The 57671-nt window shown below is 56.4% G+C and carries 49 protein-coding genes (1 of these 49 only partly in view); 28 read left to right on the forward strand and 21 right to left on the reverse strand.

Going from position 1 to position 57671, the window contains the following annotated elements:
* The 4 genes from G340_RS0104970 to G340_RS0104985 all read left to right on the forward strand — a co-directional run.
* Positions 1-358, forward strand: the 3' portion of a protein-coding gene (locus G340_RS0104970) for a response regulator transcription factor (protein WP_020072557.1). The gene continues 314 nt to the left of window position 1, outside the view; only the last 358 of its 672 coding nucleotides appear in the window; the start codon falls outside the window, past its left edge; the stop codon is at positions 356-358.
* 21 nt (positions 359-379) lie between these two features.
* Entirely contained in the window at positions 380-1372 is a 993-nt protein-coding gene (locus G340_RS0104975) for a sensor histidine kinase (RefSeq protein WP_020072558.1), read from the forward strand.
* Positions 1373-1488: 116 nt separating this feature from the next.
* Positions 1489-2253 (forward strand): ABC transporter ATP-binding protein, encoded by a 765-nt coding sequence (locus tag G340_RS0104980; protein ID WP_020072559.1) that lies wholly within the window; start codon positions 1489-1491, stop codon positions 2251-2253.
* Entirely contained in the window at positions 2250-4277 is a 2028-nt protein-coding gene (locus G340_RS0104985; protein ID WP_020072560.1) for an ABC transporter permease, read from the forward strand. The genes G340_RS0104980 and G340_RS0104985 overlap by 4 nt, the downstream gene beginning before the upstream one ends.
* A 360-nt stretch (positions 4278-4637) precedes the next feature.
* Here G340_RS0104985 and G340_RS0104990 read toward each other — a convergent pair whose 3' ends face one another.
* The gene (locus tag G340_RS0104990) at positions 4638-5459 is read right to left on the reverse strand and encodes an undecaprenyl-diphosphate phosphatase (protein ID WP_020072561.1); all 822 of its coding nucleotides are present in this window, start codon (positions 5457-5459) and stop codon (positions 4638-4640) included.
* A gap of 482 nt (positions 5460-5941) precedes the next feature.
* Positions 5942-7141, reverse strand: coding sequence for an alanine racemase (gene alr / locus G340_RS0105005; protein ID WP_020072563.1), 1200 nt, complete (start codon positions 7139-7141; stop codon positions 5942-5944).
* 261 nt (positions 7142-7402) lie between these two features.
* On the opposite strand from alr, the gene G340_RS18205 reads away from it, so the two are divergent.
* Complete coding sequence (locus tag G340_RS18205) at positions 7403-7543, forward strand: hypothetical protein (RefSeq protein WP_020072564.1); 141 nt, start codon at positions 7403-7405, stop codon at positions 7541-7543.
* Between the two features lie 77 nt (positions 7544-7620).
* Here G340_RS18205 and G340_RS0105015 read toward each other — a convergent pair whose 3' ends face one another.
* The gene (locus tag G340_RS0105015; protein ID WP_020072565.1) at positions 7621-11367 is read right to left on the reverse strand and encodes a phosphoribosylformylglycinamidine synthase; all 3747 of its coding nucleotides are present in this window, start codon (positions 11365-11367) and stop codon (positions 7621-7623) included.
* Positions 11368-11785: 418 nt separating this feature from the next.
* Here G340_RS0105015 and G340_RS0105020 point away from each other — a divergent pair, with 418 nt between their 5' ends.
* Both G340_RS0105020 and G340_RS17220 read left to right on the forward strand, forming a co-directional pair.
* Positions 11786-13006, forward strand: coding sequence for a BTAD domain-containing putative transcriptional regulator (locus tag G340_RS0105020; RefSeq protein ID WP_020072566.1), 1221 nt, complete (start codon positions 11786-11788; stop codon positions 13004-13006).
* Positions 13007-13090: 84 nt separating this feature from the next.
* A complete protein-coding gene (locus tag G340_RS17220) occupies positions 13091-13639 on the forward strand; it encodes a hypothetical protein (RefSeq protein WP_020072567.1) in 549 nt (182 codons plus the stop codon).
* Between the two features lie 274 nt (positions 13640-13913).
* Here G340_RS17220 and G340_RS0105030 read toward each other — a convergent pair whose 3' ends face one another.
* From G340_RS0105030 to G340_RS0105045, 4 genes are all read right to left on the reverse strand, one after another.
* On the reverse strand, positions 13914-14456 hold the full coding sequence (locus G340_RS0105030) for a GntR family transcriptional regulator (protein WP_326522324.1): 543 nt from the start codon (positions 14454-14456) through the stop codon (positions 13914-13916).
* A 575-nt stretch (positions 14457-15031) separates the two neighbouring features.
* On the reverse strand, positions 15032-15439 hold the full coding sequence (locus G340_RS0105035; RefSeq protein WP_020072569.1) for a hemerythrin family protein: 408 nt from the start codon (positions 15437-15439) through the stop codon (positions 15032-15034).
* Between the two features lie 103 nt (positions 15440-15542).
* The gene (locus G340_RS0105040; RefSeq protein ID WP_020072570.1) at positions 15543-16019 is read right to left on the reverse strand and encodes a desulfoferrodoxin family protein; all 477 of its coding nucleotides are present in this window, start codon (positions 16017-16019) and stop codon (positions 15543-15545) included.
* A 344-nt stretch (positions 16020-16363) separates the two neighbouring features.
* Complete coding sequence (locus tag G340_RS0105045) at positions 16364-17239, reverse strand: NAD(P)/FAD-dependent oxidoreductase (protein ID WP_020072571.1); 876 nt, start codon at positions 17237-17239, stop codon at positions 16364-16366.
* 280 nt (positions 17240-17519) lie between these two features.
* Between G340_RS0105045 and ygiD the strand changes: the two genes are divergently transcribed.
* From ygiD to G340_RS0105060, 3 genes are read left to right on the forward strand one after another with little or no spacing between them, the layout of a single operon-like run.
* On the forward strand, positions 17520-18293 hold the full coding sequence (gene ygiD / locus G340_RS0105050) for a 4,5-DOPA-extradiol-dioxygenase (protein ID WP_020072572.1): 774 nt from the start codon (positions 17520-17522) through the stop codon (positions 18291-18293).
* A gap of 51 nt (positions 18294-18344) precedes the next feature.
* Positions 18345-18896: an NADPH-dependent FMN reductase gene (locus tag G340_RS0105055; RefSeq protein WP_020072573.1), complete on the forward strand. Its 552-nt coding sequence runs from the start codon at positions 18345-18347 to the stop codon at positions 18894-18896.
* Between the two features lie 44 nt (positions 18897-18940).
* On the forward strand, positions 18941-19474 hold the full coding sequence (locus G340_RS0105060) for an HD domain-containing protein (protein ID WP_020072574.1): 534 nt from the start codon (positions 18941-18943) through the stop codon (positions 19472-19474).
* Positions 19475-19606: 132 nt separating this feature from the next.
* On the opposite strand, the gene G340_RS0105065 is transcribed toward G340_RS0105060, so the two are convergent.
* The gene (locus G340_RS0105065; RefSeq protein WP_020072575.1) at positions 19607-20149 is read right to left on the reverse strand and encodes a glycosyl-4,4'-diaponeurosporenoate acyltransferase CrtO family protein; all 543 of its coding nucleotides are present in this window, start codon (positions 20147-20149) and stop codon (positions 19607-19609) included.
* A gap of 342 nt (positions 20150-20491) precedes the next feature.
* On the opposite strand from G340_RS0105065, the gene G340_RS0105070 reads away from it, so the two are divergent.
* Complete coding sequence (locus G340_RS0105070) at positions 20492-21646, forward strand: cadherin-like beta sandwich domain-containing protein (RefSeq protein WP_326522325.1); 1155 nt, start codon at positions 20492-20494, stop codon at positions 21644-21646.
* Between the two features lie 298 nt (positions 21647-21944).
* Here the strand turns inward: G340_RS0105070 and G340_RS0105080 are convergent, their stop codons facing one another.
* The gene (locus G340_RS0105080) at positions 21945-23336 is read right to left on the reverse strand and encodes an MATE family efflux transporter (RefSeq protein WP_020072578.1); all 1392 of its coding nucleotides are present in this window, start codon (positions 23334-23336) and stop codon (positions 21945-21947) included.
* 637 nt (positions 23337-23973) lie between these two features.
* Here G340_RS0105080 and G340_RS0105090 point away from each other — a divergent pair.
* On the forward strand, positions 23974-26061 hold the full coding sequence (locus tag G340_RS0105090; protein WP_020072580.1) for a glutamine synthetase III family protein: 2088 nt from the start codon (positions 23974-23976) through the stop codon (positions 26059-26061).
* Positions 26062-26432: 371 nt separating this feature from the next.
* On the opposite strand, the gene G340_RS0105095 is transcribed toward G340_RS0105090, so the two are convergent.
* From G340_RS0105095 to G340_RS0105110, 4 genes are all read right to left on the reverse strand, one after another.
* Positions 26433-27296, reverse strand: coding sequence for a carbohydrate ABC transporter permease (locus tag G340_RS0105095; protein WP_020072581.1), 864 nt, complete (start codon positions 27294-27296; stop codon positions 26433-26435).
* Positions 27293-28282, reverse strand: coding sequence for a carbohydrate ABC transporter permease (locus G340_RS0105100; protein WP_020072582.1), 990 nt, complete (start codon positions 28280-28282; stop codon positions 27293-27295). The genes G340_RS0105095 and G340_RS0105100 overlap by 4 nt, the downstream gene beginning before the upstream one ends.
* Before the next feature lie 118 nt (positions 28283-28400).
* The gene (locus tag G340_RS0105105; protein ID WP_020072583.1) at positions 28401-29792 is read right to left on the reverse strand and encodes an ABC transporter substrate-binding protein; all 1392 of its coding nucleotides are present in this window, start codon (positions 29790-29792) and stop codon (positions 28401-28403) included.
* Positions 29793-29893: 101 nt separating this feature from the next.
* The gene (locus G340_RS0105110) at positions 29894-30901 is read right to left on the reverse strand and encodes a LacI family DNA-binding transcriptional regulator (protein ID WP_020072584.1); all 1008 of its coding nucleotides are present in this window, start codon (positions 30899-30901) and stop codon (positions 29894-29896) included.
* A 688-nt stretch (positions 30902-31589) separates the two neighbouring features.
* Here G340_RS0105110 and G340_RS0105115 point away from each other — a divergent pair.
* The 4 genes from G340_RS0105115 to G340_RS0105130 all read left to right on the forward strand — a co-directional run bounded on the left by G340_RS0105115 (position 31590) and on the right by G340_RS0105130 (position 37965).
* A complete protein-coding gene (locus G340_RS0105115; protein ID WP_020072585.1) occupies positions 31590-34022 on the forward strand; it encodes a GH36-type glycosyl hydrolase domain-containing protein in 2433 nt (810 codons plus the stop codon).
* Positions 34023-34131: 109 nt separating this feature from the next.
* Complete coding sequence (locus G340_RS0105120; RefSeq protein ID WP_020072586.1) at positions 34132-35457, forward strand: glycoside hydrolase family 1 protein; 1326 nt, start codon at positions 34132-34134, stop codon at positions 35455-35457.
* A 472-nt stretch (positions 35458-35929) separates the two neighbouring features.
* On the forward strand, positions 35930-36940 hold the full coding sequence (locus G340_RS0105125) for a hypothetical protein (protein ID WP_154653101.1): 1011 nt from the start codon (positions 35930-35932) through the stop codon (positions 36938-36940).
* Between the two features lie 176 nt (positions 36941-37116).
* The gene (locus tag G340_RS0105130) at positions 37117-37965 is read left to right on the forward strand and encodes a transporter substrate-binding domain-containing protein (protein WP_020072587.1); all 849 of its coding nucleotides are present in this window, start codon (positions 37117-37119) and stop codon (positions 37963-37965) included.
* A gap of 268 nt (positions 37966-38233) precedes the next feature.
* On the opposite strand, the gene G340_RS0105135 is transcribed toward G340_RS0105130, so the two are convergent.
* The 3 genes from G340_RS0105135 to G340_RS0105145 form a co-directional block, all read right to left on the reverse strand.
* Positions 38234-39190: a ComEC/Rec2 family competence protein gene (locus G340_RS0105135; protein ID WP_033402194.1), complete on the reverse strand. Its 957-nt coding sequence runs from the start codon at positions 39188-39190 to the stop codon at positions 38234-38236.
* A 149-nt stretch (positions 39191-39339) separates the two neighbouring features.
* On the reverse strand, positions 39340-39591 hold the full coding sequence (locus G340_RS0105140; RefSeq protein WP_020072589.1) for a hypothetical protein: 252 nt from the start codon (positions 39589-39591) through the stop codon (positions 39340-39342).
* A gap of 89 nt (positions 39592-39680) precedes the next feature.
* Positions 39681-40358, reverse strand: a complete 678-nt coding sequence (locus tag G340_RS0105145) for an ABC transporter ATP-binding protein (protein WP_020072590.1) — start codon at positions 40356-40358, stop codon at positions 39681-39683.
* A 230-nt stretch (positions 40359-40588) separates the two neighbouring features.
* Between G340_RS0105145 and G340_RS0105150 the strand changes: the two genes are divergently transcribed.
* The 5 genes from G340_RS0105150 to G340_RS0105170 all read left to right on the forward strand — a co-directional run bounded on the left by G340_RS0105150 (position 40589) and on the right by G340_RS0105170 (position 45677).
* Entirely contained in the window at positions 40589-42097 is a 1509-nt protein-coding gene (locus G340_RS0105150) for a phosphohexomutase domain-containing protein (RefSeq protein WP_020072591.1), read from the forward strand.
* A gap of 339 nt (positions 42098-42436) precedes the next feature.
* Positions 42437-42916, forward strand: a complete 480-nt coding sequence (spoVAC, locus tag G340_RS0105155) for a stage V sporulation protein AC (RefSeq protein ID WP_020072592.1) — start codon at positions 42437-42439, stop codon at positions 42914-42916.
* Positions 42917-42928: 12 nt separating this feature from the next.
* On the forward strand, positions 42929-43939 hold the full coding sequence (gene spoVAD / locus G340_RS0105160) for a stage V sporulation protein AD (protein WP_020072593.1): 1011 nt from the start codon (positions 42929-42931) through the stop codon (positions 43937-43939).
* A gap of 859 nt (positions 43940-44798) precedes the next feature.
* Positions 44799-45074 (forward strand): hypothetical protein, encoded by a 276-nt coding sequence (locus tag G340_RS0105165; RefSeq protein ID WP_020072594.1) that lies wholly within the window; start codon positions 44799-44801, stop codon positions 45072-45074.
* 138 nt (positions 45075-45212) lie between these two features.
* A complete protein-coding gene (locus tag G340_RS0105170) occupies positions 45213-45677 on the forward strand; it encodes a hypothetical protein (protein WP_154653102.1) in 465 nt (154 codons plus the stop codon).
* 156 nt (positions 45678-45833) lie between these two features.
* Here the strand turns inward: G340_RS0105170 and G340_RS0105175 are convergent, their stop codons facing one another.
* From G340_RS0105175 to G340_RS17820, 4 genes are all read right to left on the reverse strand, one after another.
* Positions 45834-46871: a homoserine dehydrogenase gene (locus tag G340_RS0105175; protein WP_020072596.1), complete on the reverse strand. Its 1038-nt coding sequence runs from the start codon at positions 46869-46871 to the stop codon at positions 45834-45836.
* A gap of 294 nt (positions 46872-47165) precedes the next feature.
* The gene (locus tag G340_RS0105180) at positions 47166-48329 is read right to left on the reverse strand and encodes a 3-phosphoglycerate dehydrogenase family protein (RefSeq protein WP_020072597.1); all 1164 of its coding nucleotides are present in this window, start codon (positions 48327-48329) and stop codon (positions 47166-47168) included.
* Positions 48330-48464: 135 nt separating this feature from the next.
* On the reverse strand, positions 48465-49550 hold the full coding sequence (serC, locus tag G340_RS0105185; RefSeq protein WP_020072598.1) for a 3-phosphoserine/phosphohydroxythreonine transaminase: 1086 nt from the start codon (positions 49548-49550) through the stop codon (positions 48465-48467).
* A gap of 77 nt (positions 49551-49627) precedes the next feature.
* A complete protein-coding gene (locus tag G340_RS17820; RefSeq protein ID WP_154653103.1) occupies positions 49628-49870 on the reverse strand; it encodes a hypothetical protein in 243 nt (80 codons plus the stop codon).
* A 15-nt stretch (positions 49871-49885) separates the two neighbouring features.
* Here G340_RS17820 and G340_RS16430 point away from each other — a divergent pair, with 15 nt between their 5' ends.
* The 7 genes from G340_RS16430 (at position 49886) to ruvX (ending at position 56098) form a co-directional block, all read left to right on the forward strand.
* Positions 49886-50638: a YdcF family protein gene (locus tag G340_RS16430; RefSeq protein WP_033402195.1), complete on the forward strand. Its 753-nt coding sequence runs from the start codon at positions 49886-49888 to the stop codon at positions 50636-50638.
* 197 nt (positions 50639-50835) lie between these two features.
* On the forward strand, positions 50836-52113 hold the full coding sequence (locus G340_RS0105195; protein ID WP_020072600.1) for a dihydroorotase: 1278 nt from the start codon (positions 50836-50838) through the stop codon (positions 52111-52113).
* Positions 52114-52238: 125 nt separating this feature from the next.
* Entirely contained in the window at positions 52239-53168 is a 930-nt protein-coding gene (gene pyrF, locus G340_RS0105200) for an orotidine-5'-phosphate decarboxylase (protein WP_020072601.1), read from the forward strand.
* A gap of 5 nt (positions 53169-53173) precedes the next feature.
* A complete protein-coding gene (locus tag G340_RS0105205) occupies positions 53174-53944 on the forward strand; it encodes a dihydroorotate dehydrogenase electron transfer subunit (RefSeq protein WP_020072602.1) in 771 nt (256 codons plus the stop codon).
* Positions 53945-53947: 3 nt separating this feature from the next.
* Positions 53948-54859, forward strand: coding sequence for a dihydroorotate dehydrogenase (locus G340_RS0105210; RefSeq protein WP_020072603.1), 912 nt, complete (start codon positions 53948-53950; stop codon positions 54857-54859).
* Between the two features lie 22 nt (positions 54860-54881).
* A complete protein-coding gene (locus tag G340_RS0105215) occupies positions 54882-55538 on the forward strand; it encodes a histidine phosphatase family protein (RefSeq protein WP_020072604.1) in 657 nt (218 codons plus the stop codon).
* 110 nt (positions 55539-55648) lie between these two features.
* Positions 55649-56098, forward strand: a complete 450-nt coding sequence (gene ruvX, locus G340_RS0105220) for a Holliday junction resolvase RuvX (RefSeq protein WP_020072605.1) — start codon at positions 55649-55651, stop codon at positions 56096-56098.
* A gap of 289 nt (positions 56099-56387) precedes the next feature.
* Here ruvX and hflX read toward each other — a convergent pair whose 3' ends face one another.
* A complete protein-coding gene (gene hflX / locus G340_RS0105225) occupies positions 56388-57656 on the reverse strand; it encodes a GTPase HflX (RefSeq protein WP_020072606.1) in 1269 nt (422 codons plus the stop codon).
* Positions 57657-57671: the final 15 nt, after the last annotated feature.

The raw sequence follows: 57671 nt of genomic DNA on the forward strand, positions 1-57671 counted from the left end.
GACCGTTTTCATGGCGAAAATACAGGCGATTCTGCGCAGAACCTACGACTTCTCGGGGCAGGTTTCCGTGCTGGAGCACAGGGGCGCCTTGCTGAACACCGCGGACGCCACGCTGACCTACCGGGGGGAGCGCATCGACCTGACGAAGAACGATTACCGCATCCTACAGGCGCTGATGGAGCGCAAGGGCCAGGTGGTCAGCCGCGAAAAGCTGATGGAACGGCTGTGGGAGACCGACAGCTTTGTGGATGAAAACACGCTGACCGTAAACATGACGCGTTTGCGCAAAAAGCTCGACGCGGCGGGCCTGACGCATTTCATCACCACCAAAGTGGGAATGGGCTACCTGGTGGAATAGGCCGCCGGAAAGGGACAGACTATGAGAGTATGGAGAAGCTATTTCAGGGCGCACACAAAGCAGATCGTCGTCTATGTTCTGTTCTGCGCCATTTTTCTGCTCACCTTCGCCCTGTACGATCTTCCGCTGGCGGCGGTGCTGTATCCCGCGGCCATCTGCGCGGTTTTGGGGCTCATCCTCCTGATTCTGGATCTGATCTCCTTTGCCGCGCGGCACAAGGGGCTGCTGGCCCTATATTCGGAGGCGGCCGTCACCGTAAAGCGCCTTCCGCGCGCAAAAAGCCTGCTGGAAGAGGATTATCAGCAGATCATCCTCTCGCTGTTTCAGGAAAAGGTCGATCTGGAAAACCGGATGCAGAGCCGCTATACGGATTTGATCGAATACTACACCGTTTGGGCACACCAGATCAAAACCCCGATCGCCTCGATGCGCCTGAGCCTGCAGGAGGACGACTCCCCCTTCAGCCGTGAGCTGACGGAGGAGCTGCAGAGCATCGAGCAGTATGTGGAGATGGTGCTGTGCTACCTGCGGCTGGATTCCGCCTCGACGGATTATCTGATCCGAAGCTGCGATCTGGACGCTATCCTCCGGCAGGCCGTGCGCAAGTTCGCTTCGCAGTTCATTCGCCGCAAAATAAAACTGGTTTACGAGCCAACCGGCTTTTGGGTGTTGACGGACGAAAAATGGCTGCAGTTTGTTCTGGAGCAGCTGCTCTCCAACGCGATCAAATACACCAAAAGCGGCGGCACGGTCTCCATCACCATGAACGAGCCGGGCATTCTGTGCATCGGCGATACCGGCATCGGCATTGCGCCGGAGGATCTGCCGCGCATCTTTGAAAAGGGCTATACCGGGTACAACGGGCGCAGCGACAAAAAAGCGAGCGGAATCGGCCTGTACCTCTGCCGCCGGATTTGCGGCAACCTGCGGCACCGCATTTCGGCCCGCTCCTCGCTGGGCAGCGGAACCGTGATCTGCCTGGATTTAAACCGCACTCAGCTGGAGCGGGAATAGCGCTTTTGCCGGCGCCTTTCAAAACTGTAAGAAGATCGAGGGGAAATGTAAGCCGATTCGATGGCGGCCCATTTCTCCTTTTTGCTACAATAAGCTCATCAAAGGAGGAATGCCAAATGTCTATTCTCGAGGTCAACAACCTGAAAAAGGTATATACCACCCGCTTTGGCGGGAATCAGGTGGAAGCGCTGAAGAACGTTTCGTTCAGTGTGGAAAAGGGCGAATATGTGGCGATTATGGGAGAATCCGGCTCCGGTAAAACGACGCTTTTGAATATTCTGGCTGCGCTGGATAAGCCCACGGGCGGCTCTGTGCTGCTTGACGCGCGTGATTTTTCCAAAATTAAGGAATCGGAAATCGCCTCGTTCCGCAGGGATAATCTGGGCTTTGTCTTTCAGGATTTCAACCTGCTCGACACGTTCTCGCTGATGGACAACATTTATCTTCCGCTGGTGCTGGCCGGCGTGCCGCACCGGGAGATGGAGCGCCGCCTGCGGCCGATTGCGGAGCAGCTCGGCATTTTAGAGCTGCTCCCCAAATACCCCTACGAGGTATCCGGCGGGCAAAAGCAGCGCGCCGCCGTAGCCCGGGCGCTGATTACGAACCCCAGACTGATTCTGGCCGACGAGCCGACCGGCGCGCTGGATTCCAAATCCACAGACGAGCTGCTGCAGCTGTTCGCGCAGATCAACCGCAGCGGGCAGACCATTTTGATGGTGACCCATTCGCTGAAAGCCGCGTGCCACGCGGGCCGCGTTCTGTTCATCAAAGACGGGGAAGTCTTTCACCAGATTTACCGCGGCGGCAGCACCAAAGAAACCATGTACCAGAAAATATCTGATACGCTTACCGTTCTTACGACAGGCGGTGACCGCAAATGAAGCTCGGCTTTTACGCCCGCCTGGCCTGGACGGGAATGCAGAAGAACCGCAAAACGTACCTTCCCTACATTCTTACCTGCGCGGGAATGGTGATGATGTATTACCTGATCACCTTTCTTTCCAAAAACCCGAATGTCGCCCTCATCCGGGGCGGCAGCACCTTACAGGGAATTTTGAGCTTCGGTACCGGGGTCATCGCCGTTTTCTCCCTTATTTTTCTGTTTTACACCAACTCGTTCCTGATCCGCCGAAGAAAAACGGAATTCGGGCTCTACAACATTCTGGGAATGGGCAAATGGAACCTGACGCGCATCCTGCTTTGGGAAAGCGCCGCAATCTGCGCCATTTCCCTGCTGGGAGGGCTGTTTTTCGGCATTCTCTTTTCCAAGCTGGCAGAGCTGCTGCTGGTAAACCTGATGGGCGGCAAAGCCAGCTTCACCTTTACGGTGGAACCAAACGCAGTCGCGTCCTGCGTGCTGCTGTTCGTCGGAATCTTCGCCCTGATTTTTCTCAACACTCTCCGCCAGATTCACGTTTCAAACCCCATTGAACTGCTGCACAGCGAAACGGTGGGCGAACGCCCGCCAAAGGCGAACTGGGTCGTGGCGGCTCTGGGCATTATCATTCTGGCAATCGCGTATTATATCGCAGTCACCATTCAGGATCCCATCGCCGCTCTGGTGTTCTTTTTTGTGGCGGTCGTGATGGTCATCATCGCCACCTACCTTCTGTTTGTGGCGGGCTCGGTCGTACTGTGCAGGATTCTGCAAAAAAACAAAAGTTATTATTATAAGACGCGCCACTTCATTTCGGTATCATCCATGATGTACCGCATGAAGCGCAACGGCGCGGGCCTTGCTTCCATCTGCATTCTGTCGACCATGGTTCTGGTCATGCTGTCCTCCACCGTCTGCCTGTTTGTCGGCACGGAGGCCTCCCTGCACGGGCGCTACCCCAGGGATATTACAATTGAAACCAATACCCTTGACGAAGCGCAGACCAACCAGGTGCATCAGGCCGCGGAGGATGTGCTGAAAGAGCACCACCTGCAGCCGGAACAGTTTCTGCAGTACCGTTACCTCAGCCTGTCGGCGGTTCTTGAGGAGAACAAGCTCAATTTTGACCGCGGCCTGCTGGATACCTCCTCGCTGAATAATACCGGCCAAATTCGCCAGGTATTCGTCCTCTCTCTGGACGAATACAACCGCCTGACCGGCTCCAGCGAAACACTGGCCGCAGACGAGGTGCTGCTGTGCAGCACAAAGACCGATTATACCGGCGATACCGTTACATTGCAGAAGGAATCCCCGAAGAAAATCAAAAAAATCGTGCCGAAGTTTTTGCAGAACGGGACCGACTCCACGCAAATCTTTCCGTCTCTGTTTATCATCGTTCCGAATTTTGAGCAGGAGCGTCAGGCATTTCGCGAATGGGCCAAAACCTACGCGGAATATGAGATTTCTGCCGAATTTGATTTTTACGGGTTTGATCTTTCCGGCGACGATTCTGAGGAAATCGCCGTCCGCAATGAAATTTCGCAGAAGATCCAGAAGCTTCAGCAGGAAAATTCGGATTTTGCTTCCGTACGCACCGACAGCCTCGCAAGAAACCGCGCGGAATTCTACGGCCTGAACGGCGGGCTGCTCTTCCTGGGCATTCTGCTGGGAATCGTATTCATTTTAGCTGCCGTGCTGATTATGTACTACAAGCAGATTTCGGAGGGCTATGAGGACCGGGGCCGCTTTGAAATCATGCAGAAGGTCGGCATGACCAAACGCGAGATCAAAAAGAGCATCAATTCACAGGTGCTCACCGTGTTCTTCCTTCCCCTGCTCGCCGCCGGGGTTCATGTGACGTTCGCGTTCCCGATGATCTCGAAGCTTCTGCTGCTGTTCGGCCTTTACAACACCACGCTTCTCATTGCGGTTTCCGTCGCGTGCTACCTGCTCTTTGCTCTGCTCTATGTACTGATCTATTTCGTCACCTCCCGCGCGTATTACGACATTGTCAGCGGCGCGAAATGAAAAGCTCTGCTCCCATTTGATTCCTGAACACAGTTTTTCATTTCTCTTTTCCCCTCGTTCATTCCGGAATTGAATCTTTACGGATAAAACGCCGTTTGGGCCCGCCCCCAAACGGCGTTTTGCCACTGCCAGTGAACGCCACACATTAGGCCTGCCCCAACAGGGCAGGCCTAATGTGTACAAACAAATACATTCAAACAGACGATAACAGAGAAAGCTCCGCTTCACACTCTGAGCCGTGAAGAGAGCATCACTTTCTTCCACGCCTGCTCTCCGCCTAAACGATTGCCTTCAACGCCTCTTTAGCTGTATAAAAAGAACTGCCGCAACACGAAAGCTTTGCGGCAGTTCCTTTTATAATCAGCGAAACACAAAGGTGAGAATCATAATGATGCCGAGAACGATTCTGTACCAGCCGAACACTTTAAAATCGTGGCGCTTGATATAGACCGTTAAAAAGCGGATTGCAAGCAGCGACACGAGAAAGGCCACCAGCGTGCCCACCAGCAAAACCGTTATCTCCAGGCCGGCGGAGGGCAGGCCGTACTTCACCATTTTCAGCAGGCTCGCGCCGAACATCACCGGAATCGCCAGATAGAACGTAAACTCTGTCGCCGCAACTCTGGACGTGCCGAGCAGCATCGCGCCGATGATCGTCGCCCCCGAGCGGGAGGTGCCGGGAATCAGCGCCAGAACCTGAAATAGTCCGATTAAAAACGCTGTTTTGTAGTTCATCCGGCTGACGTCGCGGATTTGCGCGGAGGAATCCCTGTGGCGGTTCTCGACGACAATAAACAGAATGCCGTACAGCACCAGCGTGAAGGATACGGTCTGGTAGTTGTAGAACAGCGCGTCGATCGGGTCGTCGAACAGCAGGCCGATGACTGCGGCCGGGATGCAGGCAGCGAGTATCTTCATCCACAAAGAGATCGTATCGCGCTCCATATGCAGCCTTCCCTCGCTGGAAAACGGCCACAGCTTTTTCCAATAAAACACGATGACGGCCAGAATCGCGCCCAGCTGAATCACTACAAAAAAGAGTTCCTTGAATTCATTTGACGCGTTCAGCTTTAAAAACTGATCCACCAGAATCAAATGGCCCGTACTGCTGATCGGCAGCCACTCGGTGATTCCTTCAACAATGCCTAAAAAAACTGCTTTTAGAATTTCTGCTACATTCATACCTCTGTTATGGCTCCAATTCTGTCAGGATAAGCAAAAGGTCGTCGGTTCCTGCCGCCGACCGCCAAACTCCAATTTTGCCTTCGCTTTATCATAGTATAGAATCGCTTCTTTTTCAACCGCTTCTTCTCTATTTAATCAATAGAGGCCGCGATGCCCGTGGCGTAATCGATCATGTTTGTCACCACCAGCAGATAGACCGGCGCGGCCAAAATTCCCATTCAGGCGGAAAGCACGGGAAAGCCCGAAATGACCGCCGCCTTAATTTTCTCCCTATTTCTCTCTCCTTCTTCCATTTCTTTTACCGCGCAGTGAGCGCACTGCGCGAAATCGCCTCTATCCGGATTTCTCCTTTTTTGAGGGAAAGCTCCGACGATTTGCCTGTTGGGCTTCATCAGAATCATCCCTGTAAAAAAGGAAAAGGTTCCCCACGTGCCCACGGCGCGGGAGGATCCCTTTAGATTAAATAAACAGACTGGCGGTCAGCCCTCTTCCTCCGGGCAGATGTAGTTCAGCTGGCCCACCGGCTTGCCTTCGCGCAGAAACACACGCGGCACGCGCTTGCCGACCAGGCAGATCATCTCATAATGAATCGTGCCGTCCAGCCGGGCAATCTCATCCACGCCGACCTCGTTCTCGCCATCGCGGCCCCAGATCGTCACCGTCATGCCCGTGCGCACGCCGGGAATATCGGTCACATCCAACATCACCTGATCCATGCACACGCGGCCTACCACGCGCGCGCGTTTTCCGCAGACGAGCATATCGGCCCTGTCGTGCAGGCGGCGGGGATATCCGTCGGCATAGCCGATCGGCACCGTGGCCAGAGTGGTGCGCCGTTCGGTCACAAACTCCCTCCCGTAGCTCACGCTTGTGCCCGGCTCCACCGTTTTCAGCTGAGAAATTACCGTTTTCAGCTCCATCGCGGGGCGCAGGTTCAGATCGCGCCGCAGCTGATCCGACGGCATCAGGCCGTAGAGAATCACACCGGGGCGCACCATGTCGAGATCCAGCTGCGGGTAATCGACGACCGCGCCGCTGTTCGAGCAGTGGCGCAGCTCAAAGGCAATCCCGCGCTGTTTCAGCTTTTTCACCGCGTCGGCAAAGCAGTGATACTGGAGCATGGTGAAATCCTCCCCGGCACCGCCGTCATCCGCAACGGAAAAATGCGTAAAAATCCCCTCCGGGATCAGGCCCGGCTCCTTGCAGACGGCTTCGATTTCAGAAAGCGAATTCCTGTCCCTCTCCGTGCTCTGGTACAAAAAGCCGATGCGGCTCATGCCGCTGTCGAGCTTGATGTGAATCCGCACCCGAACACCGGCCGCCACGGCGCAATCCGAAAGCTCTTTGCCGTATTCCGCGGAAAAAACCGACTGCGAAATCGAAAGCTCCTGCAGGCGCTCCGCCATTTGAGGCGGCGTATAGCCCAAAATCAAAATCGGGCGCAGAATTCCCGCCCGCCGCAGCTGAACCGCTTCCTCCAGATTGGATACCGCAAACCAATCCGCCCCTTTTTTCTGAAACTCACGCGACACAAACGACGCACCGTGGCCGTAAGCGTCCGCCTTCACGACGCAGCAAATCTTTGTTTTGGGGTCGACCGCCGCGCGGATCACATTATAATTGTGATCCAGAGCATCCAGGTTAACCTCCGCCCAGGTACGTTTTAAAAAATGATTCATGCAACACCGGTTCCTTATTTAAAATTCAATTCATTGGGCCAAAGGCCCGTGCTTATTTGTACGGATATGGCTTCTATTATAGTACCGCCGTGTGAAATAATCAACCGCCGCGGGCAAGATAAAACGCTCGAACATCCAAACAAAGAAATTTAAAACCGGCGGATCTTTCGTCATATTTTTAGAATTTTTTCTGAATTTGAGGCATATACTGGTAGAACACTTTTTAAATACCGAAAGAAAAGGGATTGGGGAGGCGATGACATGGAACAGACCATGCAGCTGAATCGCCCTGAAAATCTGGATGATGACCTGTACCGCTGTCTGTACAGCGAACTGAGCACCGGCGTTGACCTGGACGATCTGATTTTCAATGGCGAAGAATGGTACGAAAGCGAGCGTTAGAGGATATGATAACCCAAAACAGGAAGGCTGTCGCAGGGCTCCCGAAGGAGCGGCCGCGACAGCCTTGTTTTTACCGCTTATTGAAAATAGGCAACGCCGGATTCAAAGATCCGCTGATCCTTCGCGCCCGGCACATTCTTATACAGGTTCGCGCCCCGGCGCTCCGAATGGGCCATTTTGCCCAGCACGCGGCCATCGGGGCTGGTGATGCCCTCCACCGCCCACACGGAACCGTTGGGGTTCCACTGGGTCTCGCCGCTGAGAATTCCCTCCGGCGTGGTGTACTGCGTGGCGATCTGGCCGTTCTCCGCCAGGCGGCGCAGCGTTTCCTCATCTGCCACAAACCGGCCCTCGCCGTGCGAAACCGGCACGCAGTACACGTCGCCGGCCTTAATGCCCGCAAACCAGGGCGATTTGACCGAGGTGACGCGCGTGTACGCCATGCGCGAAATGTGGCGGCCAAGCTCGTTGAAGGTCAGCGTGGGCGCGGATTCCGATATCGGCATAATGTGGCCGAACGGAACAAGCCCCAGCTTGATCAGCGCCTGAAAGCCGTTGCAGATGCCGAGCATCAGGCCGTCGCGGTGATACAGCAGATCCTCCACCGCCTGCGAAAGGCGCGGATTGCGGAATGTGGTGGCGATGAATTTGCCGGAGCCGTCCGGCTCGTCTCCGCCGGAAAATCCGCCGGGCAGCATGATGATCTGCGCGCCGCGAATCGCTTTTTCCAATCGGTCGATTGTCTCCTCGATCGCCGACGGCGACAGATTGCGCACAATGAGAACCTCGGGCTCCGCCCCGGCCCTTTCAAACGCGCGGGCCGAATCGTACTCGCAGTTCGTGCCCGGGAACACCGGGATCACCACGCGGGGCTTCGCCGCCCTGACGGCGGGCGCGCCCGCAAAGCGCTCTGTGAACAGCGGCACCTCGGGAGCGGGCACCTCTTTGGTTTTGGTGGGGAAAATCTTTTCGAGCGTACCGGTCCAGGCGGCGAGCAGACGGTCGAGGGAAAGGGTCTCATCCCCCAGCACCACCTCGGGCGCCTCGGTCACAGTGCCCATCTGAGCGGCGCGCAGCTCCTTCGGCAAAACGGCGCCGGGTGCGGCCTCAATCACCAGCGCGCCGCACTGCGGCGCAAACAGCAGTTTTTCGGCCAGTGCGCCGCTTTCAAAGCGGAAGCCCAGCCGGTTGCCGAAGCACATGCGGGCAATGGCGGCGGCCGCGCCGCCCTCGCGCACCACCGAAGCGGCAGCTATGCCGCCCTGCTCTGCCATTTCGCGCACCGCGCGGTAATACTCCCGCAGAGCGGGATAATCCGGCAGGCCGGTCTCCTTCTGCTCCGGCAGCGGCAGCAGATAGACCCTGCCGCCGGGGGCGGAGAACGCCGCCGAAAGCGTGCGGCTCGCCTTTGTCATCGCCACCGCGAAGCTGACGAGCGTGGGCGGAACATCCAGCTCTTCAAACGAGCCGGACATGCTGTCTTTTCCGCCGATTGCGGCAAGGCCCATGCCGACCTGCGCGGAAAACGCGCCCAGCAGCGCGGCCGCCGGCTTGCCCCAGCGCCTGGGGTCCTTGCGCAGGCGCTCGAAATATTCCTGAAACGTCAGCCGCGCGCGCATCGGGTCGGCGCCCACCGCCGCGAGCTTCGACAGGCTTTCCACCACCGCCCAGGCCGCGCCGTGGAACGGACTGAAACGCGAAATGCCGGGAATAAACCCATAGCTCATCGCGGTCGCGTCGTCGGTTTCTCCGCTGAGAACCGGGAGCTTTGCCACCATGGCCTCTTCGGGCGTGCGCTGGTATTTTCCCGCGAAGGGCATCAGCACGGTCGCCGCGCCGATGCTTGCGTCGAACCGCTCCGCAAGGCCCTGCTGCGAGCAGACCTCCAGGCGCGACAGATTCTGCTCGAACGCCTTTGCCAGCGGCTGGCCCGAAAGCTCCGCGGGAACCAGCTCGCGGTAATTTTGAGAAAGATCGGGCGCCGCAATCACCGCCTTCGCGGAAAGCGTCACGCCGTTCGTATCGAGGAACGCGCGGCTCAGATCGACAATCGTGTCGCCGCGCCACTCCATGCGCAGGCGCGGCTGCTCGGTGACCTCGGCCACCACCACCGCCTGCAGGTTTTCTACCTCTGCCAGCGCACAAAAGCGCTCCACATCTTCGGGAGCGAGCACCACGGCCATGCGCTCCTGCGATTCGGAGATCGCGAGCTCGGTGCCGTCGAGGCCCTCATATTTTTTCGGCACGGCGTCCAGCTGAATCTGCAAGCCGGCAGCCAGTTCGCCGATGGCGACGCACACGCCGCCCGCACCGAAATCGTTGCAGCGCTTGATCAGCCTTGCCGCTTCGGGGCTGCGGAACAGGCGCTGAATTTTGCGCTCGGTGGGCGCGTTGCCCTTTTGCACCTCGGCCCCCGCCTCTTTGACGGACTCCAGCGTGTGAGCCTTGGAGGAGCCGGTCGCGCCGCCGCAGCCGTCGCGGCCGGTGCTGCCGCCCAGCAGAACGATCCGGTCACCCGGAACGGGAACGCCGCGCACCACATTTTCTTTCGGGGAAGCGCCGATCACGGCGCCGATCTCCATTCGCTTGGCCACATAGCCGGGGTCGTACAGCTCGGTCACCTGGCCGGTGGCCAAGCCCACCTGGTTGCCGTAGGAGCTGTACCCCTGCGCCGCGCCCACCGTAATTTTGCGCGTGGGCAGCTTACCCGGCAGCGTGTTGGGGTTGCGCGGGTCACCGGAGCCGGTGACCCGCATGGCCTGATACACATATGCGCGGCCGGAAAGCGGGTCGCGGATCGCGCCGCCAAGGCACGTGGCCGCACCGCCGAACGGCTCAATCTCCGTGGGGTGGTTGTGCGTTTCGTTTTTAAACTGTACCAGCCAGATCTCGGTCTTCCCGTCGATCTCGACGGGAACCTCGATGGAGCAGGCGTTGATTTCCTCGCTGACATCCAAATCCGGCAGCCGGCCGCGCCGACGCAGCAGCTTCATGCCCATCACCGCGATGTCCATCAGACAGATCGGCTTCGTCGTGCCCGCAATTTCGACGCGCGCGTCGTAATACTCCCTGAGCGCCCTGTCGATCGCCGGGGCACCCGGCTCCACCTGAATGCTCTCAAGACGGGTGGCAAAGGTCGTATGGCGGCAGTGATCCGACCAATACGTGTCGATCACGCGCAGCTCGGTAATGGAAGGGTCGCGGTGCTCCGTGTCGCGAAAATAATCGCGGCAGAAAATCAAATCCTCGAGGCTCATCGCAAAGCCCATGGAATCGTAATATTCCGAAAGCTTCTCGTCGTCCCACGAAATCAGGCCCTCCACCCGGCTGACCGCCGCGGGCTCCTGCACCCGCAGCTCCAGCGACTCGGGCTTGTCCAGAGAGGCCTCGCGGGATTCCACGGGGTTAATGAGGTAGCGCTTGATTTCGGCAAGCTCGGCGTCGCTCACACTCCCCAGCAGAACGATCATTTTGGCAGACGCGACCTGCGGGCGCTCCCCCGCGGTCAGCAGCTGCACGCACTGGGCGGCGGAATCCGCCCGCTGGTCGTACTGGCCTGGCAGGTATTCGGTTGCAAACACCCGCGCGCCCTCGGGCACCGGGTATTCCTCGTCATACACATTATCCGCGTTCGGCTCCGAAAAAATCGTGCCCCGCGCCGCCTCAAACTCCTCCGGTGAAAGGCCGGAAATATCGTACCGGTTCACAATGCGAACCCCGGTAAGGCCGGCAATCCCCAAATTCTGCTGCAAATCCTCTTTCAGATGCTGCGCTTCCACATGAAAGCCCGGCTTTTTCTCCACAAATACCCTGATGACCGCCATTGAATCCCCCGTTCCGGCCGCCAAAGCGGCCTGTCCTGTTCATTTTAAAGTCGCGGCCGTCAGCCTCCCCCGCCTGCGGCCGGGGAGGCTGACGCCGTACTTTCATCATCGCATTCCAGATGGATTGATTCCACCCCTATTTTAACATAGTTTGTCACCGGATAAAATAGAAAAATCCCCTAAAAAACGCTGCGGAGGCAAATCGCTTTCCGCATAATATGCCCCTTTCCTCCGGCTTAAAATGGGCAAAATTCGCAAACAGCATCAAAACGCACGGCCGCGTCTGTTTTTTGCGAAAAATCGGCTGGAAAATGCAATACCGGCCTGCCTGTTTCTTGCCAATTGTCGTTCCGCATGTTATACTGATACATAAGCTAAATCAAGCTCCTTACCGCATTTGGAGGAGGTTACAGACTCTGTGGCACAAACAAAACCCGAAAGCGAAACGATACGGATACATACGTTGGGTAAATTCAGTATACAGCGCGGGGAACATGTTCTGACGCAGTCGAGCGGGAAGCCGAAGCAGGTGTGGCTTTTGATCGAGTATTTGATTGCCAACCGCAATGCCGGCCCCAGAATTGAACAGCTGATTCAGGCTCTGTGGGCGGATTCCCGCTCAAGCGCAGACCCGATGAATGCCCTGAAGAACTTGGTTTACCGCGCCAGAGATCTGCTCAGAAAAGGGCTTCATGACGATGAAACTGAATTTATCATCTATTCGCAGGGTTCGTATCTGTGGAATCCCGAGCTGCACTGTGTGGTGGATGAGGAGGAGTTTCGCCGCCTTTCTGCTTTGGCCGGACTGCCCGGGCAGAAAGCGGCGCGGCAAATTGCCCTGTACCAGCAGGCGATTACACAGTATCGGGGGGATTTTCTGCCGAATTCCAGCTACTCCTCGTGGGTGATTGCCCGCCGGGAGGAGTTGACCGGTCTTTACCTGCAAAGTGTGCGCAGCCTTTGTCTGCTGCTCGAAGAAGCGCAGGAGTACACGGAGATGATCGCTCTGTGCGAATCTGCAACCGCTCTGGTTCCCTTCGACGAATCCCTGCACAAATATCTGACCGGCTCGTATTTGCGCACCGGCCAGAACAGCAAGGCTCTGGCCCATTATCACTATGTTACCGAACTGTTTTACCGGGAGCTCGGTGTGAACATCTCAAAGAATCTTCGCGACCTGTACCGCCAGATTACAAAGACGGTTCACAAGGCGGAGCTGGATCTCTCTGTGATTAAAGAGAGCCTGCGCGAAGAGGCTGACAATGCCGGGGCATATTACTGTGATTACGAGATCTTTAAAAATCTGTATCGAATTCAGGCCCGGAGCCTGACTCGAACGGGTCAATCCATCATCGTGGCGCTGATGACGCTGATGGATGACAACGGAATGATCGTAAACGGCTCGGAAGCGGTATCCGCCGTAAACCTGTTTCGAGAGGTGATTGTGCATAATCTGCGCAAGGGCGACGCCGTGGCCGCGTACAGTTCATCTCAGTTTATCCTGATGCTGCCCCTGACGAATCTGGAAAACGCAGAGGGCATTATGCAGCGCATTACGCGTAAATTTGAAACCTCCTATAAAAAGAAAGACCTGAAAATCATTTTTACGCTGCGGCCGATAGAACCGCTTGAAAAATAGTCTTTTTTCCGTATGATCGCGCCGCGCTTTACGCAGCGGCGCGCCACCGGGTTCTTTTTTTGGCCGGGAAGGGAAAAACATTAAATGAATCGATTGCAGGAACTGGTTTCTGCGCCAAACGGAATCAACCGTTACGAGGTAAATTTCATTCGCATCGACTCTTACCGCAACCGCGAAATGCAGGGAGCTTTTTACAGCCCATACTACAAAAAGAGCGCTCCTTTTTCGAGTGAACTCGAGTTTTTAAAGCTGCTGAACCAATGGATGGATTCCAAAGAAATTCCACAGTCCACCACGCGGCTTCGCAAATTTTCCAAAAGAACCAACAACAGACGGTCAAGGGAGGAATCCCCCGTGAAGCACCCCTCGCAAGACCCCCGCGAGCTTTTAACCACCTCCGGAGAATGGAACCTGCAGGAGCAGCCCGAAGGCAGCACGACCTTTATTGTGCAGGTGTCCATGCGGCAAAATTCCACCTGGCAGGGCACGCTGCAGCGAACGGACACCAACCAGGTTCGTCCCTTTCAAAGTACGCTCGAACTGCTGCTGCTGATGACCAGTGCGCTGGAGGGAGCCTTGTCCTCCCCCTGGGACGACGAGCCCTCCGCCGACAGCGGCGCACCCTGCCACTGAATTCAAACGGATCATTTTGATACGCACAAACACATATCCCCCCGCCTTCAGCGGGGGGATATGTGTTTGTAAAAATAAATTGATCCCCAAAAGTGAGACTGCTCTTCGGTTGAGTAGCCGAAAGGACCTTTTGTCTGCGAAATTCAGGCGGCAAGCCCCTTTTTCTTTGCCCTGCCGCCTGCAGCTGAGGTGCTGTTCCGTTTCTCCGCACTCTCCCGGCGATGCGTTGCAGCCCCGCAGAAAGGAGAGGGTTCGCCTGCGGCGGATGCTTTTGCTACAGGATGGACAGCACCCGCCTGAGCACCTGCTGGTAGGATTCTTCGAGATGCTCGTTCATCAGCTGCACCGCCTTCTGTCGGTCATTTTTCAGAATCGCGTCGATGATATCGGTATGCTCCTGATGGCGCGGTCTGTATTTTCGGTTCTGCTCAAGCATGTACATCCGAACCAGAGTCAAATAATCCAGGCTGTTAGACAGCAGCTTTGCCGCATACTGATTGTTCAGGCAGGTGATCAGCACCATATGAACCTCGTTGTCAAGCTCGACAATCTTCCTGCTCTCCTGAACAGGAGAGGAACAGATCGTTACGAATTTTTTACGTGTCTCCAGCAGCCAGCTGCGGTCAATATTCTGCATACCCTTTTTCAGCGCGTAAGGCTCCAAAATTTGACGGATTTCGTAAATATCCTGCAGGCGTTTGGGCGAAATGTGGGCGATTCGGTAGCCCTTGCGGAATTGCCTCGTGATCAGGGTTTCGCTTTCCAGCAGAAGAAACGCGTCGCGGATGGCTTTTTGGCTGAAAGTGGGATATTTCATTCGTATTTTTGCTTCACTGATCGCCTCCCCGGGATTACAGCATTCATAAATGATGTACTTCTTGACAAGAGTATACGCTGAATCGTTTCGGTTTTCCAATTGCATGTTTGCCCTCACTTACCTTATTAGAAATAAATTAAGGGGCAGGGGAATTTGAGCCTGTGTGTATTATTATACTAATTGTTTTTCGACAAAAAGTCAATTTTTATTATATAATAGTTACATTTTTTATTTTTGTATAACTATTTTTATATTTAACTATAACAAAAAGGTTATGGTGAATTCTGGGAAAACCCAAAACAGCCCACGGTCAGCCTTTTCTATGCGTCGCAAAAGCGGAATCCATGCGTACAACACTTATCATATTGCGGCAAACCGATCCGGCGCGAACGGACGGCATCGCCGGCGGTTTCGCATTCGCTTCCAAAGCTTTCCGTTTTGAAATGGATTCCTGATAGAACAAATCCTCCACTCAGGGCATTTACAAGAGATCGTTCCTCGCCCGGCGGCGTTGCCGAACAACTGCGATTCTTGGAAACGCCCTGACTGGAGGAATGCACACGGTCAGCGTCCTGTTACTTCTGGTGCTCGCGGATGTACTTCGCCATCTTCAAATCTTCGCGCTTGATGTGGTTGACCAGCCAGCCGCCGATTGCGGTATTGACCTTGGCCACCAGCGCTATGTTTGCCCCATTCTGGCCCAGCTCCTGCTGAAGGTCGCGAATGATCTTTTTGTATTCCTCATGGAATTTGTGGTGCTTCTCGTACTCCGGGTACGCATACTGGCGCTGCAGCTTTTCTTCGTCGGAGAAATGATTGTCCACATATTTGCTCAGAAAATCGAGCGTTTTGCCGATCTCCGCACGCCCCTGCCCCTTGGAGCAGGCTTCTAATAATGCGTTGATCGCGTCAAACAGCTGCTTGTGCTGCGTATCGATCATGCTGTTATTGGTCATCAGATCACTTGTCAACGTATAAGCCATTTCTAGCACTCCTCTATATTCCGGCGCAGCGGGCGCTCATTGGCACCCGCTGCGGCCCGGTATTCCGTTTCTTTGAAAGCCATATGCAAACGACGAGCCCGTTTTACAGCTCCGCTTTCCACAAGCCGTGCAGATTGCAGTAGGCGTAAACCACCGCGTGAGTAGCCTCTCCCTCGCGGTACACAAAATTGCAGGGATTCCCCTCACAGTTGGGCACGATCTCATCATTTTTGCCCGCGAAGATTTCTTCGTGAACCTCGCCCGGATGATACGCAAATTCTGCCCTCGGCTTGTCGCCCGGGTGCAGCTTGACGATTTCCAGCCGGTCGCCGTCTTCCAACGCAATCCACTCGATATAGTGCTCGGCGGTCATCGGGTGCTCCACAGAGCCGACCTCAACAATCAGGCGGCCGTTCTCCTCACGGGCCACCGGCACATGCTTTTCGTGCGCGGCGTCGGTCACATTGGCCTGCAGCTGTACCATCGGGTCCCCGCAGCAGGTTAATGTGCCGCCCCCAAAGCCGATGAGCGCGACCAGATTCCCGCAATGTTTACACTGATAAAAAACAGCAGATTTCATATTTTCCACTCCCTTTTCAAGTTTGGACACAGCCGCTCCGCCCCAAAGCCGCGACAGCCGCCGCAGGACAAATTGCAGCCGTTCTGTTTGACTGACGAATGAGATCTCTTGCCAGAAATTTCAATTTCATCTTATCGCTTTTTCGACCAAAACGCAAGGGGTTTCCGCCGATTTGAGGAAATAAATAATAATCGTTATTGTTTTATGAGATTTTTCTACAGTATTTTCCCATCGCCATTTCCGCTTCATCCGGCAGAAAACCGGAACGCCGTGGAAGGCGCAAAAAAGCCGACCTGACAAGCAGGCCGGCGAGCGGGCCAAGGCCGAATATCGGCATGGCGGTTTTATGCTTTTGCCGTTTTGGCCATGGAACGCAGGAATTTAGCCGCTTCCGTCCCGGCCTTTGCGCCCTCGTAGACGGCCTTGGAAACCTGAAGCAGGCCCCCCGTGCAGTCCCCGGCCGCATAAAGCCCCGGAATATTCGTCGCCATATTCTCATCGACGACAATTTTGTTGTTTTCCACCTCCGCCCCAAGCTTGCGGGCAAGATCGGTACTGCCGGCCACGCCAACGGCCACGAACGCGCCCTCGGCGGGCAGAGAGGTGCCGTCCTCAAAGCGCACGCCGCTCAGAACCTGGTCGCCGTCGAGCGACTCAATCCCCTTGGTGCACAGCCCGATGCCCTCCGGCACAGAAGCAAGCATCTTCTTGCCGTTGGTGAGAACCGTAACGGATTTTGAGGTATGCAGCAGCTCGAGCGCTTCGTGGATGGCGTAGTCGCCGTTGCCCAGAACCACTACCTCTTTGTTACGGTAGAAAAAGCCGTCGCATACGGCACAGTAGCTCACGCCATGACCCTCCAGCTCCCGCAGGCCGCGGATGCGCGGTGTGGAACGGGTGGAGCCCGTCGCGAGGATGAGCGCGTCCGCAGGGTATTCGCCGCGCGTGGTTTTGACCACCAGACGCCCGTCATACGAAATGCCCACCACTTCATCCTCCACCATCTGGGCGCCCAGGCGTTTGGCCTGCTGCAGCCCGGTCTGTACCAGCTCGGCTCCGGTGATCGGTTCGGGGAATCCGTAGTAATTCTCGATCTTCTCCACCTTTTCAAGCGTCCCGTTGTCCTTGCCGATAATTGTCGTTGCCATTCCGGCGCGCAGGGTATAAAGAGCGGCCGAGATACCAGCGGGGCCTCTGCCGACGATCACGATGTTTGCCATGATTGAGCCTCTCCTTTTCCGATTTCGATGTTCAATGGAATTTTATTCTAATTATTATAGTATAGTATATCATTTTCCAAAAGAAAAGTATCGTGATCAAGTTACAAATCTCATTTTCTCAATAGAAACCATCAAACCACCGTATGCGAAGCCTTGAAAAACTGTCGGAATCACAGTGGTTTTCTTTCCGGAATCGGTATATAATAAATTTGTGGCAGGAAAATTCTGCTGTTTGGTTTACAAGCAAAACATAATTCCAGCGTCTGTAAGGAGGATTCTTATGCCGAAACGAATGCCTGCGCTGTTTGTGGGACATGGCTCCCCGATGAACGCGGTGGAAAACAACAAACATACGAAAAAGTGGCAGGAAATCGGCCGTCAGCTGGCGCGCCCGCGGGCCATCCTGATGATTTCGGCACACTGGTACACCCACGGAACCAGAATCATGGATACCAAAACGCCGCGGCTGGTGTACGATATGTACGGCTTTCCGGAGGAGCTGTACCGGGTGCAATACCCCTCGCCCGGCTCGCCGGAATTGGCAGGCCGCGCGCAGGAGCTGCTCTCTGTTCCCGTGCAGACGGACAACAGCTGGGGAATCGACCATGGCGCGTGGTCCGTGCTGTGCCGCCTGTTCCCGGAGGCCAACATCCCCGTGGTTCAGCTGAGTGTGGACGGCACTACCGACGCACAGGCGCATTTTGAGATGGGGCGGGAGCTGTCTGCCCTGCGGGACGAGGGAGTTATGATCATCGGCAGCGGAAACGTCGTGCATAATCTGGCGAAAATCCAGTGGGGAACAGAGAGTGGATTTTCGTGGGCCGAGGAATTTGACGGCTATATTCGGGACAAAATCGAGAAGAAAGAATTCCCCGATGTGGTGGATTACAAAAAAGCCGGTTCCTGCGCCAAAATGGCGTTCCCCATGCCCGACCACTTCTACCCCCTGCTGTATGCTTTGGGGGCGTCGAACGAGGCGGATCGGCTGACTGTTTTCAACGACGATTGTCTGATGGGTTCGCTGTCTATGACCAGCTACCTGTTCCAGCCGTAAACGTGGGCGGCCCTGTGAGCCGTGCTGAAAGTGAAAGGAGCAAATATATTTATGGACACCATTAAAATTGTAGGATTTACCGGAAGCCTGCGCAAGGGCTCTTACAACCGCGGCGCGCTGCGCGCGGCCGGGGAGCTGCTGCCGCAGGGCGCCGAGCTTGAGATTCTGGATCTTTCCGAGATTCCCTTTTTCAACCAGGATTTGGAGGGCGGTGAGCTGCCGGTCTCTGTGACGGAGTTTAAGAAAAAGATTGCCGGGGCCGACGCTCTTCTGATCGCGACGCCCGAATACAACTATTCCATTCCCCCCGTGCTGAAAAACGCGTTGGACTGGGCGTCCCGCGACGCTACGAGGCCGCTTTCCGGCAAGCCCGCGGCGCTCTTCAGCGTTTCCAGCAGCGCGCTGGGCGGCGCCCGCGCACAGTATCATCTGCGCCAGGTGGCCGTGGTTCTGAACCTGAAGCTTTTAAACCAGCCGGAGGTCTTTATCTCTTTCGCGCGGGAGAAGTTTGATGCCGACGGCAACCTGCAGGACGAGAATACGAAAAAATATCTGTCCGCCCTTGTAAACGCGCTGGTCGATCTGGCCAGAGCGGAGAAATAATCCGGGCGAGGCATCCCATGCAATCCGAACGAAGAGAACAACCTATGAAAAGCCGCCGCGGTCAGCTGCCGCGCTCCCCCCGGGGAGCGCGCAGTCTGCGCGTGTCACTGACGCCGCAGGAACGGAAGCAGTTTGAACGGTACGCGCGCCAGCTTCTCGATCACCCGCAGGTGCTCCAGATGGAGCGATTTATTCAGCACGGCTCGGTCAGCTGCCTGGAGCACAGCGTGGCGGTCGCCGAGCTGAGCTTCTGGATTTGCCGCAGGCTGGGGCTGCGCGCCGATTGGAACAGCCTGGTGCGCGGCGCGCTGCTGCACGACTTTTTTCTGTACGACTGGCATGATAAGGCGCCGGATCGCCCCGGGCTGCACGGCTTTACGCACCCCAAAACGGCGTTGAAAAATGCCGAGCGCCTGTTCCCGCTCACTGAGCGGGAACGCGATATTATTGAAAAGCACATGTGGCCCCTCACGCTCGGCAGCTGCCCCAGATTCCGCGAATCCGCGGTTGTCTGCGCGGCAGACAAATGCTGCTCCCTGTGGGAGACCCTTTTCTGCCGTTCCTCCGGAATATCCTGAACGGGCAGACGACAAAAGCAGGCGGGGCCAGTCGGGCCCCGCCTGCTTTTTCTAAAGGATACGTTATTCGCCAAGCCACCCGGCCCCCCAAAAGGGCACGCCGGGTGGTTTTTTCCGTTCGCATCGTCATTTTCAGGAAAGCGTGCGCAGAGCGGTTTCTTTGCTGCGGGTTTCCAACCGGCGGGCCCGCGCCTGCTCCTTCATGAGGATTTCACGCAGCGTCTGCAGGCGAAACCGGTTGTAGCGCTGAATGCACACAAACGGCAGATTCCCAAGAAAAATCAGCCCGGAGAAAACAAGACCCATCACCCACGAGGAATTGACGAGGATCACCACAACCACGCAGATGCAGTTTTTCAGGTGCATCCATTCCCCACGGCAGGTTTCGAGCATAAACTCGTCGAGATATTCCGGGGAGACGTGCGTCAAATGCTTTTTCGAGAAGCCGTCTTTTCCAATATACTGGGGAACGCTGTCTTTCCATAACTGAATTTTTAGATAAGTGCGGTACCACCGGCCGTTTTGCTCCCAGCGGAACGCCTGGTAACGGTTCTTCGAGGGGTCAAACGTCTGCTTCGGTAGCTTTACGCAGGCAAAAAACACCACACAATGCCACATGGTGATCATCATAACATTCCATACGATCGCGTGAGTCAGAGTAGCATTCTTAAACATAACCATTCCTTCTTCAAACAGAGCAGCAAGTGCTTTTCGTTAAGTGACCATCACTGAACCGGCTTCCGGGAATTCCACCTGTATTTCTGGAAGCGGCGGCCGGTGACTCCGAGCTCTCAGTCGCTCAAATCTGCGCTTTCGCTTACGCCGAGAGGATACTATTATCATAGTCTTTTATACAATAATAATGTTAACAAAATATGAACGAAACGTTTCTTCCGTGCTTTCTCTCCCTCTATTGCGGCCTTGCGGCGCGGTGTGGTACTATAAGAAAAACGGGTTCTTTCCACATTTCCCGGAATCGAAAGGGCGTTCCCAATGAAAACACGATGCCTGCTTCTTATGATTGTATGCGCTGTTCTGATGGGTTATCCCTGCCATGCCGCCGCAGCGGCGGCAGAATATTTTTCGGCAGCCCTTTCCGCCACATCCGTTTTTCCCGGCGAAACCGTGCGCGTGGAGCTTTCGGCAAATTCCGGCGTACTGGCGCAGGGCGACCTGCCAGCCGCGTTTCGCACACGGCTGGAGTACGACAGCGCACGGCTGCATTTTTTGCGCACGGAAACCTCAGATCAGCTGCAAAGCGGCTCGTTTCAGTTTTACGACGACGGCGAGAGCGTGACCGGCGTGTACGCCTGCGACGGTCTTTCTGCACCCAGGCTGAACGGCGTGTGCGTCGCTTTCATTTTTGCCGTACCGGAGGAAGCCGACCCCGGCTCCGCCGGAATTTCGGTTCAGATTGACCAAACTGCCGACTGGGCAGAGCGCCTGCTGCCGCAGTACGACGAAGAAACGCAGCTCTCCTTTTCCATTCGGCCCGCTTTGTCGCAGGATGCGAGCCTGTCGAAGCTGGTGCCTTCCACCGGCAGGCTGCGCCCCGATTTTTCTCCCGATATCGCCGAATACGAGCTGCGGGTCGGCTCGAATGTCAGCTCCGTAAAATTTCAGGCGGACGCGGCGGACGGCGGATCCGTGCGCGTGAACCGACAGTCGCTGCAGCGGGCTGGGGAAACGACCGAAATCGTTGTGACCGTGACCGCGGAGAACAAAAAGAGCAAGTCGCAGTACCTGATCCGCGTGAACCGCGCCGAACCGCCGGACTCCGCGGAACCGGAGGAAAGTGCCCGGCCCGCGCCATCCTCCCCGGAAAAAGGAAGCGCCGGAACGCACATTGCGGAAAAGCCCTCCTCCGCGCAGAAAAACGGCGGCAGCGGCACTTTCAAGAGCTCCGGCGGCAGTTCTTCCAAATCCGCCTCCACCAAATCCGCTTCCTCCAAGTCCTCTTCAAAAGCTTCGCAGAAGGGCGCCTCCTCCCCCTCCCCAGTATATTCAGAAACAACGGCTGGGCCGGAGGCCGTGCCGGCGGGCGGCACAAGAAACCTGTACATCGTCGGCGGGCAGGCGGATAACCTGCCGATTTGGATTCTGGCCTGCTGCGTCATGGTGCTGACCGCACTGACGGCCTGGAACGCCTGGAACAGCAGAGGAAAGCGCTGACCGGCCGCAAACCGGATGCCCCCGCTTTACGGGGCATCCGTTCGGCAGGTCTTGATGCGGAGGTATCGGCAAACGGCATCCTTGTATGAAGGACAGATCACCCGGTTCCGGCAATCAAAAAGTTTTGCAGAGGCGATGCGGCGGAACGGCAAAATTGCCTTTGAAAAAGCCGCCCTGCTCCACGTTATTCTTGTGGGGCAGGGCGGCTTTTGTATGTGAGCAGAATGCCGACCGTTCGCGCTTTGAGGGGGCGCGGGGCTTTTCATAAAAATTTATTATTTAAAAAATCAGCCGGCACTCATTCCCTCTCCTCCTGCGGTACGGGGGGGCGGTTCGGCAGAACCGATTCCCACGGCATGCGCAGCACCATCAGCGTGATGATCAGGGCCGCCGTGAGGTTTGAAAACAGGTTGCCCCAGAATACCGAAAGCACGCCGAGGTATTTCTCCGTAGCCAGAATAAACAGGTAGCGCAGAAGCCAGATGCGCAGGATGCTGATGACCAGCGGGATGCGCGTGCGCCCCAAGCCGATAAACGCACCCTGCTGCACCATGCAGACGCCGAAGCCGATCACGGAATAAATGTAGATGTACAGAGAGGTGCGGGCCATGTCGAGCACCTCCTGATTGCGGGTGAACAGGCTGGTGAGCGGGCCGACGAGGGGAACGATCATCGCGATCAGCACCGCGGCGGTCAGCGCGCTGAACGCGCAGCCAACCCACATGCTGCGGCGGGCGCGATCCTTCTTCCCCGCGCCCATATTCATGCTGACCATCGTCGTCACAGTCGGGCCGAACGCACCCGTCATCGCAAAACAGATGCTTGTGATGTTGCTGGCAATGCCCTGGCCGTTCAGCACAATAGCGCCGTATTTCTGCACCTCGTTGTTGATCAGATAAAAGCCCAGGTTCATCATCACGCTCGACAGCATCGTCGGCAGGCCGATTCTCAGCAGATCCATGGCAATTGCGTGGTCGAGATGAATGCCCGGCCACTCGAGTTTATCCTCCGACTCCCGAACAAAAAGCTCGTAAAACATCATCACGCACACAATCACGTTGGACAGCACCGAAGACAGCACGCAGCCGACGATGCCGAGCGGGAACAGATAAATAAAGAGGAAGTTAAAAAGGATTTTCAGAAGCAGAAGCAGAAGCATCCGCACAAATGTCGCCTCGGGCTGGCCGGCGGCGTTCTTGACGGCGTTATAAACCGCCTCCATAAAATAGAACGGCATCGCAAACGCGTTGAGCACGAGATACAGCCACACAATATCCGATATTTCCTTCGTGACAATTGCCGAGATTGGGAACGCCAGAAGAATCATCACCGGAATAGAGACAATGCCGAGCAAAAACGCCAGCAGAATCAGCTGAGAGGAGATCTTCTTCCCCTGCGCGAGATCACCGCGCCCGTTTGCCTGGCCGATTACCGCCATGCCCGCCGAGCCAAGCCCCTGCGACAGCGCGACGACCATATTGAGGATCGGCACACAGTATGTAACCGCGCTGGCCACGTACGGCCCCGCAATATTATTGATGAACAGTCCGTCCGACAGCGGCATCATAGACTGCACCAGACCCATCATCAGCGAAGGCACCGCGAGCAGCATCAGCGTTTTGGAAATGCCGCCGCACAAAATCATATCGCGTCTTTCACTGGCGCTCGTATTTAAAAAGGGTATTTTCATGCGCATCCGTCTTTCTGCATTCAGCAACAATCACATTTTAGGGGAGCCTGACACCGACTTGCCCACGGAGCAGCAAAAGAGCAATGCCTTTCTTTCACCAGCCTGCCCTGTGGAAGATCCGTACGATTTCGGCACCCGATGATACGAATAGTTTTATTGTAGAGGAATTTTACAGGAATGTAAACCATTCTTTACCGAAAAACAACCTACAAAGTGATCGGATGAAGCCGGCCAGGCCGCTGAAAACGGTGCGGAGCGAGCCGCAAATGCCAAAAAGGAGAGCGCACTCTTGTTGCATATGACGAAACAAACTGCCGGGTGCTTTTTTTCACGCTAGCCGCTTTTCGGCAGCCGGAAACTTTTTTCTTCCTCCCGCATAAGCTGGCTACGAATGATTCAACGGCCCGGTCATCCGACCCTCAAATCGAAGCCGGCGAGCGAAATCGTGTAAACCACCAAAAAAACAAATGAATGCTGTATTTTTTTCGCTTTTGATGCAAATACTTTTTTGTTGCGGAGCATTGACAGTCAGTCATCCGTTTGTTATAATGACTCATGTAAAAACAGTAATGGCGCTGTAGGTACTTAGGATACCTGCAGCGTTTTTTTGTTTATTAACCCAAAAGGAGGCAACCGTATGAGTAAGATTCCGGAGATTTTTGGAAGCTTCGTATTTAACGAAAGTGTTATGAAAGACAGGTTACCCAAGGATATTTATAAGGAATTAAAGAAAACAAGAGACGAGGGGATTCCTCTTGACGCTCAAGTGGCGAATGTTGTTGCGAACGCCATGAAAAACTGGGCGATAGAAAAAGGCGCAACACACTTCACCCATTGGTTCCAGCCCATGACGGGCATCACCGCCGGCAAGCACGACGGCTTTATCAGCCCGACAGGCGACGGCAAGGTGATTATGGAATTCTCCGGCAAAGAGCTTATTCAGGGTGAGCCGGATGCGTCCAGCTTCCCCAACGGCGGCATTCGCGCCACTTTTGAAGCCCGCGGCTACACCGCGTGGGACCCGACCTCCGATGCGTTCATCAGAGACGGCTCACTGTACATTCCTACCGTGTTCTGTTCTTACGGCGGAGAAGCTCTGGACAAAAAGGCGCCGCTGCTGCGCTCGGTCTCCGCTTTGAATAAGCAGGTGATCCGCGTATTAAAGCTGTTCGGCCACAACGATGTAAAAAGCACCACCGTTACCGTCGGCCCCGAGCAGGAGTATTTTCTTGTTCCCGAGGAAAAGTTCCTGCAAAGAGAGGACCTGGTATATACCGGCCGCACCCTGTTCGGCGCGAAGCCGCCCAAGGGCCAGGAGCTGGATGACCATTACTTCGGCGAGCTGAAGGCCACGGTTGGCGATTTCATGAAAGAGATGGATGAAGAGCTGTGGAAGCTCGGCGTCCTGAGCAAAACAAAGCACAACGAGGTTGCCCCGGCGCAGCATGAAATGGCTCCCATTTTCACTCACTGCAGCCAGGCCACCGACCAGAACCAGCTGACGATGGAAGTGATGAAGAAGGTTGCCGCCCGCCACGGGCTGACCTGCCTGCTGCACGAAAAGCCGTTTGCACGCATCAACGGCAGCGGCAAGCACAACAACTACTCCATCTCTACCGACACCGGCATGAATTTGCTGGATCCCGGCGATTCCCCGACTGAGAACGCCCAGTTCCTGCTGTTCCTCACGGCGATCATCAAGGCGGTCGACGAGCATCAGGATCTGCTGCGCATCGCCGTGGCGGATGCCGGCAACGACCATCGCCTGGGCGGCAACGAAGCACCTCCCGCCATTGTCTCCGTCTTCATCGGCGAAGAACTTGAAAATATTCTGAACGCGATTGAAGACGGTACCGAATATAAGGCCAAGGGCCGCCGGTTTGTGAAAATCGGTGCGGATATCCTCCCCTCCATCCGCAAGGATTCCACAGACCGTAACCGCACCTCCCCCATGGCGTTCACCGGCAATAAGTTTGAATTCCGCATGCAGGGTTCCTCCAGCTCGATCGCATGCATCAACATTATGCTGAACACCATCATCGCAGACGCGCTGGCCGGCTTCGCGGATGAGCTTGAGAAAGCCGACAACCTCCCCGATGCGCTGACCGACCTGATCCGCAAAACACTCAAGGAGCACAAGAGGATTGTCTTTAACGGCAACAACTATTCCGCAGAGTGGGTTGAGGAAGCCGAGCGCCGCGGTCTGCTGAACCTGAAGAGCACCCCGGAAGCATTGGCTTACTACCCCCGCAAGGAAAATATCGAGCTGTTTGAGCGCCAGGGTGTGCTGACGGAAACCGAGCTGAAATCCCGCTATGAGATCATTCTGGAGAAATACATCAAGCAGGTTCACATTGAAGCCCTGACGATGCTCGAAATGATCCATAAGGATATTCTTCCGGCTGTCAGCTCCTACACCGGCGACCTGAGCGCACAGGCGATCAACAAGAAGAACCTTGGAATCGACTGCGCTCTGGAAAAGGCACAGATCGAAAAGCTCAGCGCTCTTTCCGTAAAGCTGTTTGAAGCGACCGACAGCTTACAGAAAGCCGTAGATCACAAGGAGGAATCCGACGATTTCCTCAAGGAAGCCAGATACTACCGCGAAGAAGTGCTGTCCCGCATGGAAGCTGCCCGCGAAATCGCGGACGAAATGGAGCTTCTGGTGGGCAGAACCTACTGGCCCTTCCCCACTTACGGCGAGCTGCTGTTCGGCGTAAAATAATGTGATTGCCGTCTGCCCCTTATACGCGGGGCCTTGCGACCTCATAAAAAACGAAGTGACCTCCGGACGGATTTCCGTTCGGAGGTCTTTCGCTTTGCAGCCTGCCCAAAACTAACTTTTCTCGCGTAAGAAGAAAAAGCCGGTATTGATTTCCGGCTTTCAGAATCGGGCAATGCATGGATGCCAAAGGGTATTAAAATGCTTGGAATTGCAAAAATGAAGAAAGACTCGTAGCTTCCTTAGCTGCTGATAGGCAGATTAGGGAAAGCGACAAAGAACAGGACGACCCGCGCAAGCTGTGCAGACCGTCCTGTTCTGGCACCGGCACGGGGAGCACCGGTGCCATATTTAATATTTGGAGGAAAAGCAAATTAACCCTTTACGCTGCCCAGCGCGACGCCTCGCACGATGAATTTGGAAAGACAAAGATACACGATCATCACTGGGAAAATCGCCAGTGCAATCAGCAGATAAACCTGCCCCATATCGAATTTCATAAAATCGGCGCTGCGCAGCTGCGCTATCAGGATCGGCATTGTCAGCTTCTTTTTGGAATCGAGAATCAGCGCCGGCAGAAAGTAATTGTTCCACGAGCTGACGAAAGTGAAAATCGCCTGCACGGCGATTGCCGGCTTCATCATGGGGAGAACAATGCGGTTAAAGGCGTAGAACTCGCCTGCTCCGTCGATCCGCGCGGCCTCGATCACTTCCAGCGGCAAAGAGCTTTTCATGTACTGAATCATGAAGAAGAACACGATCGGCGAGGCGATTGCCGGAACTGTGAGCGGGATAAACGAATCCTTGAACCCCATGCTCGCCATCAGGCGGACAAAGCCCAGAGCCGTAACCTGCGTGGGCACCATCATCACCATCAGGATGAAAGAGAACGCGGCCTGGTTCAGCCGGAACCGGTACGCGTGGATCCCAAACGCGGTCATGGTGGAAAAATAGGTGGCAAACACCGCCGAAAGCGACGCCACCAGCAGGCTGTTCATCAGCCCGCTCAGCACCGGCAGGTTCGCGTTGTGCATCAGGTTTGTAAAGTTGGCCCCCAGCGAACCGCCCGGCAAAAAGGAAAAGCCTTTTTGAATGTCCGGATGAGAGCGCGTGGCATTGATCAAAAGAATATAGAACGCAAACAGGGAAAGGAAGGTCAGAAAAATCAGGATCAGGTACGCGAGGCCGCGCCGCAGGCGCAGCACGCCCAGATTTTCTCTTGCGGCATTGTCTTTCACTTTGCAGCCCCTCCCTTCGGCTGTTTTTTCTCCCGGACGCTGAAGTACACAATCACGCTCAGCACGGCGGAAACCGCAAACAGCAGCACCGAAACGGCGCCCGCCATCCCCACGTTTTCGCTGAATAAATGCTTGTTCAGGTACATCACCAGAGTCATGCTCGTGCGGTTGGGATTGCCGTTGCCGTTGGTCAGAATCTGCGGCACGTCAAACATCTGAATCCCGCCGATCATCGAGGTAATCAGCACATAGACGAGAATGGGGCGAATCAACGGCAGAGTGATCTTCCGAAAGGACTCAAACGCCGTGGCCCCGTCGATCTCGGCCGCCTCAAACAGCGACGTGTCTATGCCGAGAATCGCCGCCATGAGCAGGATGGTGGTGTTGCCGTACCACATGAGAAAGTTCATCAGGGCCACAAGCCCCCGGGTGCTCCATACATTCGCAAGAAATCGGTAGGGAGATTCCATCCCCATGGACATTAAAATGCTGTTGACCGGCCCGGAATCGGAAAACAGGGTGAAAAACAGCATGGAAAACGCCGCAGCCATAATCAGGTTGGGCAGATAGATGACTGTTTTAAAGAATCCGGCGGCACGCAGATGCAGGCGCAGGTCGGTAAACCAGGCCGCCAGCAGCAGGGAAAAGAAGATCTGGGGCAAAAAGCCCATCAGCCAGATGATCGCGGTGTTGCCCGCGTATGTAGCCAGGTCGCCGTCGGAAAAAAGGGCGCCGTAATTTTTCAGCCCCACAAACCGGGGGCCAACCTGAGTGAGACCCACCCAGTAATTTTCAAAAAAGCTGTTATAACAAGTAGAGATCAGCGGGATCAGCGAGAAGGCGGCAAACGCCAGAAAGAACGGGGCAATAAAAAAATATCCCCATTTGGAATAGCTTACGCCCTTCGTTTTCTTGCCCGCGCCGTTTGGCACAGGATATTGCCGCGCAGAAGACGCCTCGGGTTTTGTCAGCGTGGTGCCGGACATAGAGTATCACCTCAAATCGGGGATTGTAGAAGCGCCGGCCCCCAGCCCCGGGGAGCGGAAATCTCCGCTCCCCGAAAGGGAGGACGCCTGATTGGAAGGGAAAAGAGTATGAGAAAAATCAAGAGGCACGCTTGAGATTCGGGTATTTTTCGATAATGGCCTTGTAGAAGTTATCCAGCGCCTGATCTTTCGAGACATTGCCGTCGAAGTAATCCTTGAACGCCTTCTGGAATTCCTCCGTCATGCCCTGATCGTACTTGGAGATATTTTTCATGTTGATTTTCGGAGCCGCCTCGGCAAACAGAGCGATGTGGTTCTGGCCTCCCAGGAACGCAGATTTGTAATCGCTCTTCGCCAGCTCGCCCATTGCGGTCTTGTTGTTGGTAAAGTCCTCCGTATCCTGGGTAATCTTCTTCATGGTGGCTGCATCGCAGGTCAGAGTCTTCATCACGTCGCGCACAAGATCGACGTTATCGCTGCCCTTGGCTCCGCAGATCCAGCTGCCGCCCCAGTAGTAGTTTGCCGGGCCCTGGCACACCGCGTAATCGCCGTAAACGCCGTTGCCCACTTCCGCTTTGCCTCCCTCCGTCACAGGAACGGCCAGCGAGTTTTTGAGCAGTGTAAAGTTGATGCCCCAGGTGGAGTAGAAGAAGCCGAACACCTTGCCCTTCGGGCCCTGATCGGCGCCCCACTCGGGAGCCCACAGTGAGGTTTTGTTGTTGTAGCCTTTATCGGTAAATTCCTTGGTCTGATCCACCCATTTCATCATAATGGGGTCAATGTGAATCGTATCGTTCTCGTCCACCCACGGAGACGTGATGTTGTTCGCAAAGGTACGATAGGAATCATCGTAGCCGGAAAGCATCTTGTAGCCCTTGTCATGCGCAGTCTTTGCAACGGCGTTGAACTTATCCCAGTCGCTCAGGGCCTGCTGCACCTTTACAGGGTCATCGCTGCCCAAAACGTCCTTGGCGATCGAGCGGCGGTACGCGAAGAGGCCGGGAGTGGCCTGCCAGGAAACCGCTTTGAGCTTTTTGTTGCTGTCGGTCGCAATATCCTTCGTATACTCGTACTGATCCTTCAAATCTTCGTCTGTCAGGCCAATATCGGCCTTCACGTCGAGTGTATAATCGGAATCGACATACTTGAGCGCGTAGTCCGCTTCAATCAGAAAAATATCGATCTTGTCGGCTGCGGAATCCTGTGCTTTCAAATCCGCATCCAGCTTGTTCTGGTAAGCATTGTTTTCATTTGGGGTGATGACCCACTCCACGTTCATGCCCTCCGGCAGCTTGCCGGCATCTTTAAAGTAGGCGTTGAAGCGATCCTGGAACTCGGTGTTCCACCCGTAAATGCGAAGGGTTTTGGCGGAATCCGTATTCGCAGCCGGGGCGGAAGACCCTGCCGGGGCTGCCGACGAAGCGGGTGTGGTGTTGCTGCCGCAGCCCGCCGAAGAAACCAGCATCAAAGATGCCAGCAGGGCAGCCGTGGCTTTTTGGAATGATTTCATAACATAGCTCCTCCTTAAAATAATGCGTTTTAACCTTTCTGAAAAAGGGTAACTGACACAAAAAGAGGGTTCTGCATTCCCCGCACCCGCCAAAAGCCTTTTTACACCTTCCGAACCGAGCTGCCGGGAATCAGGTGCCCCGCCACCATCACCTGCTGGGGGATGGCCAGCTTGGGGCGTTCAATCGCCTCAACAAGGCGCGCTGCGGCTTCACGCCCCAGCACGCCGGTATCCTGCCGCAGGGTGGTAAGCCTGGGGCGCAGAACCTGGGAAAGATAAATGCCGTCGTACCCGGCCACGCTGATATCCTCCGGAATATGCAGGCCGTGGCGCTCGATCTCGTTCATGCCGCCGATGAAGGAAAAATCATCCGGATAAAGAATGCAGGTGGGCCGCTCTGAAAGCTCCAGCAGCTCCCGTGTGGCCAGCCCGCTGGACTTGGGGTCGTGGTACAGCGCAGCCTTTACATATTCGTTCGGCACCTCTATCGAGAGCTCCGCACACGTGCGATAAAAGCTGGCGAGGCGCTTCTGAGTGACCGACGTGTCCTCGCCGTGAATGTACGCGATGCGCCGGTGCCCGCACCGGTAAACGTACTCCACCAGGTCGCGGATGCCCTGCACATTGTCTGACAAAATGGCGGTGCGGCCGTTAAACACATGGTCGATGGTAACTGTGGGGATTTCGCTTTTCACCAGCTCGATCACCATTTCGTCGCTGAAATCCACACTGGCGATCACAACGCCGTCGCACCCCCGGTATTTGCAGTGCTCGTAGTAGCTCATGGAGGCCGAGCCGATGTTGCGGCTGATGAAGGTGATGTCGTACCCCAAACGCTCCGCTTCCACTTTAAAGCTTTCGAGCACCGCGGAGAAGTACTCATGGGTCAGTCCGCTGCAGGTTTTGTCTACGAACAAAACGCCCAGATTGTTGGTTCTTTTGGTTTTGAGCGAACGGGCCGCGGCATTGGGCAGATACCCCATTTCGCGGGCGACGCTCCGAATGTACTCGCCTGTGCTCTGGCTGATATCCTTATGTCCGTTCAGCGCCTTGCTGACCGTTGCGCGGGAAACACCACATTTTTCAGAAATAGTTTTGATCGTGACCATAGTTATGGATCCCTCCGCCTCAGATTCTGGGATCATTATAAAGGATTTTCAGAACTGGGGCAAATGGTTACTTAATCGATTTCTGAAATTATATTACCACCTTATTGACGTTATTTCAATAGATTTTTAAAAAAATTTTTCTATTTTTTGTAATAAAGTGAAAATAGCGTAGCTAACACTTTAGAAACCCCGTGCTTATTCTGATGAAATTGTTTAAAAAACCCCAAAAATCAGAATACGTTTTCGTGACGAATGGTTTATATCGGAAAAGACTTCGGTAGAAAATTGTTGAAAATATGAGATATTTCTTGCTTTCTTAATTTACTCTTGCTTTTTCTTTGCGGCAGCCCTATAATATCCATATACTTAAACGATTTCGTAATTTAATTGCGCCCCCTCCCTTTGCGGGCCAAAGCAAGACTTTGGACGAACAGACGACGGAAACCCTCCCCCGCAGGTTACGGCGATTGCAGTGCACTGAATCGTCAATGCATTTGAAAACCGCCCGGTTTATCAGCTGCGGGGGGCATCTCCGCAGCGCACCTTTCGGGTGCTCACTGGCTATCGGCAGCAACCTCGGACTACACCGGCGCCGCGCGGTTCCCGCGCGCTTTAAACCGGTTTTGCTTTAAAGCTTGCTGCGTGAAAAAAGGCTGATTTGAAAATTATAACATGAGGATGAAGCGCCATGAAATACGGATACTTTGACGACCGCGCCAGAGAATATGTAATACAAACCCCGGCCACCCCCCTGCCGTGGATCAACTACCTGGGGAACGACGGCTTTTTCAGCCTGATCTCGAACACCGGGGGCGGCTACAGCTTTTATAGGGACGCCAAGCTGCGGCGCATCACCCGTTACCGTTACAACGAGGTGCCCGCGGACATGGGCGGTCGGCGCTACTACATAAAAGACGGCGGCGACCTCTGGAGCCCCGGCTTTCTGCCGTGCAAAACGAAGCTGGAGGATTACCGCTGCCGCCACGGCCTCGGCTATACCGTGCTGGAGGGCCTGCGGTGCGGAATTCGTGCGGAGCTGACCTGCTTTGTACCGCTGGGGAAGCCCTGCGAGGTCAATCTTCTGCGCCTTGAAAACACGTCGGGCGCAGAGAAAACGATTCAGCTTTACAGCGCGCTGGAATGGTGCCTGTGGAACGCGGTGGACGACGCGCAGAATTTTCAGCGGAATCTGAGCATCGGCGAGGTGGAGGCGGACGGCAACGTGCTGTACCACAAAACCGAATACCGCGAGCGCAGAAATCACTACGCATTCTATGGTGTCAACGCTCCCATCAGCGGGTTCGATACCGACCGGGAGCGCTTTCTCGGGCCGTTCGGCTCGTGGGAGGCCCCCGCGGCGGTTCAAGAGGGCGTCAGCTTTAACAGCATCGCCAGCGGGTGGTTCCCCATCGCCTCCCACCGCATCGATCTTGTTCTTAGGCCCGGCGAGAGCCGTGAGCTGGTTTTTGTACTGGGCTACGCGGAGCTGCCGCCCGAAGAAAAATGGGAAGCGCCGGACGTGATTCAAAAAGCGCCCGCGCGTCGTTTGATGGAGCAGTTCGCCCAACCGGAGCAGGCCCGCGCCGCGCTCCGTGAGCTTGCGGACTACTGGGACGCCCTTTTAAGCCGCTTTTCCCTCGAGAGCGAAAACGACCGGCTGAACCGCATGGTGAACGTGTGGAACCAGTACCAATGCATGGTCACGTTCAACATGAGCCGCAGCGCCAGCTATTTTGAGAGCGGAACCGGGCGCGGCATGGGCTTTCGCGACAGCTGCCAGGATCTGCTCGGATTCGTTCATCTGATCCCCGACCGCGCGCGCCGGCGCATTCTCGACATTGCCGCCATTCAGTTTGAGGACGGCAGCACCTATCACCAATACCAGCCGCTGACCAAACGAGGCAACGCCGACGTGGGCTCCGGCTTTAACGACGACCCGCTGTGGCTCATCGCCTGCACCGCCGCCTATTTGCGCGAAACGGGCGACGGCGGCATTTTGAACGAGCCGGTGCCCTTCGACAACCGGGCGGGCTCGGAGCGGACGCTGTTTGAGCATCTGCGGCGCAGCATCGCCTACACGCTAGACCACTTGGGGCCGCACGGTCTGCCGCTGATCGGCCGGGCCGACTGGAACGACTGCCTGAACCTGAACTGCTTTTCGGAGGAACCGGGCGAGAGCTTTCAGACCACACAAAATTACGACGGCGAAACGGCGGAGAGCGTTTTGATCGCCGCCATGTTTGTGAAATACGGGCGCGAGTACGCGGAAATCTGCCGCCGCTACGGCGACGCGGAGGAACAGCGGTTCGTGGAGCGGTGCGTGCGGCAGATGGAAGCCGCCGTGCTGGAACACGGCTGGGACGGCGAATGGTTCCTGCGCGCCTACGACGCCGCGGGACAAAAGGTGGGCGGCCGCGAATGCAGCGAGGGAAAAATTTACATTGAGCCGCAGGGCTTCTGCGTGATGGCGGGCATCGGCGCGCGGCAGGGGCTGGCCCCCCGGGCGCTCAAAAGTGCCCGCGAGCTGCTGGGCAACCGCTTCGGCGTAGAGCTGCTGACCCCCTGCTACACCCGCTACCACAAAGAGCTGGGCGAAATCACCAGCTACCCGCCCGGATACAAAGAAAACGGCGCCGTGTTCTGCCACAACAATCCGTGGCTCAGCATCGCCCACACCGTTCTGGGCGACGGCGAAAACGCGTTCGACCTGTACCGCAGAACCTGCCCCGCGTGGGTGGAGGAGTACAGCGAAATTCACCGCACAGAGCCCTATGTATACAGCCAGATGATCGCTGGGCGCGGCGCGCCCCGGTACGGCGAGGCAAAAAACAGCTGGCTCACCGGAACCGCCGCGTGGGCGTTCGTCAACATCAGTCAGGCAATCCTCGGCATTCAGCCGGATTTCGACGGCCTGCGGATTCGTCCCTGCCTGCCGCGGGAGTTTTCGCACTACCGGGTGACCCGTGCCTTTCGCGGCACCGTCTACCATATTTCGGTACGCCGCGCACAAGCGGGTGAATCCGCCGGCATCTCCGCGGACGGCCGGCGCCTGCCGGACGATTTGATCCCGCACCGGCCCGGCCAAGCCGAGTGCACGGTCGAAGTGCTCTTGCCGCTGTAAAGCGATACCGCCTTAAAAAAAGCGGCGGTTTCTTCCCCGCCTGCCGCGGAAGAAACCGCCGCACCCGCGTCAGGCCACAAAAGAAAACGAACGATCCAGTGAGGTGCCTATGGAATTTCCAAAAGAGTTTGTCTGGGGAGCCGCAAGCTCCTCCTACCAGACGGAGGGCGATCGCTCCGGGCGCGGCGACAGCATCTGGGATGAGTTCTGCGCCCGCCCCGGGGCGATCCGGAACCATGAGACGGGCGACGTCGCCTGCGACGGCCTGCGGCGTTTCCGCGAGGATGTACAGCTTTTAAAGCAGCTCGGCCTTTCAGCTTATCGGTTCTCCCTCTCGTGGCCCCGCGTGTTCCCCGACGGGCGCGGCGAGCCGAACCGCGCGGGCCTCAATTATTACGATGATCTGATCAACCTGCTGCTGGCCGAAGGGATCACTCCTTTCGTGACACTGTACCACTGGGATCTGCCCCTGGCGCTGGAACACCGGGGGGGCTGGCGCAGCCGCGAAACCGCGCTGGCGTTTGCGGAGTACGCGGGCTTTGTGGCCCGGCACTTTGCGGGACGGGTGCGCCATTACTGCACGTTGAACGAGCCCCAGTGCTTTGTCGGGCTGGGCTACGGCACGGGTGAGCACGCCCCGGGCCTGTGCCTGGAGGAACCCGGGCTGTTCGCCTGCGCCGCCAACGCGCTTTTGGCGCACGGGCTGGCAGTGCAGGCCATTCGCCGGGCGAGTAAAGAGCCGGTGCAGATCGGCGCCGCCTCCACCGGCAAGCTGTGCTACCCCCTGCACGACACTGCCGAAAACCGCGCCGCCGCCGAACGCGCCTCTTTTCTTGCGCAGGAGGATCGGTGGTGGTTTACTCACACCTGGTTTCTCGACGCCGCTCTTCTCGGCTACCTCCCGCCCGAGCTGCAGGGGCTTGCCGACAGCATTCCGCCAGAGGACTGGCAGGTGATTCGGCAGCCGCTGGATTTTCTTGCTGTGAACGTTTACAACGGCACTCAGGTGGATGAACACGGGGAATATGTGGAGCGGATTCCGGGATTCCCGCGCACCGCGCTGAAATGGCCGGTCACGCCGCAGGTGATGCGCTACGGCCCCCACTGGCTGTACCGGCGGTACCGCCTGCCGATGTACATTGCCGAAAACGGGCAATCCTGCAACGACCGGATTTTTCTCGACGGAAGGGTGCACGACCCCGACCGCATCGATTTTCTGCATCGCTACCTGCTGGAGCTGCGCGAATGCTGCGCGGGAGGCGTACCGGTGAAGGGATATTTTCACTGGAGCCTGACCGACAACTTTGAATGGCACAACGGCTACGATGAGCGGATGGGCCTTGTGTACGTACATTACCCCACCCAGCGCCGCATCCTGAAGGATTCCGCCGCATGGTACGCCCGCACCGTACGGACGAACGGGCGGCTTTTATAGCGGTCATCACATCTTCCCTCCATTTCTCCCGGTTTTGGTACAAACCGGCCCGGTTCCCTCCCGGGCCGCGACCCCCGGACGCGGACAGCGCTCTGCATCCGGGGATTCGCCGCGCCTGCGGCCGGAAACGCGTTTCGCTCTCCCTTCGCACCCAAAACCGAACCACTGCCGCCCAAAGCATGTGAAACACTGCTTTTGCGCCAGGCTAACGCAGCGCTCCAGGCAGTCTTCTGATAATTCTCGGCTTTCTGCGAAATGCTTTGGCTGAGAGGGTTCGCCCAAAGTCGAGGGGATTCTCCTCCCTGTTCGTCACAACGAAAAATCTATTTCATTTTCACCGAAACGCCCGCCAAATTGATCTGTTTTTATCTGTTTTCAAAGGAAAGCGGAAAGAATTTTAAATCCGTTCATCAAATCCTGGTTGTATTTTTTTCCGGTTTTGTGCTATGATAAAGCCAATTTACTTTTCAGAATGTTAACGACCGGAGGCTTCTGTACCATGGATATCTCTACCCGCAAACGGCGCAAGCTTCTTCCTGCGGCTGCAGCCGTTCTTTTCAGTTTGTCGATTTTTTCCGCCACCGCTTTCGCGACCAGCGACATCCCCTCGCAGGGGCAACAGATCACCGCCGGCGTTTCGCAGGACTCTGTAGACGACGCTCCGCGCCCGCCCGATATTTCCAGCAGCGCTGCCGAACCAAGCGGCGGCGGGCAGACTGATCCCGAAACCTCGAGCGGCGGGGAAACCCAGAACTCCTCCGATACGAACGGGCAAAGCAGCTCCGCCCCTGACCAGAGCAGCGGAACCGAAAGCGGCGTCGCGAGCAATCCCGACGAGCCGGTAAGCAGCCAGCCTGCCGAAGAGCCCGGCAAAACCGATCCTTCCTCCAAACCCGCCAGCCGCGAGCCGGCCTCTTCCAAAGCGCCGGTATATGTTGCGCCGCCCGCCGGCGTGGCTTCCGCCAAGCCGGACAGCCGCACGCCCACCGACTTTACCCCCGAGGATTTACAGGGCCTGCTTTCCGGCGCGGGCAGCAGCCTTGCCAGCACCGACGGGTTTTTGCGGGAGGATACGCCGACAAACGGCAGCTCCTCCGGCGGCACCTCGAGCCTGCTTCTCGGCGGCATCGCGCTGATTCTCGCCGGTGTGGCCGGTGTGGTTCTGTTCGTATACCGCCAGTTCTTCCTCCGCAAAAGGCGTTCCGCCCCTGTGGGCGTTACCGGCCCGCTGCCCGCCATCCCCATGCCGAAGCCCGCAACCAAAAAGGCTCCGGCCCCTTCCCCTCAAGCACCCGTTCAAGGCGCACCGCCCGCCGCTCCGGCACGGCCACAGGCAATTCAGGCACCGGAGCAGGCCCCCAATCTTCCCTCCGGCGAATACACCGATATCAGCTCCGGCCGAACCAGCGGCCCGGACCGCGACGGCTTTGACTGGGATAAGTTTTTTAAGAACATTCCGCCGGAAGAATCCCCAAAAGGGTAGAAAAACACATCTTCAGGGAGCCAATTGTTTCTAGTTTGTGAACAATATGTAAAAAATCTTCATATTCGCTTTACCTTTGAATCTTTTTTGGGTAAAATAATTACAAATATGTTACACTAATAAAAAAGTTTTAACTTTTCCCAAATAAAAGATATTCCAAAGAGGAGAATCTGAATATGAAAAAAGCACTTTCGGCCCTGCTGGCGGTGTGTGCCATTGGATTTTCTATGGGAGGCTGCTCCGGAGTCAGTTCGAGCTCCTCTTCTCCCACAGATCCGTCCTGGAATACGGTACGGACGAAAGACACACTGGTCGTAGGTGTGGAAGAAAACTTTGAGCCGTTGTCTTTTTACGACAAAGACGGGAATCTGACGGGATTTGCCGTAGAGAGTGCCCGCGAGGTAGCGCAGGAACTTGGCGTTGCGGTCGAGTTTAAAACGCTTTCCCCTTCCAAGGCCCAGCAGGCCCTGAACAACGATGAGATCGACTGCTTCTGGAGCAGTTACAGCAAGCCCACTCAGCAGAGCGAATCGTCGAACCTGACGTTCGGTTATATGAAGAGCAATCAGGTTGTGTTCGCGCTGGCCGACGGCCCGCTGAATAATCTGGCCGATCTGAAAGGCCAACGGGTAGGCGTAAAAGCAGGCTCCGGCGGCCAGCAGGCGGTAGAGGCCTCCACCGCGTTCAAGAGCTGCCTGAAGCAGCTGGGAACGTATCAGGATTACGCTCAGGCCAAAAGCTCCCTCGACAGCAAAAAAATCAGCGCCGTAATTATGGATGAGGTGTCCGCCGAATATTATCTGAAGCAGGCACCCAAGCAATACCGTATTTTGGGACAAACCGAGTCTGATCCTGCCGAAACGCTCGAAACCGGAAATTATTCCGTTGCGTTCCGAAAGGCGGACGAAAGCCTGACCGTTAAAGTGCAGGAAGCGCTGAACGAACTGTCTGGGGACGGAACGATTTCAAAGCTTTCCAAAAAATGGTTCGGAACAGATTTGTCCGCTGCCTCTTCCACCTTATAGGTTGAACAGGCTCTGAAAAAGCAGAGAACCCCTGCGCATTTGCGCAGGGGCTTTTTTCTTTGAATTCCGGTCTGAAAGAGTGTTTTTTCCGCGAGCTGCCTCCCATGGAAGTTCCGCTTGCCCCTCGTGCCAGCAGAATGTCTCCGTGAGGTTCCTCACAGAAAGAACATTACAGAAAAAAGTAGAGCGAAGTTCCTAAAACAGAAGTGTCAAAATCAAAAGCCCGCGCTGAACAACAGCACAGGCTTTTCTCTGTTAAATAATTTGTTCACGATGCCGCCAGCAATGGAAGCCCCGTCTTTACCGTTAAATCGGTTCCGTCGCTGCTCACCAGAATGGTTCCCTGCTCATCTGTGCGGTAGACCTTCACCTTGGCTGCGGAAAGGCGGCTGAGAATTTCTTTGTGCGGGTGGCCGTAATCGTTGTCCTTCCCGCAGGAGATAATCGCGTACTGGGGCAACACAGCCTTCAGGAAGCCGGCTGTGGTAGAACTGCTGCTGCCGTGATGCCCAACCTTCAGCACATCGCTGCGCAGACTGTCACCGTATTTTTTCACCATCTGCTGCTCACTTTCCTTCTCCGCGTCTCCGGTAAATAAAAAGGTGCGCTTTCCGAAGGTCAGCTTGGCTACGATGGAGTAGTTGTTCAGGTCATTGTACTCGTCCTTTGCCGGGGCTAAAAACTCGAGCCGTGCGTTGTCCTGCTCCAGAACTGTCATGCCCGCCTTGCCCTGCGTCAGGCGCAGGCCCTTCTTTTTCACCGCGTCGAGCATATTCTCGTAAACGCGCGTGGTGGGAACCTGGTCGTCCGCCACCTTGGGCAGATAGATCTTGCCGATCTCCAGTTCGCTGATGACCTTCGCCATCCCGCCGATATGATCCGCGTGCGGATGGGTCGCGATCAGGTAATCGATTTTGTGCACGCCAAGCTGCTCCAGATACGCCGTGAGATGCTCTGCTCCGTCGGAAAGGCCGGCGTCAATCAATATATTTTCACCGGTCGGCAGACGGATCAGCTCGCTGTCCCCCTGGCCGACATCGAGGTAATAAACGGAGATATCGCCCGTTTCGCTGCCGACGGCATCGCTGGACGGAACGCTGAGGCCGCCGGGGCCTCGCTCCGGATCGGACGCAAAAAACCACGCCGCTATAATTAAGATAACCGCTGCAAACAGCGCCGGAATAGATTCTTTCTTTCGCCGTGTGATGGGAAACAATCCTTTCAATAAAAAAGCCGCTCGTTTGGAGCGGCCTTTGCTTTTTTTCATCCGTATTCCAGCTGAAAGGAAACCGCTGCGCAAAAGCCCTGGCAAAGCGCAAATCACCTTTCAAAACCGTTTCAAACCGCTTTCGGCTTTTCCGCTGGAAAACTTATTCAAGGTTTTTGAAACAGATTATAGCGAAACAGCATGCTCTCGTCTTCGGGATCTTCGCACTCCAAAAACGCCTCCGCAATTTTGCCGCCCTCAATCAGGTGGGTCAAACCCATCAGCTGAGAAAGCTTGCTGCGCAGATTCAGGCGATCCCCTTCGCGTGTTACCAAAAACACATTCCCCTTGCATTTCTCCAATACCCGAATAAAACCGGGCACATCCAGATCATGTAATTCCAAAACAGATTTTCCCATAGAAAACTCCCCCGTTTCAAATAAGGGTACCCGTACCGCCTTAAAGTCACTAATATTATATCAGGTTCCCCTTATTTGTCAACCGAACATCAAGAACTGATTTCTATGATTTTGCCGTCCTGTATCCGGATTTTTCTGTGGGCCTGCGCCGCGATTCTGTCGTCGTGCGTAATGAGGATCACCGTTCTGCCCTCGCCGTTCAGGCTTTTCAGAATCTCCATCACCTCCTGCCCCGACTGCGAATCGAGGTTTCCCGTCGGCTCGTCCGCCAGAATCACCGGCGGGCGGGCCGCGATGGCTCTGGCGATCGCCACGCGCTGCTGCTGGCCTCCGCTCATCTGCCCCGGGCGGTGGAACAGCCGGTTCTCAAGCCCGACCCGCGTCAGCGCCTCCCGGCTCAGCTCCCGCCGCTCTGTTTTGCGCAGGCCGCGGTATACAAGCGGCAGCTCCACGTTTTCCATCGCGTCGAGCGTGGGGATGAGGTTATAGCCCTGAAAGACAAAGCCGATCTCCGTATTGCGGATGCGCGACAGCCGATCCTCCGACATCTTCGCCACATTCTCTCCGTTTAAGTAATATTCGCCTGCCGTGGGAAGATCCAGACACCCCAGCAGGTTCATCAGCGTCGATTTTCCGCTGCCCGAGGGCCCGACGATCGCGACAAACTCCCCCTCCTTAATGTTCAGGTTCAAATCGTCGAGCGCGCGGATTTCCTCCTCTCCGTTCCAGTACCGTTTTTCGATTCCCTCAATGCGAATGAGCTCCATGACAATTCCTCCTTTTGATTTTACGGGCGGCACAGCCTGCCCGCGCCTGCGATTAAGAAGCCTTTTTCGTGTTTTTCCCGTCTTCGGCGAAAAGAATCGCGGCTTTTGCATAAAGTCATTTTATCCAGCGGATTGGGCTATACTTTCCCGCCGCTTTATTCTATAATAGAGTTACAATTCCCGATTTATTTTCGGCGCGCCCGCGCCCACTATAAAAGGAGCAGGATTTTATGCTGACAAAAGAATGGAAGCAATTCAAAAGCGGCACCGACATTCGCGGGGTAGCCAGTGAAGGCCCCGAGCCGGTCAACCTGACCGACGAAGTGATTGAGCGCATTGCGCGCGGCTTTGCCCTGTGGCTCTCAGAAAAAACGCGCAAGGCGCCGGGCGAGCTTTCTGTGGCACTGGGCCACGACTCGCGTATCTCCGCTCCCCGCATCAGCGCGGTGGTCACCCGTGCCCTCACCGGCTGCGGAATTCACGTGTTTGACTGCGGCCTTGCCTCAACGCCGTCCATGTTTATGGCGACGCTGGACATCCCCTGCGACGGCGCAATCCAGATTACCGCCAGCCATCATCCGTTCAACCGGAACGGGCTGAAATTCTTTGTGAAAACCGGCGGGCTGGACGCGCCCGACATCGAAGCTCTGCTGCTGTACGCGCAGGAAAGCAAAGCCCCCGCGGCGGACAGGCCCGGCAGTGTGGAGCCGAGCGACCACATGAAAATCTACTGCGCGCACCTGCGCAACATCATCAAGCAGGGCGTGAACGCGGAAAACTACGACCGCCCGCTGGAGGGCTTCCACATTGTGGTGGACGCCGGGAACGGAGCCGGCGGCTTTTACGCCTACGACGTGCTCGAGCCGCTCGGCGCGGACATCAACGGCAGCCAGTTTCTCGACCCGGACGGCATGTTCCCGAATCACGTGCCGAATCCGGAGAATCAACAGGCCATGGATTCCGTGTGCGACGCAACCGTTGCTTCGGGCGCGGATTTGGGCGTGATCTTCGACACCGACGTAGACCGCGGCGGCGCGGTGGACAGCCAGGGCAAGGAGATCAACCGCAACCGTCTGGTCGCGCTGGCCTCCGCGATTGCGCTCGAGGGCAACGACGGCGGCACGATCGTAACCGACTCCATCACCTCCGACGGCCTCAAGCGCTACATTGAAACGACGCTCGGCGGCGTTCACCACCGCTTTAAGCGCGGCTATAAAAATGTGATCAACGAGGCCATTCGGCTCAATGAAGCGGGAATCAACTGCCCGCTGGCGATAGAAACCTCTGGCCACGCGGCCATGCGCGAAAATTATTTTCTCGACGACGGCGCTTATCTGGTAACGAAGATTATCATCCAGCTGGCGGTGCTGCGCAAAGAGGGCAAAACGCTCGAAAGTCTGCTCGAACCGCTGGCCGAACCGAAGGAAGCGACGGAAATTCGCCTGCCGATCACCGAAGAGGCGTTCCGCGAATGCGGCGAGAAAATCCTTGCCGATCTGGAACAGTATGCCATGCGGCAGGGCTGGCAGATTGCGCCGGACAACCACGAGGGGCTGCGCGTATCGTTCGGGAAGGGAGAAGGCGAAGGCTGGTTCCTGCTGCGCCTGAGCGTGCACGACCCTATTATGCCGCTGAACATTGAAAGTGACGCGGTGGGCGGCGTACAGATGATCCGCGAAAAGCTTGTAACGTTCCTCACCACCTGCAGCGGCCTGAACCTTGCCCCTCTGCTGGGTTAACCGCATATTTGGGCAAAAGAAAGCCAGCGGCATTTTATAAAAAGCTTTCGCCGCAGTCAAGCAGAACCTCAAATCCCGCGCTTGGGTTAGCATGCCCGAGCGCGGGATTTTTTTGCAGGCTGAGCCCGAACCTTCTCTGGGTTTTTAAAAAGTGATTTTTGCAGTCCGCACCGCAATTGCGCGTACAAGCAAGCCCAGCGCTAATAGAAACTTTAGAAAAAAATAATATAAATCAAATTTGATCCAAAAAATAGAATACGATGAAACGCCGCGCTTGCGTTAGCATAGCCAGCCGCGGCGTTTTTTTGCATATTCCGTTGCCCAAAGGAAAAGATAGCAATGTTAACGCAATCACAAAAGGGGATGAATCTGTTGAAAAAAATGACAAAAGAAGAATACTCCAAAATGACGGAGAAAGCATCGCCGCCCAGTCCAATCCTGAAAAACTGCCTGATGGCGTTTTTGGTGGGCGGAGCAATCTGCACATTCGGCCAGTTCCTGGTAAACTGGTTCCAAAGCTCCGGCCTGGATTTGAAGGAGGCGCGCGCGGCGGAATCCACCACACTGATCGCCCTGACCGCGATTTTCACCGCACTGAAAATTTACGATAATCTGGCAAAGCACGCGGGTGCCGGCACGCTCGTGCCCATTACGGGTTTTGCAAACTCGATGGTGTCGCCCGCCATGGAATTTAAGCCAGAAGGCTACGTGATGGGCATCGGCGCAAAAATGTTCGTAATCTCCGGGCCGGTTCTGGTGTACGGCATCTGCTCATCGGTGGTATACGGAATCATCATTTACCTGTTTGGCTGGTACTGAGGAGGGCAAAACATGGCACAACGAATCGGACGCTACACCCTGCAGATGACCAACCGGCCCACAATCGAGGGCTTTGCCTCTGTTGTGGGCAAAAAAGAGATGCAGGGGCCGTTAAGCAGTTTTTTTGATCTTTCCTTTGAAGATACGACGCTGGGGGAAAGCAGCTGGGAAAAGGCGGAAAGCCGCCTGCAAACGGAGGCCGTGAATCTGGCGCTGCGCAAAGCGGGCGTAACCGCACAGGATATTGACTACATTTTTGCGGGCGACCTGCTCAACCAGTGCCTTTCCTCCACCTTTGGCCTGCGCAGTCTGGACATCCCCTTTTTAGGGCAGTTCGGCGCGTGCTCCACCATGGCGCAAACGCTGGCGCTGGCCTCGATTGTAGTGGAAAGCGGCGCGGCCCGCAAGGCGGCGGCCGTCACCTCCTCGCACTTCTGCTCGGCAGAGCGGCAGTTCCGCCTGCCGCTGGAATATGGCGGGCAGCGAACCCCCACCGCACAGTGGACAGCCACGGCCTCCGGCTCGGTGATTGTGGGCACGAGCGGAAAGGGCCCGTTCGTCGCCGACGTAACCGTGGGTCGCATTGTGGATCTCGGCATCAAGGACGCCGCCAACATGGGTGCTGCGATGGCCCCGGCGGCCGCGCAGACCATTTCGGATTTTCTGCAGGATACCGGCACGATGCCGAAGGATTACGACCTGATTTTAACCGGCGACCTGGGGCTGATCGGCACCAAGCTGGTCCGCCAGATTTTGGCCGACAACAACCTCGACATCACAGACGTTCACAACGACTGCGGCATGATGCTGTACGACCGCGAAAAACAGGATGTGCACGCAGGCGGCTCCGGCTGCGGCTGCTCGGCCTCGGTGCTTTGCTCGGTGATCCTGCGGCGCCTGCAAAGCCGCGAGCTGAACAATGTGCTGTTTATCGCCACCGGCGCGCTGACCTCCACCACCTCTCAGCAGCAGGGAGAAAGCGTACCCGGTGTGGCACATCTGGTGCATTTGACCTCTGCATAATATGAGCAAAATATTTCTACAAAAGATTGCAGGCTTCTTGAATCAATTGGGAAGCCTGTATTTTTTATGTTATTAACAATTATTACAAAATTGGAATATCCAATCCGTTTATTTTCCTGAAACAATCATTGACACAATTTACATAATATGGTAATGTGCAAATATCAAAAGCTTTTGATATTAATTAAGCAATACATTTATTTAAGGAAGGTGAAAGATAATGTTGAAAAGATTCATAAGCACTATGTTAACTCTAATGTACTACATTGATCCTGTAACAACATCTCGTCCAGTAACCGCAAATTATTACACCTTTTATAAAAATAAGAACTATACTGGAAAAATTGGCAGCTATGATTACAGATATAAATTATGAAATATGGAAATGATCGAAAAGGACTCCCTCTTCTGATTCTAATTGTTCTGCTCATCTTCGATGAATGGACAAAATCGTACTCACCTTGGAATCCTACTCCGCGTTGGTTTGATCTAGCCTATGCGATTCTGTTTCTCTTATTATTTGTTTACTTTTTATATGACTGGGTGCAAATGCGGCGCTATTACCAAAAAGAAGAAGCACAGGTTCCAAGCAAAGTTCGAAACAGACAACTATTTTGGAATGCGATCCTATTCATTCTCTGCATTTTTGCAAGTATTCTAAATTTTTCTCAATTTTTAGGATCGCCATTATTTTAGCTCTTTTCGAAAGGCCGCCGCAATTTTGCGGCGGCCTTTCGCTTTCGGAGGCATATCTCAATATTGATTGACAATTTCCATTGCAATGCTATGTTACTCTCATTCATCGTTATCATAGAGAGGTAAGGATGAATGAGAGTATTTCAGAAAGCAGGGATGCCTTATGAAATATAAAAGCAAACATAACTGGTTTTCACGAACTATTCTGATTCTTTGCATTGTTGCTCTTCTTATCCGCCAAAGCAAGAGTTACTACCCGCTCTGGTGCCCCATCCGGTACTGGTTTGAACTTGCGGACATCGCTTTGTTCTTTCTCCTTCTGGTTTATTTTCTGTATGACTGGGGGCGGATGCGGCGCTATTACCAAAACGAAGGGGCAGAAGCCCCGCGGCAAATTCGCCGCAGGCAGATGCTTTGGTACACGCTTGCGCTGGTTTGAACTTGGTCTGCCTGATTTGGAACATAACGGGTTTTCTGGAGCGGTAAGCCAAAATCGCGCCGCTCAGCGAAAGGCGGTTCCTCACAGGCCCTTCTTCCGCGATAATCCCCGGCAGAAAATTGCACCGTCCCACCAAATATGGTAAACTATATAATGATCGTGTTATTTGAAAACATTATGCCGCGGGGAGAAACCATGATGAAGAAAGAATTAGAGGAAAATTCGGAGAAAAAAGAGGAAAGCGTTTGGATGAAAGGAATTTCGATTGCCATTCCACTCCTGATTTTTCTGAAAAGGCTTTTTCCAGCGGAGGGCTCCGGCACACACTGGTTTTATTTACTGCTTGCCATCGTGCTGCTGTGCGGCACAGGTATCGCTGTGTACAGACTGGTTCAAAAACTCCGCGCAGACAGAGCACGCGACGTCGAGCCCTTTTGGGAGCAGGAGCAGACCCCGGCCGCAAAACGCTTTTGGCCCATTGCGGGCAGCCTGATCTCCGCCGTGATCTTGCTGATGGCGGCGTTATTCAGCCTTACCGTGTTCCTGGGTATCCCTTTGAACGAGCTGCTCTCCGGTCAGGTGACTCTGTCCGATCTCTTTTAATCCACTCCGGTATCGGCTCGGGAGAAAGCTGCCGCAAAGCAAATTTGCGACGGCATTCCGATAAACAAGAAATGCGCTTTGATCTAGGCAAGGCTGGATCAAAGCGCATTTTTGCACACTGTTTTTCAGCGGGCGCATTTGCAGCGGCCCATCTTTTTAGAGTGGCCGCGGTAAAAACCGGCGGCAAACAGAGACGATATCCCTTAGAATAGAGGCGGCGGCAGCCGTAGTGCCCGACGCCCCGCCAATCAGCGTCAGCTCCCCCAGCGTATCCGATTCGTACCGGACTGCCTTATTTTTGCCGTCCACGTGATACAGAAGATGCTCCGCGCCCAGCTTTTCGGGCCCGACCCTCATCCGCAGCGTTTCCCCCTCCCGCGTTGTGCGCCCGATCAGCTTATACCGCTTGCCCTCTGTTCGGGCTGTTTGTATGTCCTGTGGCGTCAGGCTGGCAATCCCCTCTATTTGGATGTCGGACAGCTTTTTGTCCTGCTTCATCACCACATTGGTCAGAATCAGCAGCTTAAACGCCGTGTCCCACCCATCCACATCAAAGCTCGGGTTTGCTTCCGCAATCCCGCAGGCTTTCGCCTTCTCCAGCGCAGCTTCATAGGTGCAGCCGGTGTCCTCCATCTCTTTTAAAATATAGTTGGTCGTGCCGTTCAGCACACCCTCAATGGAATAGACTTCTGAACCGGCCATTTCGATCGTTCCGCCGTTGACACAGGGCAGCGCCCCGCCGCAGGTACAACCAATCCCCAGGCATACTCCGTTTTCTTTCGCAGCCTTTTCCAACTCCCGGTAGGCGTGCACAATGGGGCCTTTGTTGCCCGTGACGACATGAATTTTATTTTGCAGCGCTTGTAAAATGTAGCTCCGTGCCGGTTCCCCTGTTTCCTTATTCGTGCCTGTCAGCTCCACCATCAAATCGATATCCTTTTGCCGCAGCATAAACTCGGGGGTGATTTTCCTGTTTTCATCCGTATCCTCAATCGCTATGCTTTGCCCGTCCTTCGAGGCGGCCAGCAATCGGGCGCAGTCGATTCCCTTGGGGCTGTAAAGCCCCCTTTTCGATCCCATGATGTAGAGCACTTCCAGGTCAATTCCCTGTTCCTTCAGCGCAGGGCTTTTTTCTGTAATCAGCTTGACCAGGGCCTTCCCCACACCGCCGTATCCGATCAGACCAATCCTCATGTTCGTTTCTCCTCCGTTATCTTCAGCTTCCCTGCTGCGTGAAAATCGGCTCGCAAACCGTTCGCATTCTCCCTCACCCGCGGTGGAGAAGAACGCCCGGCCGATTTTCCAACAATCAGGCGGTGGGGGAGAAGTCTCCCCCACCGCCTGCAAAAGGGTAAAAAAGAACTGCCTTTTAAGGTTTTTTCATTGTCACTGGGTTCCAGCGGCCACCAAAAAAGGCAGTTCATTTCACTCGATGATTCCACCCGGCTCACTTGCCGCGGGGCGGTATGCGCCGGACTCAGAACAGATTCAGCGAATCACGCGCAGGCGGATGATTTCCTCCATCTGCCTCATCGGCTCGAGCGCCGCGTCGTCCACCTCGCCGGTCACATCCAGAATCGTGTAGGCAAAATCGCCTCTCGATTTGCTCTGCATATCCTCGATGTTGATGCCCGCGTTGGCCATCACGCCGGAGAATCGGCTGATGGTATTGCGCACATTGCGGTGGAGCACGCAGATGCGAACCGCATGGGCGCGGGGCATGGAGATTGACGGCAGGTTGACGGAATTGCGGATATTGCCGTTCTCAAGGTATTCTTTCAGCTCATCCACCGCCATGCGGGCGCAGTTCTCTTCCGATTCAGGGGTGGAAGCGCCCAGATGGGGAATCGCCAGCACATTCTGGACGCCGATCAGCTCATCGGTCGGGAAGTCGGTGGCGTACGCCGCGATTTTGCCGGATTTCAGGCCGTCGAGCACGGAGGCGGTATCGACCAGCTCGCCGCGCGCAAAGTTCAGAATGCGCACTTCGTCCTTCATCTTCGCAATGGAATTGGCATTGATCAGGCCCTTGGTGTCGGGCGTGAGCGGAACATGAACGGTGAGGTAATCGCAGTTTGCAAAGACCTCGTCAAGCGTTCTGGCGTGGTGCACCCAGCGAGAAAGACCCCAGGCCGCGTCCACGGAAAGGTACGGGTCGTAGCCGTAAACCTCCATGCCCAGATTCTTGGCGGCGTTCGCTACCAGAATGCCGATTGCGCCAAGGCCGATGACGCCGAGGCTCTTGCCTTTGATTTCGGGGCCCGCGAACTGGCCCTTGCCCTTTTCAACCAGCTTGCCGACGTCGCTGCCCTTGCCCTTCAGGGTCTTTGCCCATTCGATTGCGGGCACAATTTTACGGGAGGTCAAAAACAGCGCGGTGATCGCCAGCTCCTTTACGGCGTTGGCGTTGGCGCCGGGCGTGTTGAACACCACGATGCCGCGCTCGCTGCATTTGTCCACCGGAATGTTGTTGACGCCTGCGCCCGCTCTGGCAATGGCCAGCAGCTCACTCGGCAGCTCCATGTCGTGCATGGCGGCGGAACGCACCAAAATACCCTCCGGGTTTTGTACGTCGTTGCCGTACTCATAGCCCTGCCCAAGGCGCGAAAGGCCTTCTTCTGCAATATTATTCAGTGTTTTAACACGATACATCTCTTTGAACCCTCTGTTCTTTCTGCATATTGTCAAGCATTTCACCGGACAAGGCCGCCAATTCCCGCCCCGCCAAAGGCAGGGAGAGGCTTTGTTGGAAGGATCGCCTTTTCCAGTGAAGAAACGGCCGGGGAATCAGGCGTTGTTCTTTTCAAACGCCGCCATGAAATCCACAAGCTTCTGCACGCCCTCAATGGGCATCGCGTTGTAAATGGAAGCGCGCATGCCGCCAACGGTGCGGTGGCCCTTCAGGTTGACAAAGCCGGCGGCCTCCGCCTCTTTGACAAACTTTTTATCCAGCTCGTCGCTGCCGGTCACGAACGGCACATTCATCAAAGAACGGTCCTTTTTCACAACCGTGCCGCGGAACATCTTCGACTGATCGAGAAAATCGTACAGAATCCCCGCCTTTTTCTCGTTGTGGGCCTTCATGCCCTCCAAAGAACCGAACTCGCTCTTGATCCACTCCAGCACCAGCCCGCAGATATAAATCGGATAGCAGGGCGGTGTGTTGAACAAAGAGCCGTTGTCCGCGTGGATTTTATAATTGAACATGGTGGGCGTAACCTCTTTGGCGTGGCCGATCAGATCCTCGCGGACGATCACCATGGTAAGGCCCGCGGGCGCAACGTTTTTCTGCGCGCCGGCAAACAGCAGGCCGAATTTGGAAACATCGATCGGCTCGCTGAGAATGCAGGAGGAAATATCCGCAACCAGCGGCACGTTCCCGGTTTCGGGCAGCTTTGTGTAGCGGGTGCCGTAAATGGTGTTGTTCATGCAGATGTAGAAGTAATCCGCGTCCGGCGTAAAGGTCGCGGGGTCAAGCTCGGGAATGTAGCTGAAGGTCTTGTCTTTGGAGGAAGCAACAACGCGGGCCTCGCCGTAGCGGGAGGCTTCCTCCCGCGCTTTTGCGGCCCACTGGCCGGTTACGACAAAATCCGCCTTGCCGCTGTTCACCATCAGGTTCAGCGGGATCATCGCAAACTGCGACCAGCCGCCGCCCTGCAAAAACAGCACCTTGTAGTTTTCAGGAATGTTCATCAGCTCGCGAAGACAACTTTCCGCGGACTCGATGATTCCTTCAAAGAGTTTAGATCGATGGGACATCTCCATAACGGACTGGCCGCTGCCCTGGTAATCTAACATTTCTTCTGCCGCGCGGCGCAAAACCGCTTCCGGCAGGACGGAAGGACCCGCAGAAAAGTTATACACGCGTTTCATAAATGAACCTCCAATTGGTTTATAAAATAGTATTTTTATTATAGACCTTTCCAAAAATCAAGTCAATTCCCTGACATTTAAAAAGCGTTTGCCATATTGCCCGTATTTTTCTGGCCATACGGGGGTTTTTCCGGCATTTGTTCCTGTTTGTTTTCCGCTTTCTCCCCAGGTTTCTTTTCATTTTTTGCTTTTTTTGTTATACTAAAGAAAAAAGCCGGTTTCACGCCGTGCCCGCAGAGAAAAAAAAGAAAATGACGGGCCGGGATAAATGCCCGCACGCGCTCGATTTCAAGAGCCGTGAGACGGAGACTGATTTTCAAAAAGGAGTGGTTGCCATGAAAAGGCTGATCTTGCTGTTGCCTGCCGCCGGGCTGATCTGGTACCTGTGGCCCGGCAGCGTCGGCATTTGGAATATCGGAAATTTCCTCGGTATCGGACTGTGCGTCTTTCTCCTTTTGTGGGGCGGATTCGCTCCGCTGCTCAAACGCCGGGCCGAAACTGCCGGACACCTGAAAACATACCGCACCGGCGCACGGATTCTATCGGGCCTGCTGACCGCCGGATTTTTATGGGCCGGGATTCTGACGGTGCAGATGATCCTTGCCGCAAACCGCACGCCCCCGAAAAGCATCCCGGCCATCGTGCTGGGCAGCCAGGTGCGGGGGGACGAGCCCAGCCTCGACCTTTGGGCGCGCATCGGCGCGGCGGAGCGCTACCTGAAAGAAAACCCCAAAGCCATGTGCGTCGCGAGCGGCGGGCAGGGCGAGGGAGAAAACCGCAGCGAAGCCGAGGTGATCCGCGAAAAGCTGGTCGGGCGCGGCATTTCGGCCGACCGGATTCTGCTGGAGGACCGCTCCGAAAGCACAGAGGAAAACATCCGGTACTCCAAAGAGCTGCTGGAGAAGCACAGCCTTGGTTTTGACGCGGCGATCGTGACCGACGAATATCACCAGCTGCGCGCCTCGTGGCTGGCCAAGCGGCAGGGGCTGACCCCCTATGCCGTGAGCGCCGAAAGCCCGCGCAATATCTTATCTGCCATGTACACGCGCGAGCTGCTTGCGCTCACCGCCACGCTGGCGTGGGGTTAAAGAACGATTGGCACATTGGCAAAGAAGTTCCGGCAAACGGCCCGCTTTTTCGGAACAGTTGCGCGGTTTACGGACTTGCCCGAATCATGTATAATAGGAATAGAAAAAACAGCCTCTTCCCCCGCCCTTGGCGGGGGAAGAATTAAAATACCCCTTTGGCGGTACGGCTGCAAAAAGAACAGACAGGAGGCGGCAGTATGGCGGAACAGCTTCTCATCCGGGGCGCCCGGATCGTAAGCCCCGCGGACGGAATCGACCGCACCGGCGATCTTCTGATACGGGACGGCATCATCGCGGAAATGGGCGCGCACCTTTCGGTACAGGGCGCAAGAGTGATCGAAGCGGGCGGACTGACAGCAGCCCCCGGACTGGTGGACATGCACGTTCACCTGCGCGACCCGGGCTTTACGCAGAAGGAGGACATCCAGAGCGGATGCCGCGCGGCGGCGGCGGGCGGCGTCACGAGCCTTTTGGCGATGCCGAACACCAACCCCGTGACCGACACGCCCGAAGTCGCGCGGGACATTCTCGCCCGCGCGGAGCACGCCGATGCGCGTGTATATGTGACTGCCGCAATCACCACGGGCCTTCGCAGCGAAGCGCTGACCGACATGGCCGCGCTGAAAGCGGCGGGCGTTACCGCTGTTTCAGACGACGGGCGGCCCGTGACCGACACCCGCCTGATGGCCGAGGGAATGCAGCGGGCAGCGCGGCTGGGCCTGCGGGTTGTTTCTCACTGCGAGGATTTATATTTGGCTGCCGGGGGCCTGATGAATGAGGGCGAGGTCAGCCGCCGGCTCGGCGTACCGGGCATCCCCGCCGCCGCCGAGGAATGCGGCACCGCGCGCGACATTGCGCTGGCCGAATCGTACGGTGTGCCGATTCACATCTGCCACGTGAGCACAGCTGTCGCCGCCGCGATGATCCGCGACGCAAAGCACCGCGGCGTGCAGGTGACCGCGGAAACCGCTCCGCATTATTTCTCGCTGACGGAGCAGGCGCTGCTCTCTAAAAACGGCGACTGCCGGATGAACCCGCCCCTGCGCACCGAACGCGATCTGCGCGCGATCCGCGAGGCGCTGCGCGACGGCACGCTCGACGCGATCGCCACCGACCACGCGCCGCACACCTCGGCGGAAAAAGCCGATTTTCTCACCGCGTCAAACGGCTCAATCGGCATGGAAACCTCGCTCGCCGTCGGCATCACGTATCTGGTCAACACCGGCTGTCTGACGCTTTGGCAGCTGATTGAAAAAATGTCGGTCGTCCCGGCAAGGATTCTCGGAATCCCCGGCGGCACGCTCAAGCAGGGCGCGCCGGCGGATATCGTTCTATTCAGCGAAAGCGAGCGCTGGACGGTGAACCCCGCAAAGCTGCACGGAAAAAGCCGCAATACCCCCTTCGCCGGGATGGAGCTCTCCGGCAAGGTCAAATATACCGTATGCCGCGGCAGCATCGTTTACCGGGAGGCGTAAAGAATACCACGCGGAGCCGCGCGGAATTCCCCTGAAATACAAGCGGACCTCCCCCCGTCGCTAGAGGGGAAGGCCGAAAAAGCGGCCTGACGGCCGGCGGCATTATAAATTGGAGGAGGAGCCTTATGTCACTGGACACGCTGATTGAAAAGATCATTGAAAAGCAAAATCCCACCGTTGCGGGACTCGACCCCAAGCTGGAATATATCCCCCGCTTTCTTCGGGAAGAATCCTACGCGGAATACGGCAAAACACTCGAGGGCGCAGCCGACGCGGTGCTGCGCTTTCACCGCGCTCTAATCGACGAGCTGGCCCCCATTGTGCCCGCAATCAAGCCCCAGTGCGCCTACTATGAGGCGCTCGGCTGGCCGGGAATGCGCGCGCTGGCCCAAACAATAGAGTATGCCCGCGAGCGGGGACTGTTCGTCATCACCGACGGCAAGCGCAACGATATCGGCACCACTATGGAAGCCTACGCCAACGCGCATCTGGGCAAAACAGACGTGGATGGAGAACGGCTCACCCCCTTTGCGGGCGACGCGCTGACGGTGAACGCCTACCTCGGCTCCGACGGAATCAAGCCCCTGCTGGGTTTATGTAAACAAGAGGACAAGGGCATCTTCGTTCTTGTGAAAACCTCAAATCCCTCCTCCGGCGAATTGCAGGATCAGCAGCTGAAAAACGGAAAATCCGTCTATTACCAGATGGGCGTGATGTGCGAGCAGTGGGGCGAGCTGCTGCCCGGTGCATATGTGTATTCGGGCGTCGGGGCGGTAGTGGGCGCCACCTACCCCGCGCAGCTGCGCGAGCTGCGCATTGAATTCCCCCACACGTTCTTCCTCGTACCGGGCTACGGCGCGCAGGGCGGCGGCGCGGACGATGTAGCCCCCGCCTTCGACGCCTCGGGCCTCGGCGCGGTGGTCAACGCCTCGCGCAGCATTCTGTGCGCGTGGCAGAAGGAGAACGCCCCCGAGCAGGAGTTCGCGAAGGCCGCCGCAAGGGAAGCCGTACGCATGCGCGACGCGATTACCACAAGAATCGGGAGGATTGGATAACGCCTATGAAATACGATACGATGCAGTGCGAAATCATCTACCACAAGCAGCCCGCGCCGGGAATCCACGACTGGATTGTGGACGCGGAGGATTTTGCCCGCGCGGCAAAACCGGGGCAGTTCGTGCATGTGCTGGTGCCGGGCAAAACCCTGCGCCGCCCAATCTCGATCTGCGACATCGACGCGGAGAACGGCACCCTGCGCCTGGTCTTTCAGGAGCGCGGCGAGGGCACCGCGCTTCTGGGTCAAAAGCGCCTGGGCGATTTCATCGACCTGCTGGCTCCGCTCGGCAACGGCTTCGATCTCGGCGACACCAATCGCCGGGCGCTGTTTGTCGGCGGCGGAATCGGTGTGCCCCCGCTGCTCGCGGCGGCAAGACCATTCGGTCAAAACGCCACAGTGATCCTCGGCTTCCGCAATCAGGAATCCGTGATCCTGGCGCGCGACTTCGCGCTGGCGGGCTGCCGGGTGTTCATCTCGACAGACGACGGGAGCATGGGCTTTCACGGTACGGTGGCGGACTGCGCGCGCCAGTACGCGGCGGAAACCGACGTTCTCTTTGCCTGCGGCCCAAAGCCGATGCTCAAAGCGCTCGGCGCTCTGGCACAGGAGCAGAAGATTCCCGCCCAGTTTTCGCTGGAGGAGCGCATGGCCTGCGGCGTGGGCGCGTGCCTTGGCTGCGCCTGCAAAATTCTGCGCGGCGGCAAAGAGATTTATGCCCATGTCTGTAAAGACGGCCCCGTCTTTGACAGCCGCAGCATCGTTTGGGAGGAATAGCGCATGGCAGATTTGAACGTAACCGTCGCCGGGGTAACATTCCAGAATCCGCTGATCGCGGCCTCCGGCACCTTCGGCTTCGGCCATGAATACCGGGAGTTTTTCCCGCTCTCCACGCTCGGCGGCATCTCCTGCAAAGGAATTACGCTGAAAGAACGCGCGGGCAATCCCCCGCCGCGCATCGCGGAAACGCCTGGCGGCATGCTCAACGCGGTTGGGCTGCAGAATCCCGGCGTCGACACCTTCATCGAAAAGGATCTGCCGTGGCTCTCGCAGCAGGGCACGCGGATCATCGCCAATATTGCGGGCAACACCCCGGCGGAATACTGCGAAATGGCAGAGCGCCTTTCCGACACCGCCGTTGACATGATCGAGCTGAACATCTCCTGTCCGAACGTAAAACAGGGCGGCGTGCACTTCGGCACCTCCTGCGCCGGTGTGGAGGACATCACCTCGCAGGTGCGCAGGTTCTGCAAAAAGCCGTTGATGGTGAAGCTTTCGCCAAACGTTGCGGATATCGGCGAGATCGCCGCCGCAGCGGAGAGCGCCGGGGCCGACGCAATTTCTCTGATCAACACGCTGACCGGAATGCGCATCGACCTCAAGACCCGCAGGCCCATCCTGCACAACAACACGGGCGGGCTCTCCGGCCCGGCGGTGTTCCCGGTGGCCGTGCGCATGGTGTGGCAGGCCGCCGCAAGGGTAAACATTCCGGTGGTCGGCATGGGCGGCATCTCCACCTGGCAGGATGCGGTCGAAATGCTGCTGGCGGGCGCTGCCGCGCTGCAGATCGGTACCGTGTTTTTCAGCGACCCCAAAGCGCCCCTGCATATTCTAAAGGGGCTGAACGAATATATGGAGCAGAACGGAATTTCTTCCGTAACAGAGCTGACCGGCGGCGTAATGCCCTGGTGACGACAAAGAAAGGGAGCAGTGAATGACCAGAGTGATCTTGATCCGCCATTGTGAGGCGGAAGGAAACGTAAAACAGATTTTTCAGGGGCGCACGGATGCTCCAATCACCGAAAACGGACGCCAGCAGCTCGAGCTGCTGGCGCTGCGCCTGCGCAACACCAAAATAGACGTGCTGTATTCCAGCCCGCTGGTGCGCGCGTATGAAACGGCCGTGGCCGTGAACCAATACCACAACCTGCCCATTTTGCAGGAGCAGGGGCTGATGGAGCTGGACGGCGGCGAATGGGAGGGCGTACCGTGGACGGACCTGCCCGAGAAATTCCCCGAAATGGCAGAGATCTGGTGGAAAACGCCGCACGAGTTCGTTTCGGAGCGGGGAGAGAGTATGAGGCAGGTTTACGACCGCATCTGGGACACCGTGATGCGCCTGATTCGGGAAAATCCCGGCAAAACGATCGCTGTGACCAGCCACGGCTGCGCCATCCGCAATTTCCTCTGCCGCGCCGAGGGATGGCCCATCGAACAGCTGAACGATATGGACTGGAGCGACAACACCGCGGTGAGCATCGTCGATTTTGACGAGGAGCTCAACGCCGTCATCCGTCTGAAAAACGACGCCTCGCATCTGGCCGGGGCGCTCATTTGCGCCTCCCCCCGCGACTGGACACGAAAAAACTGACGGCGATAACCGGAGTCGGGCTGTCTCCCCGCGCCTTTGGCAAGAGAGAGCAGCGGCTTTGCGATACGCTTTTCAAAAATGAATTTTGACTGAAAACAGGAGGGTCTGCCATGAAGATACTGGCGGTGGATTTGGGCAAGGCGCGCACCGGCCTTGCCGTGTGCGACGAGGGCGAGCTTCTGGCCAGCCCGCTTGCGGTGGTGCAGGAGCACAACCCGAACCGCCTGTGCCAGGCCATAGCGGAAGCCGCGCGGGCACAGAACGCAAAGCTTCTGGTGGTGGGCCTGCCGCGCAATATGGACGGCAGCGAGGGAGAAAGCGCTCAAAACGCCCGCGCGTTCGGGGCCAGACTCGAGCGGGAAAGCGGAATCCCCGTCGCCTTCTGCGACGAGCGCGGAACCACCATCACAGCGCACAATTACCTGAACGCGACCGACACGCGCGGCAAGCGCCGCAAGGCTGTGGTAGACGCCGTGGCCGCCACCATCATTCTAGAAAATTACCTGATGTACCGCAAAAACCGGCGGACAGAATCCGCCGGCCCGCCACAGGGCGAATAAAACCCCTGTCCTATCATTCGGCACCTTGTTTCGGCCTCCGGGCCCGAAGCAAGGTGTTTTTCTTTTTCAAATTAAAAATGCAGAGCGAGGTCTGTCCCGCGCCCCGGCTGCCGTCCCGCCGCTGCGTTCTGCATCAGAATATCCTTTTATAACCCGGGCGGCAGATTCATCGCGCCAAATACGGCGCCGGGCAGCGTACACTTGCTGGCTGGCAGGGATTTTGTTCTTTGTTCGTCAGCGTAAGGGCTGTTCCGTTTGTCCCCCGAGCGCTTCATTTCTTATCCCGAAATCAGTCCTTTGGCCCTTCGGAATCGACCAGATAGCGCGAAAGCTGCTCCAGCAGCTCCGGACCCACCCGCGCAATGATTTTCAGGCCGTGCGCGGTGTATTCTTCCTCCTGCAACACGCCGTCCTTGCGTACGCGGGCGGCCAGGCCGCTTTCCGCAAAAGGTAGAAGCGCTTCTACCCGCACGGTGCGAACCGGCAGACTGCGTTCGATCGTTTGAAGCAGCTCACCAATACCCGCTCCCGTTACCGCGCTGATGCGTACGGCGTTGCCGATCATGGGTACGACGCCGAGCTCCGGAACCAAATCGCACTTGTTGAGCACCGGAATGACCGGGCGGTCCTTCCAGCCCAGCTCCGCCAACAAGGCGCGCGTCACCTCCAGGTGAGTCTGCGCTTCGGGGCTGGACGCGTCGCACACGTTCAGAATCAGATCCGCCAGAGCGGCCTGCTCGAGCGTAGAGCGAAACGCGTTGACCAGATGGTGCGGCAGCCTGCGCACAAAGCCGACCGTATCGATCAGCATCACGGTAACGCCGCCGGGCAGCTTTAAGGCCCGGGCCGTGGGGTCGAGCGTTGCGAACAGCTGGTCTTTCGCCAGAACGCCCGCCTGCGTCAGGTAGTTCATCAGCGTGCTTTTCCCGGCGTTGGTGTAGCCGACGAGCGCAACGGTGATCACACCGTCCTTCTGGCGGCGGCGGTTGATCTGCTCGCGGTGTTTTTCCACCTCTTCCAGCTGCTCCTTCAGGCCCTCAATTCTGCGGCGGATGTGCCGGCGGTCGGTCTCGAGCTTTGTTTCGCCGGGGCCGCGCGTACCGATTCCGCCGCCAAGGCGCGACATTTCGATTCCCCTGCCGCTCAGGCGCGGCAGCAGATAGCGAAGCTGGGCAAGCTCCACCTGGAGCTTGCCCTCCTTTGATTTTGCCCTGGCGGCAAAAATATCGAGGATCAGCATCGTGCGGTCAATCACCCGCACGCCGGTTTTTTCCTCCAGATTGCGAATCTGGGTCGGCGAGAGCTCGCAGTCGAAAATGAGCAGATCCATTTCGTAGCGCGTGCAGTAATCGGCAATATCCTCGGCCATGCCGGAGCCGACACATGTTGCGGAGTCCGGCGAGGGGCGCTTCTGCACCATCGAGCCATACGGCTCCGCGCCCGCGCTCCGCGTAAGCTCGTACAGCTCCGCCATTGACGCTTCCACGTCGTATTCCCCTGTATCCACCGCCACCAAAAGCGCACGCTCGGGGCGAACTTCATTTTCAAACAGTTCCATGGTAAGCTCCTATCC

This window comes from Faecalispora sporosphaeroides DSM 1294, from assembly GCA_000383295.1.
In the GTDB taxonomy this organism is placed as follows: domain Bacteria; phylum Bacillota; class Clostridia; order Oscillospirales; family Acutalibacteraceae; genus Faecalispora; species Faecalispora sporosphaeroides.

What these genes read in the sequence shown, in the direction of transcription:
- G340_RS0104975 (WP_020072558.1), top strand. Translation starts at nt 380, where the DNA reads ATGAGAGTATGGAGAAGCTATTTCAGGGCGCACACAAAGCAGATCGTC.
- G340_RS0104980 (WP_020072559.1), top strand. Translation starts at nt 1,489, where the DNA reads ATGTCTATTCTCGAGGTCAACAACCTGAAAAAGGTATATACCACCCGC.
- G340_RS0104985 (WP_020072560.1), top strand. Translation starts at nt 2,250, where the DNA reads ATGAAGCTCGGCTTTTACGCCCGCCTGGCCTGGACGGGAATGCAGAAG.
- G340_RS0104990 (WP_020072561.1), bottom strand. Translation starts at nt 5,459, where the DNA reads ATGAATGTAGCAGAAATTCTAAAAGCAGTTTTTTTAGGCATTGTTGAA.
- alr (WP_020072563.1), bottom strand. Translation starts at nt 7,141, where the DNA reads ATGAATCATTTTTTAAAACGTACCTGGGCGGAGGTTAACCTGGATGCT.
- G340_RS18205 (WP_020072564.1), top strand. Translation starts at nt 7,403, where the DNA reads ATGGAACAGACCATGCAGCTGAATCGCCCTGAAAATCTGGATGATGAC.
- G340_RS0105015 (WP_020072565.1), bottom strand. Translation starts at nt 11,367, where the DNA reads ATGGCGGTCATCAGGGTATTTGTGGAGAAAAAGCCGGGCTTTCATGTG.
- G340_RS17220 (WP_020072567.1), top strand. Translation starts at nt 13,091, where the DNA reads ATGAATCGATTGCAGGAACTGGTTTCTGCGCCAAACGGAATCAACCGT.
- G340_RS0105030 (WP_326522324.1), bottom strand. Translation starts at nt 14,456, where the DNA reads ATGAAATATCCCACTTTCAGCCAAAAAGCCATCCGCGACGCGTTTCTT.
- G340_RS0105035 (WP_020072569.1), bottom strand. Translation starts at nt 15,439, where the DNA reads ATGGCTTATACGTTGACAAGTGATCTGATGACCAATAACAGCATGATC.
- G340_RS0105040 (WP_020072570.1), bottom strand. Translation starts at nt 16,019, where the DNA reads ATGAAATCTGCTGTTTTTTATCAGTGTAAACATTGCGGGAATCTGGTC.
- G340_RS0105045 (WP_020072571.1), bottom strand. Translation starts at nt 17,239, where the DNA reads ATGGCAAACATCGTGATCGTCGGCAGAGGCCCCGCTGGTATCTCGGCC.
- ygiD (WP_020072572.1), top strand. Translation starts at nt 17,520, where the DNA reads ATGCCGAAACGAATGCCTGCGCTGTTTGTGGGACATGGCTCCCCGATG.
- G340_RS0105055 (WP_020072573.1), top strand. Translation starts at nt 18,345, where the DNA reads ATGGACACCATTAAAATTGTAGGATTTACCGGAAGCCTGCGCAAGGGC.
- G340_RS0105060 (WP_020072574.1), top strand. Translation starts at nt 18,941, where the DNA reads ATGAAAAGCCGCCGCGGTCAGCTGCCGCGCTCCCCCCGGGGAGCGCGC.
- G340_RS0105065 (WP_020072575.1), bottom strand. Translation starts at nt 20,149, where the DNA reads ATGTTTAAGAATGCTACTCTGACTCACGCGATCGTATGGAATGTTATG.
- G340_RS0105070 (WP_326522325.1), top strand. Translation starts at nt 20,492, where the DNA reads ATGATTGTATGCGCTGTTCTGATGGGTTATCCCTGCCATGCCGCCGCA.
- G340_RS0105080 (WP_020072578.1), bottom strand. Translation starts at nt 23,336, where the DNA reads ATGAAAATACCCTTTTTAAATACGAGCGCCAGTGAAAGACGCGATATG.
- G340_RS0105090 (WP_020072580.1), top strand. Translation starts at nt 23,974, where the DNA reads ATGAGTAAGATTCCGGAGATTTTTGGAAGCTTCGTATTTAACGAAAGT.
- G340_RS0105100 (WP_020072582.1), bottom strand. Translation starts at nt 28,282, where the DNA reads ATGTCCGGCACCACGCTGACAAAACCCGAGGCGTCTTCTGCGCGGCAA.
- G340_RS0105105 (WP_020072583.1), bottom strand. Translation starts at nt 29,792, where the DNA reads ATGAAATCATTCCAAAAAGCCACGGCTGCCCTGCTGGCATCTTTGATG.
- G340_RS0105110 (WP_020072584.1), bottom strand. Translation starts at nt 30,901, where the DNA reads ATGGTCACGATCAAAACTATTTCTGAAAAATGTGGTGTTTCCCGCGCA.
- G340_RS0105115 (WP_020072585.1), top strand. Translation starts at nt 31,590, where the DNA reads ATGAAATACGGATACTTTGACGACCGCGCCAGAGAATATGTAATACAA.
- G340_RS0105120 (WP_020072586.1), top strand. Translation starts at nt 34,132, where the DNA reads ATGGAATTTCCAAAAGAGTTTGTCTGGGGAGCCGCAAGCTCCTCCTAC.
- G340_RS0105125 (WP_154653101.1), top strand. Translation starts at nt 35,930, where the DNA reads ATGTTAACGACCGGAGGCTTCTGTACCATGGATATCTCTACCCGCAAA.
- G340_RS0105130 (WP_020072587.1), top strand. Translation starts at nt 37,117, where the DNA reads ATGAAAAAAGCACTTTCGGCCCTGCTGGCGGTGTGTGCCATTGGATTT.
- G340_RS0105140 (WP_020072589.1), bottom strand. Translation starts at nt 39,591, where the DNA reads ATGGGAAAATCTGTTTTGGAATTACATGATCTGGATGTGCCCGGTTTT.
- G340_RS0105145 (WP_020072590.1), bottom strand. Translation starts at nt 40,358, where the DNA reads ATGGAGCTCATTCGCATTGAGGGAATCGAAAAACGGTACTGGAACGGA.
- G340_RS0105150 (WP_020072591.1), top strand. Translation starts at nt 40,589, where the DNA reads ATGCTGACAAAAGAATGGAAGCAATTCAAAAGCGGCACCGACATTCGC.
- spoVAC (WP_020072592.1), top strand. Translation starts at nt 42,437, where the DNA reads ATGTTAACGCAATCACAAAAGGGGATGAATCTGTTGAAAAAAATGACA.
- spoVAD (WP_020072593.1), top strand. Translation starts at nt 42,929, where the DNA reads ATGGCACAACGAATCGGACGCTACACCCTGCAGATGACCAACCGGCCC.
- G340_RS0105165 (WP_020072594.1), top strand. Translation starts at nt 44,799, where the DNA reads ATGAAATATAAAAGCAAACATAACTGGTTTTCACGAACTATTCTGATT.
- G340_RS0105170 (WP_154653102.1), top strand. Translation starts at nt 45,213, where the DNA reads ATGGTAAACTATATAATGATCGTGTTATTTGAAAACATTATGCCGCGG.
- G340_RS0105175 (WP_020072596.1), bottom strand. Translation starts at nt 46,871, where the DNA reads ATGAGGATTGGTCTGATCGGATACGGCGGTGTGGGGAAGGCCCTGGTC.
- G340_RS0105180 (WP_020072597.1), bottom strand. Translation starts at nt 48,329, where the DNA reads ATGTATCGTGTTAAAACACTGAATAATATTGCAGAAGAAGGCCTTTCG.
- serC (WP_020072598.1), bottom strand. Translation starts at nt 49,550, where the DNA reads ATGAAACGCGTGTATAACTTTTCTGCGGGTCCTTCCGTCCTGCCGGAA.
- G340_RS16430 (WP_033402195.1), top strand. Translation starts at nt 49,886, where the DNA reads ATGAAAAGGCTGATCTTGCTGTTGCCTGCCGCCGGGCTGATCTGGTAC.
- G340_RS0105195 (WP_020072600.1), top strand. Translation starts at nt 50,836, where the DNA reads ATGGCGGAACAGCTTCTCATCCGGGGCGCCCGGATCGTAAGCCCCGCG.
- pyrF (WP_020072601.1), top strand. Translation starts at nt 52,239, where the DNA reads ATGTCACTGGACACGCTGATTGAAAAGATCATTGAAAAGCAAAATCCC.
- G340_RS0105205 (WP_020072602.1), top strand. Translation starts at nt 53,174, where the DNA reads ATGAAATACGATACGATGCAGTGCGAAATCATCTACCACAAGCAGCCC.
- G340_RS0105210 (WP_020072603.1), top strand. Translation starts at nt 53,948, where the DNA reads ATGGCAGATTTGAACGTAACCGTCGCCGGGGTAACATTCCAGAATCCG.
- G340_RS0105215 (WP_020072604.1), top strand. Translation starts at nt 54,882, where the DNA reads ATGACCAGAGTGATCTTGATCCGCCATTGTGAGGCGGAAGGAAACGTA.
- ruvX (WP_020072605.1), top strand. Translation starts at nt 55,649, where the DNA reads ATGAAGATACTGGCGGTGGATTTGGGCAAGGCGCGCACCGGCCTTGCC.
- hflX (WP_020072606.1), bottom strand. Translation starts at nt 57,656, where the DNA reads ATGGAACTGTTTGAAAATGAAGTTCGCCCCGAGCGTGCGCTTTTGGTG.